Source organism: Mycolicibacterium diernhoferi, assembly GCF_019456655.1.
Taxonomy (GTDB): Bacteria; Actinomycetota; Actinomycetes; order Mycobacteriales; family Mycobacteriaceae; genus Mycobacterium; species Mycobacterium diernhoferi.
Genome location: NZ_CP080332.1, coordinates 3,475,984 through 3,533,654 on the forward strand (window position 1 = coordinate 3,475,984; position 57,671 = coordinate 3,533,654).

The 57,671-nt window shown below is 65.4% G+C and carries 54 protein-coding genes and 3 pseudogenes (2 of these 57 only partly in view); 24 read left to right on the forward strand and 33 right to left on the reverse strand.

Going from position 1 to position 57,671, the window contains the following annotated elements:
• The 5 genes in view from K0O62_RS16545 to K0O62_RS16565 are tightly spaced (at most 58 nt apart) and all read right to left on the reverse strand, a layout consistent with a single transcriptional unit that may run on beyond the window.
• Positions 1-13, reverse strand: the start of a protein-coding gene (locus K0O62_RS16545) for a YdeI/OmpD-associated family protein (protein WP_073858175.1). 257 nt of this gene lie to the left of the window's left edge; only the first 13 of its 270 coding nucleotides appear in the window; its start codon is at positions 11-13; its stop codon lies beyond the left edge, outside the window.
• A 9-nt stretch (positions 14-22) separates the two neighbouring features.
• Entirely contained in the window at positions 23-2,380 is a 2,358-nt protein-coding gene (locus K0O62_RS16550) for a Tex family protein (protein WP_205870700.1), read from the reverse strand.
• 36 nt (positions 2,381-2,416) lie between these two features.
• The gene (locus K0O62_RS16555; RefSeq protein ID WP_073858177.1) at positions 2,417-3,733 is read right to left on the reverse strand and encodes an acyltransferase family protein; all 1,317 of its coding nucleotides are present in this window, start codon (positions 3,731-3,733) and stop codon (positions 2,417-2,419) included.
• 58 nt (positions 3,734-3,791) lie between these two features.
• Positions 3,792-4,433, reverse strand: coding sequence for a sensor domain-containing protein (locus K0O62_RS16560; protein WP_073858178.1), 642 nt, complete (start codon positions 4,431-4,433; stop codon positions 3,792-3,794).
• 33 nt (positions 4,434-4,466) lie between these two features.
• Positions 4,467-6,020, reverse strand: a complete 1,554-nt coding sequence (locus tag K0O62_RS16565) for an alanine/glycine:cation symporter family protein (RefSeq protein WP_073858179.1) — start codon at positions 6,018-6,020, stop codon at positions 4,467-4,469.
• 201 nt (positions 6,021-6,221) lie between these two features.
• Here K0O62_RS16565 and K0O62_RS16570 point away from each other — a divergent pair, with 201 nt between their 5' ends.
• Positions 6,222-7,508 carry a spinster family MFS transporter gene (locus tag K0O62_RS16570; RefSeq protein WP_073858180.1) on the forward strand — a complete coding sequence of 429 codons (1,287 nt, stop codon included), beginning with the start codon at positions 6,222-6,224 and terminating at the stop codon, positions 7,506-7,508.
• Between the two features lie 26 nt (positions 7,509-7,534).
• Here the strand turns inward: K0O62_RS16570 and K0O62_RS16575 are convergent, their stop codons facing one another.
• Positions 7,535-7,945, reverse strand: coding sequence for a DUF4267 domain-containing protein (locus tag K0O62_RS16575; protein WP_073858181.1), 411 nt, complete (start codon positions 7,943-7,945; stop codon positions 7,535-7,537).
• 115 nt (positions 7,946-8,060) lie between these two features.
• On the opposite strand from K0O62_RS16575, the gene aceA reads away from it, so the two are divergent.
• On the forward strand, positions 8,061-10,352 hold the full coding sequence (aceA, locus tag K0O62_RS16580; protein WP_073858182.1) for an isocitrate lyase ICL2: 2,292 nt from the start codon (positions 8,061-8,063) through the stop codon (positions 10,350-10,352).
• 52 nt (positions 10,353-10,404) lie between these two features.
• Here the strand turns inward: aceA and K0O62_RS16585 are convergent, their stop codons facing one another.
• Positions 10,405-12,735, reverse strand: a complete 2,331-nt coding sequence (locus K0O62_RS16585; RefSeq protein WP_073858183.1) for an esterase-like activity of phytase family protein — start codon at positions 12,733-12,735, stop codon at positions 10,405-10,407.
• 176 nt (positions 12,736-12,911) lie between these two features.
• Here K0O62_RS16585 and K0O62_RS16590 point away from each other — a divergent pair, with 176 nt between their 5' ends.
• Positions 12,912-13,583, forward strand: coding sequence for a VldE C-terminal domain-containing protein (locus tag K0O62_RS16590; RefSeq protein WP_073858258.1), 672 nt, complete (start codon positions 12,912-12,914; stop codon positions 13,581-13,583).
• Positions 13,584-13,595: 12 nt separating this feature from the next.
• On the opposite strand, the gene K0O62_RS16595 is transcribed toward K0O62_RS16590, so the two are convergent.
• A complete protein-coding gene (locus tag K0O62_RS16595; protein ID WP_234800211.1) occupies positions 13,596-15,212 on the reverse strand; it encodes an alkaline phosphatase family protein in 1,617 nt (538 codons plus the stop codon).
• Between K0O62_RS16595 and K0O62_RS28695 the strand changes: the two genes are divergently transcribed.
• From K0O62_RS28695 to K0O62_RS16620, 6 genes are all read left to right on the forward strand, one after another.
• Positions 15,190-15,534, forward strand: a complete 345-nt coding sequence (locus K0O62_RS28695) for a hypothetical protein (protein WP_234800212.1) — start codon at positions 15,190-15,192, stop codon at positions 15,532-15,534. The genes K0O62_RS16595 and K0O62_RS28695 overlap by 23 nt on opposite strands.
• Before the next feature lie 194 nt (positions 15,535-15,728).
• Positions 15,729-16,658, forward strand: coding sequence for a lytic transglycosylase domain-containing protein (locus tag K0O62_RS16600; RefSeq protein ID WP_073858185.1), 930 nt, complete (start codon positions 15,729-15,731; stop codon positions 16,656-16,658).
• 53 nt (positions 16,659-16,711) lie between these two features.
• A complete protein-coding gene (locus K0O62_RS16605; protein WP_073858186.1) occupies positions 16,712-17,101 on the forward strand; it encodes a TA system antitoxin ParD family protein in 390 nt (129 codons plus the stop codon).
• On the forward strand, positions 17,098-17,679 hold the full coding sequence (locus K0O62_RS16610; RefSeq protein ID WP_073858187.1) for an ATPase: 582 nt from the start codon (positions 17,098-17,100) through the stop codon (positions 17,677-17,679). The genes K0O62_RS16605 and K0O62_RS16610 overlap by 4 nt, the downstream gene beginning before the upstream one ends.
• Before the next feature lie 366 nt (positions 17,680-18,045).
• Complete coding sequence (locus tag K0O62_RS16615) at positions 18,046-19,221, forward strand: metallophosphoesterase (RefSeq protein ID WP_073858188.1); 1,176 nt, start codon at positions 18,046-18,048, stop codon at positions 19,219-19,221.
• 393 nt (positions 19,222-19,614) lie between these two features.
• A complete protein-coding gene (locus tag K0O62_RS16620) occupies positions 19,615-20,238 on the forward strand; it encodes a VldE C-terminal domain-containing protein (RefSeq protein ID WP_073858189.1) in 624 nt (207 codons plus the stop codon).
• Positions 20,239-20,260: 22 nt separating this feature from the next.
• On the opposite strand, the gene K0O62_RS16625 is transcribed toward K0O62_RS16620, so the two are convergent.
• The 6 genes and pseudogenes from K0O62_RS16625 to K0O62_RS28705 form a co-directional block, all read right to left on the reverse strand.
• Entirely contained in the window at positions 20,261-21,148 is an 888-nt protein-coding gene (locus K0O62_RS16625; protein ID WP_073858190.1) for an SPFH domain-containing protein, read from the reverse strand.
• A 174-nt stretch (positions 21,149-21,322) separates the two neighbouring features.
• A complete protein-coding gene (locus K0O62_RS16630; protein WP_073858191.1) occupies positions 21,323-21,925 on the reverse strand; it encodes an energy-coupling factor transporter transmembrane component T family protein in 603 nt (200 codons plus the stop codon).
• The gene (locus K0O62_RS16635; RefSeq protein ID WP_073858192.1) at positions 21,922-22,617 is read right to left on the reverse strand and encodes an energy-coupling factor ABC transporter ATP-binding protein; all 696 of its coding nucleotides are present in this window, start codon (positions 22,615-22,617) and stop codon (positions 21,922-21,924) included. Before K0O62_RS16635 ends, K0O62_RS16630 begins: the two co-directional genes overlap by 4 nt.
• The gene (locus K0O62_RS16640) at positions 22,610-23,218 is read right to left on the reverse strand and encodes a biotin transporter BioY (RefSeq protein WP_073858193.1); all 609 of its coding nucleotides are present in this window, start codon (positions 23,216-23,218) and stop codon (positions 22,610-22,612) included. Before K0O62_RS16640 ends, K0O62_RS16635 begins: the two co-directional genes overlap by 8 nt.
• Before the next feature lie 60 nt (positions 23,219-23,278).
• Entirely contained in the window at positions 23,279-24,259 is a 981-nt protein-coding gene (locus K0O62_RS28700) for a hypothetical protein (protein ID WP_079244519.1), read from the reverse strand.
• 107 nt (positions 24,260-24,366) lie between these two features.
• A pseudogene (locus K0O62_RS28705) lies at positions 24,367-24,504 on the reverse strand (HD domain-containing protein); the annotation flags it as partial.
• A gap of 189 nt (positions 24,505-24,693) precedes the next feature.
• On the opposite strand from K0O62_RS28705, the gene K0O62_RS16650 reads away from it, so the two are divergent.
• The 6 genes from K0O62_RS16650 to K0O62_RS16675 all read left to right on the forward strand — a co-directional run bounded on the left by K0O62_RS16650 (position 24,694) and on the right by K0O62_RS16675 (position 28,813).
• Positions 24,694-25,350, forward strand: coding sequence for an isochorismatase family protein (locus tag K0O62_RS16650; protein WP_073858194.1), 657 nt, complete (start codon positions 24,694-24,696; stop codon positions 25,348-25,350).
• Between the two features lie 79 nt (positions 25,351-25,429).
• Positions 25,430-25,768, forward strand: coding sequence for an ArsR/SmtB family transcription factor (locus tag K0O62_RS16655; protein WP_073858195.1), 339 nt, complete (start codon positions 25,430-25,432; stop codon positions 25,766-25,768).
• Positions 25,768-26,454 (forward strand): cation efflux transmembrane domain-containing protein, encoded by a 687-nt coding sequence (locus K0O62_RS16660; protein ID WP_073858196.1) that lies wholly within the window; start codon positions 25,768-25,770, stop codon positions 26,452-26,454. The genes K0O62_RS16655 and K0O62_RS16660 overlap by 1 nt, the downstream gene beginning before the upstream one ends.
• 261 nt (positions 26,455-26,715) lie before the next feature.
• Positions 26,716-27,489, forward strand: a complete 774-nt coding sequence (locus K0O62_RS16665; RefSeq protein WP_073858197.1) for an SDR family NAD(P)-dependent oxidoreductase — start codon at positions 26,716-26,718, stop codon at positions 27,487-27,489.
• Between the two features lie 127 nt (positions 27,490-27,616).
• Entirely contained in the window at positions 27,617-28,144 is a 528-nt protein-coding gene (locus K0O62_RS16670; protein ID WP_165637019.1) for a Leg1-related protein, read from the forward strand.
• A 36-nt stretch (positions 28,145-28,180) separates the two neighbouring features.
• Entirely contained in the window at positions 28,181-28,813 is a 633-nt protein-coding gene (locus tag K0O62_RS16675) for a TetR/AcrR family transcriptional regulator (RefSeq protein WP_073858199.1), read from the forward strand.
• A gap of 1 nt (position 28,814) precedes the next feature.
• Here the strand turns inward: K0O62_RS16675 and K0O62_RS16680 are convergent, their stop codons facing one another.
• Positions 28,815-29,072: a DUF3297 family protein gene (locus tag K0O62_RS16680; RefSeq protein WP_073858200.1), complete on the reverse strand. Its 258-nt coding sequence runs from the start codon at positions 29,070-29,072 to the stop codon at positions 28,815-28,817.
• Positions 29,073-29,182: 110 nt separating this feature from the next.
• On the reverse strand, positions 29,183-29,539 hold the full coding sequence (locus K0O62_RS16685; RefSeq protein WP_073858201.1) for an Rv2640c family ArsR-like transcriptional regulator: 357 nt from the start codon (positions 29,537-29,539) through the stop codon (positions 29,183-29,185).
• A 98-nt stretch (positions 29,540-29,637) separates the two neighbouring features.
• On the opposite strand from K0O62_RS16685, the gene K0O62_RS16690 reads away from it, so the two are divergent.
• Genes K0O62_RS16690 through K0O62_RS16700 form a run of 3 tightly spaced genes read left to right on the forward strand, consistent with a single transcriptional unit; the run spans position 29,638 to position 31,582 of the window.
• Positions 29,638-30,090: an ArsI/CadI family heavy metal resistance metalloenzyme gene (locus K0O62_RS16690; RefSeq protein ID WP_073858261.1), complete on the forward strand. Its 453-nt coding sequence runs from the start codon at positions 29,638-29,640 to the stop codon at positions 30,088-30,090.
• On the forward strand, positions 30,087-31,166 hold the full coding sequence (arsB, locus tag K0O62_RS16695; protein ID WP_073858260.1) for an ACR3 family arsenite efflux transporter: 1,080 nt from the start codon (positions 30,087-30,089) through the stop codon (positions 31,164-31,166). The genes K0O62_RS16690 and arsB overlap by 4 nt, the downstream gene beginning before the upstream one ends.
• Entirely contained in the window at positions 31,163-31,582 is a 420-nt protein-coding gene (locus K0O62_RS16700; protein WP_073858202.1) for an arsenate-mycothiol transferase ArsC, read from the forward strand. The genes arsB and K0O62_RS16700 overlap by 4 nt, the downstream gene beginning before the upstream one ends.
• An 89-nt stretch (positions 31,583-31,671) precedes the next feature.
• Here the strand turns inward: K0O62_RS16700 and K0O62_RS16705 are convergent, their stop codons facing one another.
• The 5 genes from K0O62_RS16705 to K0O62_RS16725 all read right to left on the reverse strand — a co-directional run bounded on the left by K0O62_RS16705 (position 31,672) and on the right by K0O62_RS16725 (position 36,023).
• The gene (locus tag K0O62_RS16705; RefSeq protein WP_073858203.1) at positions 31,672-32,100 is read right to left on the reverse strand and encodes a tautomerase family protein; all 429 of its coding nucleotides are present in this window, start codon (positions 32,098-32,100) and stop codon (positions 31,672-31,674) included.
• 72 nt (positions 32,101-32,172) lie between these two features.
• Entirely contained in the window at positions 32,173-32,967 is a 795-nt protein-coding gene (locus tag K0O62_RS16710) for an alpha/beta fold hydrolase (protein ID WP_073858262.1), read from the reverse strand.
• Positions 32,964-33,683, reverse strand: coding sequence for a flavin reductase family protein (locus tag K0O62_RS16715; RefSeq protein WP_073858204.1), 720 nt, complete (start codon positions 33,681-33,683; stop codon positions 32,964-32,966). The genes K0O62_RS16710 and K0O62_RS16715 overlap by 4 nt, the downstream gene beginning before the upstream one ends.
• Positions 33,684-33,715: 32 nt before the next feature.
• The gene (locus tag K0O62_RS16720) at positions 33,716-35,014 is read right to left on the reverse strand and encodes an MBL fold metallo-hydrolase (RefSeq protein WP_079244410.1); all 1,299 of its coding nucleotides are present in this window, start codon (positions 35,012-35,014) and stop codon (positions 33,716-33,718) included.
• A gap of 28 nt (positions 35,015-35,042) precedes the next feature.
• Positions 35,043-36,023, reverse strand: a complete 981-nt coding sequence (locus tag K0O62_RS16725) for an alpha/beta hydrolase (RefSeq protein ID WP_234800213.1) — start codon at positions 36,021-36,023, stop codon at positions 35,043-35,045.
• Positions 36,024-36,059: 36 nt separating this feature from the next.
• Between K0O62_RS16725 and K0O62_RS16730 the strand changes: the two genes are divergently transcribed.
• The 3 genes from K0O62_RS16730 (at position 36,060) to K0O62_RS16740 (ending at position 39,828) form a co-directional block, all read left to right on the forward strand.
• A complete protein-coding gene (locus K0O62_RS16730; RefSeq protein ID WP_073858206.1) occupies positions 36,060-36,890 on the forward strand; it encodes a helix-turn-helix domain-containing protein in 831 nt (276 codons plus the stop codon).
• A 160-nt stretch (positions 36,891-37,050) separates the two neighbouring features.
• Positions 37,051-37,578 (forward strand): DJ-1/PfpI family protein, encoded by a 528-nt coding sequence (locus K0O62_RS16735; protein WP_073858207.1) that lies wholly within the window; start codon positions 37,051-37,053, stop codon positions 37,576-37,578.
• Positions 37,579-38,832: 1,254 nt separating this feature from the next.
• Positions 38,833-39,828 carry a hypothetical protein gene (locus tag K0O62_RS16740; RefSeq protein WP_131817438.1) on the forward strand — a complete coding sequence of 332 codons (996 nt, stop codon included), beginning with the start codon at positions 38,833-38,835 and terminating at the stop codon, positions 39,826-39,828.
• 43 nt (positions 39,829-39,871) lie between these two features.
• Here K0O62_RS16740 and K0O62_RS28985 read toward each other — a convergent pair whose 3' ends face one another.
• The 8 genes and pseudogenes from K0O62_RS28985 to K0O62_RS16775 all read right to left on the reverse strand — a co-directional run bounded on the left by K0O62_RS28985 (position 39,872) and on the right by K0O62_RS16775 (position 50,396).
• Entirely contained in the window at positions 39,872-40,120 is a 249-nt protein-coding gene (locus K0O62_RS28985) for a helix-turn-helix domain-containing protein (protein ID WP_324617890.1), read from the reverse strand.
• Positions 40,121-40,229: 109 nt separating this feature from the next.
• Positions 40,230-40,457: pseudogene (locus tag K0O62_RS28990) on the reverse strand (recombinase family protein); the annotation flags it as partial.
• Positions 40,458-41,092: 635 nt separating this feature from the next.
• Positions 41,093-42,166, reverse strand: coding sequence for an EcsC family protein (locus K0O62_RS16750; RefSeq protein WP_073858209.1), 1,074 nt, complete (start codon positions 42,164-42,166; stop codon positions 41,093-41,095).
• 77 nt (positions 42,167-42,243) lie between these two features.
• The gene (locus tag K0O62_RS16755; RefSeq protein ID WP_073858210.1) at positions 42,244-43,728 is read right to left on the reverse strand and encodes a serine/threonine-protein kinase; all 1,485 of its coding nucleotides are present in this window, start codon (positions 43,726-43,728) and stop codon (positions 42,244-42,246) included.
• Positions 43,729-43,787: 59 nt separating this feature from the next.
• A complete protein-coding gene (locus K0O62_RS16760) occupies positions 43,788-43,985 on the reverse strand; it encodes a hypothetical protein (protein WP_073858211.1) in 198 nt (65 codons plus the stop codon).
• A gap of 263 nt (positions 43,986-44,248) precedes the next feature.
• Entirely contained in the window at positions 44,249-44,653 is a 405-nt protein-coding gene (locus K0O62_RS16765; protein WP_073858212.1) for a hypothetical protein, read from the reverse strand.
• A gap of 239 nt (positions 44,654-44,892) precedes the next feature.
• Positions 44,893-45,435 (reverse strand): annotated as a pseudogene (locus K0O62_RS16770) (recombinase family protein); the annotation flags it as partial.
• A 587-nt stretch (positions 45,436-46,022) separates the two neighbouring features.
• Complete coding sequence (locus tag K0O62_RS16775; RefSeq protein WP_165637020.1) at positions 46,023-50,396, reverse strand: cadherin-like domain-containing protein; 4,374 nt, start codon at positions 50,394-50,396, stop codon at positions 46,023-46,025.
• Between the two features lie 1,454 nt (positions 50,397-51,850).
• On the opposite strand from K0O62_RS16775, the gene K0O62_RS16780 reads away from it, so the two are divergent.
• From K0O62_RS16780 to K0O62_RS16790, 3 genes are all read left to right on the forward strand, one after another.
• On the forward strand, positions 51,851-52,063 hold the full coding sequence (locus K0O62_RS16780) for an excisionase family DNA-binding protein (protein ID WP_073858214.1): 213 nt from the start codon (positions 51,851-51,853) through the stop codon (positions 52,061-52,063).
• Between the two features lie 158 nt (positions 52,064-52,221).
• Positions 52,222-52,767, forward strand: a complete 546-nt coding sequence (locus K0O62_RS16785) for a helix-turn-helix domain-containing protein (RefSeq protein ID WP_264002360.1) — start codon at positions 52,222-52,224, stop codon at positions 52,765-52,767.
• A gap of 96 nt (positions 52,768-52,863) precedes the next feature.
• Complete coding sequence (locus K0O62_RS16790; RefSeq protein WP_131817440.1) at positions 52,864-53,826, forward strand: hypothetical protein; 963 nt, start codon at positions 52,864-52,866, stop codon at positions 53,824-53,826.
• Positions 53,827-54,050: 224 nt separating this feature from the next.
• Here the strand turns inward: K0O62_RS16790 and K0O62_RS16795 are convergent, their stop codons facing one another.
• The 4 genes from K0O62_RS16795 to K0O62_RS16810 all read right to left on the reverse strand — a co-directional run.
• The gene (locus K0O62_RS16795; protein WP_073858216.1) at positions 54,051-54,512 is read right to left on the reverse strand and encodes a hypothetical protein; all 462 of its coding nucleotides are present in this window, start codon (positions 54,510-54,512) and stop codon (positions 54,051-54,053) included.
• On the reverse strand, positions 54,509-55,630 hold the full coding sequence (locus tag K0O62_RS16800) for a hypothetical protein (RefSeq protein WP_073858217.1): 1,122 nt from the start codon (positions 55,628-55,630) through the stop codon (positions 54,509-54,511). Before K0O62_RS16800 ends, K0O62_RS16795 begins: the two co-directional genes overlap by 4 nt.
• Before the next feature lie 481 nt (positions 55,631-56,111).
• Positions 56,112-56,897: an HNH endonuclease gene (locus K0O62_RS16805; protein WP_131817441.1), complete on the reverse strand. Its 786-nt coding sequence runs from the start codon at positions 56,895-56,897 to the stop codon at positions 56,112-56,114.
• A gap of 40 nt (positions 56,898-56,937) precedes the next feature.
• Positions 56,938-57,671, reverse strand: the end of a protein-coding gene (locus K0O62_RS16810; protein ID WP_079244304.1) for an AAA family ATPase. The gene runs 799 nt beyond the window's last position; 734 of the gene's 1,533 nt are visible here — the last part of the coding sequence; its start codon lies beyond the right edge, outside the window; its stop codon occupies positions 56,938-56,940.

Sequence of the window (57,671 nt, forward strand, 5' to 3'; positions counted from 1 at the left end):
GCTGACTCGTCACGACCAGAGGCTACCTACCGAACCCGGCGTTGCGCAGCGCATCGGCCATCGACCCGCTCGGCGCAGCCTCCCGGCGTCCGGAGTTGTTGCCACGGTTGGCGTTTCGCTGCTGCTGTCCGCCGCGCTGCTGATTCCCGCCGCCCTGGTTACGGTTCTGGTTACCCGCCGGGCGGCCGGATTTCTTCTCACCGCCGCGCGCGGGTTCGTCGTTGAGCCGCAGTGACAGCCCGATCCGCTGACGGTCCACATCGACGTCGACGACCTTGACCTTGACCACCTGTCCGGACTTCACCACCTCATGCGGATCGGAGACGAACCGGTCCGACATGGCCGACACGTGCACCAGGCCGTCCTGGTGCACGCCCACGTCGACGAACGCCCCGAATGCGGCCACATTGGTGACCACGCCCTCGAGCACCATGCCCGGTTTGAGGTCGGCGACCTTCTCCACCCCGGCGGCGAACGTCGCGGTGGAGAAGGCCGGGCGCGGGTCACGGCCCGGCTTCTCCAGTTCGGCGAGGATATCGGTGACGGTGGGGACACCGAACCGCTCGTCGGCGAAGTCGGCGGGCTTGAGCTGACGCAGCGCGCGCTCGTTGCCGATGATCTCGGCCAGCGTGACGCTGGAGCGGTCCAGGATGCGCCGGACCACCGGATAGGCCTCCGGGTGCACGCCCGAGTTGTCCAGTGGATCATCGCCGTCGGCGATCCGCAGGAACCCGGCGCACTGTTCGAATGCCTTGGGCCCCAACCGCGGAACCTTGAGCAGCGCGCTGCGGTTGCGGAACGGGCCGGTGTTCTCCCGGTGCGCCACGATGGCCTCGGCCAGCGAATCGGTCACCCCGGACACCCGGGCCAGCAGCGGCACCGAGGCGGTGTTCAGGTCCACACCGACGGCGTTCACGGCGTCCTCGACGACGGCGTTCAGGCTGCGGTCCAGCTTGCCCGGCGTGACATCGTGCTGGTACTGACCGACGCCGATCGATTTCGGCTCGATCTTCACCAGTTCGGCCAGCGGGTCCTGCAGGCGGCGCGCGATCGAGACCGCGCCGCGCAGCGTGACGTCCAACTGCGGCAGTTCATGCGAGGCATAGGCCGAGGCCGAGTAGACCGAGGCACCGGCCTCACTGACCATCGCCTTCACCGGCGCCTTCGCCCCGGCCTTGGCGATATCGGCGATGAGTTCGGCGGCCAGCGCATCGGTCTCCCGCGACGCGGTGCCGTTGCCGACGGCGATCAGTTCGACACCGTGCCGGGCCACCAGCGCCGCGAGGGTGGCCTTGGCGGTGTCCCACTGCTTCTGCGGTTGATGCGGGAAGATCGCGCACGTGTCGACCACCTTGCCGGTGCCGTCGACCACGGCCACCTTGACCCCGGTCCGGAAACCGGGATCCAGGCCCAGGGTGGTGCGGGTGCCCGCGGGTGCGGCCAGCAGCAGATCCTTGAGGTTGCGGGCGAACACCGCGACGGCGTCCTCCTCGGCGCGCTGCCGCAGCCGGATGCGGGCGTCGACGGCGGCCGAGATCATCAGCTTGGTGCGCCAGGCCAGCCGGACCGTGGTGGCCAGCCAGCCGGTGGCCGCGCCCTCGGCAGTCATGTCGATGCCCAGGCTCTGCGCGATGCGCGCCTGATAGGCCAGCTCATCGCCGCCGTCGAAGTTCAGCGCGAGGATCTGTTCCTTCTCGCCGCGCATCACCGCGAGCACCCGGTGCGACGGCATCTTCTCCAGCGGCTCGGAGAATTCGAAGTAGTCCCGGAACTTCTGTCCCGCTGGGCTTTTGGCCGCTTCTTCGGACCACGGCGCGGTCCTGAGGGTGCCATCGTTCCAGAAGGTGGTGCGTACCTCGCCGACCAGTTCGGCGTCCTCGGCGGCACGCTCGATGAGGATGTGCCGGGCGCCGTCGAGTGCGGCGGCGGCGTCGGCGACCTCCTCGGTGAGGAACTCCGCGGCGGCCTCGTCGGGGACCAGCGACGGATCGGCGAGCAGCCGGTCGGCCAGCGGCTCCAGTCCGGCCTCCCGGGCGATCTGCGCCTTGGTGCGTCGCTTCGGCTTGTAGGGCAGGTAGATGTCTTCGATGCGGGCCTTGGTGTCCGCGGTCAACAGCGCGGTGCGCAGCTCGTCGGTGAGCTTGCCTTGCTCCTCGATCGAGGCCAGCACCGCCGCCCGGCGCTGATCCATCTCACGCAGGTAGGCCAGCCGCTCCTCGAGTTGACGCAGTTGCGTGTCGTCCAGGCTGCCGGTCACCTCCTTGCGGTACCGGGCGATGAAGGGCACCGTCGCACCCTCGTCGAGCAGGTGCACAGCAGCGGCCACCTGGCCTTCCGCAACGCTCAGTTCCTCAGCGAGACGGGCATTTACAGATTTGATGATCCCCACGGGTGCGCTCGAAGTCACCCGCAGACCCTACCGAACGGGCCTGACCCCGGCGCAGGCGCGCGCCGCCAGCACCGCCACCAGGAAACACACCAGCGGAATCCAGCCGTCGGGCCCGGCCAGACCGTTCTTGGCGACCAGCAGCATCGCCACCCCGGCCACGCACACCAGCGCCCCGGCGACCACCGACCGGGCACCGGCGGCGCCGACCGCATCGTCCCACCACGGCAGCCTGCGGTGTTCCAGCGGGGATAGCAGCAGGAAGGTCGCCGACATCACCACCGCGAACACCGCGGCCCGCAGCGCGAGCAGGGCCCAGAAGTTCGGGGCGTGCACGTCCCAGGCGTCCAGACCCACGGCATTCAGGCTGAACGCGGCGACCGCGATGGCCGGGATGTGCCACAGGTAGAGCGTCATCGCTCCCCCGTTGCCCACCGCGACCAGGTACCAGACCCGCGGACGCTCGGCCAGCCGCTGCACGATCCCGGCGAGGGCGACGAACACGCACGGCATCCAGACGCAGTGCAGCGCGAGCAGCAGCGTCGGCGGCGCCACATTCGACACCCCGTCGGTGCTGCCGGTGGTGACCAGCGAGACCTCGTAGAACCCGAAGGCCGCGAGCAGTACCTGTGCGGCCAGCGCCGCCGCCGCGACGAGCAGTGCCATCGGCACCCGCAGCAGCCCGCGGGCGTAGGCCACGCCGATCACCACCGGGATGAGCCAGACGATGACGAAGTTCGCCACCCCGGCATCGGCCGAACCGACCGCGAACCGGATCTGGTCGATCCCCGCCGCGGCGGCCAGCAGTAACGCCAGCACGCCGGCGGTCGCACCCGCGCCGCGCAGCCGGGTCAGGGCCGGGACGAACGCGATGACCATCAGGTACACCCCGAGGAACCAGAGCAGCGCGACGCACTCGCGGCCGAGCCGGTCGGCCGATTCCGCGCCGAGGGTCAGCCGGGCGACCAGCAGCGCCACCGTCCAGAAGCCCAGATACCAGAACACCGGCCGGCACAGCCGCTGCGTCCGGCCGACCAGCCAGCTGCCCCAGGACTTACCGGCCGCCGATCCGTCCGGATGCCAGCCGTAGGCGCCGGCGGCACCGCCGGCGAAGAAGAACAGCGGCATCACCTGCACGACCCAGGTGATCGGGGTCAGCTGCGGGAGTTCGCCGAGGATGTTGCCGATCCGCAGCCCGCGGTCGTCGATGGTGGCCAGCAGCAGCGCGCAGTGCCCGAACATCACCACGACCAGGGCGGACAGCCGGGCCACATCGATGGCCCGGTCGCGGCCCGGGCCTGCGTTCGCGACCGTGGAGGCGGCAGGCAGGAGGTTGACGAGCGGCATGGCTACAGCGTGCCCGACCAACCGCCCCGACGGGATGAGTAGGACTACCTTTTCGTGGTCACGCGGTGCTGTCGGCCAGCGCCTCGATCCGTTTCAGCGCCTCCTCGGCCGCCGCGGCCACATCGATGCCGCCCGCGGCGCCGCAGCTGGTCATCTCGATGGCCGCGTTGTGCGCCGCGACGAACAGGTTGTCGCAGTTCCAGTCGGCGGTCCGCAGCGACCACAGCACCGCATCCGTGGGCGCGGGGCGGGGTGCGGATTCCACATCGAAGGTGTAGGTGCGGCCGTACATGGTGGTGACGGTGACCGGGGTGTCGCCGCACGCCTCCAGGATGCTGCGCGCGGAGGCCAGCGCGTCCGCGGCGGAGTAGTCCGACTGGTACACCGCCACCATCTCCTCGACCACCACCTCGACCCCGCCGACGGTGGTCGGCCAGTGTCCGCCGTCCTCGGCGGCCGGGTCGTAGTCGGTGATGAACGGTGGATCCACCTCCCGGGCCACCCCGGCACACCGCTCGGGTTCGACGGTGGCGAACAGGTTGCCGTCCTTGTTGAAGATGTCCGGACTGAGCAGATCCCCCACCTGCAGCGGGGAGATCGGCCCGATCGGCGGCGCCGGTTGCGCCCGCGGGCTGTCCACGGGCCGGTTGCATCCCACGACGATCAGCGCGAGGGTCGCCGCCGCCCACCATTTCGCCACGTCGGCCAGTTTAGGGCTCCGACCGACCGTGACTCAGTCGGTCAGCGTCGGCTCGGGGACACGTTCCTTGCCGGTCAGCGGATCCCGGGTCTCCCAGAACTTCGCACCGGCGATACCGAGCGCAATGGGGTCGAATATGGGATCGAGGCCTTCCTTTTTCTGCCGCTCATAGTCCCGCAACGCTTTGTAGGCGGGTTGCTGCAGGATGAGGATGCCGATGATGTTGAGCCAGGCCATTGTTCCCACACCGATATCGCCCAGCGTCCAGGCCTCGGTCGACGTCGATACCGCTCCCGAGACGACCGACCCCAAGATCAGTGCCTGCAACACCAGGGTGGCGTCGCCGCCTACGGTTCCCCGGATCACCGGAACGTTGATGGTCGCGGCCTTGCCGAGCAGGAACCGCAGGTTGGTCTCGGCCATGTAGTAGTAGGCGATGATGGTGGTCAGACAGAAGAACGCCAGCGAAACCGCGATGAACGTCGATCCGCCACCCTGCCACAAGGTGTCGAACCCGATTTGCGCGAACGAGGGCCCCACCTCCGCATCGGCGGGCAGTGCGCCGCCCTCGGCGAGCACGGCGCCGGATTCGCTTTCTCCCTCGAACACCCGGTAGGCGCCGGTGGACAGGATCAGGAAGCCGGTCGCCGAGCAGATGAACAGCGTGTCGACGTAGACGGCGAACGCCTGCACCAGACCCTGTTTCGCGGGATGGGAGACCTCGGCGGCTGCCGCCGCGTGCGGACCGGTCCCCTGGCCGGCCTCATTGGAGTAGATCCCGCGCTTGACGCCCCACATCACCGCGGCGCCGACGATGGCGCCGAAGCCTGCGTCCAGACCGAACGCGCTCTCGAAGATCAGCTTGACCACCCCGGGCAGGGCGTCGGCATTGGCCAGCACGATGATCATCGAGAGCACGATGTAGACCACCGCCATGAACGGCACCACGATCGAGGCGAAGGCCGCAATACGCTTGACGCCGCCGATGATCACGAACGCCAACAGGATCACCGTGCACACGCCGACGACCCATTTGGACACACCCCACGACTGGTTCATCGCCGAGGCCATCGAATTGGATTGCACACTGGGCAGCAGCACACCGCAAGCGATCACCGTGACCGCGGCGAAGATCAGGCCGTAGACCTTGAACAACGGGGCGGCCTTGGTATGCGCCATAGCCCGACTCAGGTAGTACGCGGGTCCGCCGCGATACTCGCCGGTCAGTGGGTCCCTGGTTTTGTAGATCTGCCCCAGCGTGCACTCGACGAAGGACGTCGACGCGCCGAGAAACGCCACCGCCCACATCCAGAACAACGCACCGGGCCCGCCGAACGCGATGGCGGTGGCCACACCGGCGATGTTGCCCGTACCGACCCGGCCGGCCAGGGACATGGTCAGCGCCTGGAACGAGGAGACGCCGGACGGCGATTTCTCGCCCTTGAGCATCAGCCGGATCATCTCCCTGAACTGGCGCACCTGCACGAACCGGGACCGGATCGAGAAATACACGCCCGCGGCCAGGCAGAGATAGACCAGCGCGTTGGACCAGATGTAGCTGTTCAGGGTGTTCAGAAATTCCGTCACTGCGGCGGCTCCGTCGGTAGATCGACCCATGATGTACGCGTTCGGATCTTCATCGTTGCAAAAGCAAGCGGGCGTTGTGTTAACAATTCGTCAATGCGGCGTAAGCAGATCCGGGCGCCGCGCGCGGGCGGTCCGCGGCGCTCGTGACAACCCGGCGCAGGTCTGTAAAGTTGCCCGGCACCCCTGAATTCGGAGGAACCGATGTCGACACCACGGGAGACCGCCGGGCTCGCGCCGTTGGACATGCACGGTCCACGCCGGGCCTGGGCCGCGGTGGCGGTGCTCGCGCTGGTCGGCACCCTCAACTACGTCGACCGCTTCCTGCCCGGGGTGCTCGCCGAACCGATCAAACAGGATTTGGCGTTGTCCGACACCGCAATCGGTGTCATCAACGGATTCGGCTTCCTGATCGTGTACGCGGTGCTCGGCATCGTGATCGCCCGCATCACCGACCGCGGCATGTTCGGCACCGTCATCGCGGGCTGTCTGACCTTGTGGGGCACCATGACCATGCTCGGCGGCGCCGTCGGATCGGGCTTCCAGCTCGCGCTCACCCGGGTGGGTGTGGCGGTCGGCGAGGCCGGCAGCAGCCCGGCCGCACACGCATACGTGGCCCGCAACTTCGTCCCCGAACGCCGGTCGGCACCGCTGGCCGTCATCACCATGTCCATTCCGCTGGCCAGTGCCGCCAGCCTGCTCGGCGGCGGCCTGCTGGCCGAGAGCCTCGGCTGGCGAATGGCTTTCGTGGTGATGGGCGGGATCAGCGTGCTGCTCGCCCCGCTGGTGCTGTGGGTGGTCGGCAGCCGCCAGACCCTGCCCGCCCCGCCGCAGCAGGAACGCGCCACACCGGTCAACTGGTGGGATCTGCTGCGCAAACCCAGCTTCCTGGCCATGGTGGGCGGCACCGCGCTGATCTCGGCGGCCGGATACTCGTTGACCACCTTCGCCCCGGCGTTCCTGATGCGCACCCGCGGCATGTCGCTCGGCGAGGTCGGTATCGAGTACGGCCTGGCCACCGGCCTGACCGGCATCCTGGGTCTGCTGATCGTCGGACGGATCGCCGACCGGCTGGCGGCCCGCGACCCGCGCTGGCTGCTGTGGATCGTGGTGGTGCTGACCGCGATCCTGCTGCCCGCCTCGGCGCTGGCCTTCGTGGTCGAAAGCCAGGTGCTGTGCGTGTGGCTGCTGGCGTTGGGTTACGTCATCGGCACCGCCTACCTGGCGCCGTCCATCGCCGCCATCCAGCGCCTGGTGCCGCCCGAACAGCGCGCCACGGCCTCGGCGATCTTCCTGTTCTTCAACGCCACCCTGGGCTCGATCGGCCCGTTCCTGACCGGCGTGATCAGCGACTCACTGACCGCCGAACTGGGCCCGCAAGCGCTGGGCCGGGCCCTGCTGATCCTGGTGCCGACGATGCAGCTGGTGGCGCTGGGCTGCTACGCGCTGGCCGCGCGCAACTACCGCCGCGACATCGTCGAAGAGCGCTGACCCGGCGAAACTCGCGTACCCGTCGCTCAGAGGCGCGGCGGAGCAACCAATTCGCGTGTCTCGACGGGAGCTTTCCGCCGGGTCGCGCCCCACAGCCCCACCCCGATCCCGAACACCGCACCGCCGAGACCGACGAGGCGTTGTGAGCGCGGCATCCGGTGGTGCACGCCGGCACCGCCGAGCAGGTCGGCGGCGTCGGCCCCGCCGGAGGCCAGAAACCAGCCGCGGGTGTCCTTCCCGCGCAGCCCGGCCGCCAGCAACAGGCCACCGATCAGGGCGTCTCGGTACCCCATCGACCGCAACAGCAGTTGCGCCGTAGGGTCGGGGGTATCCGGTGCGCCCCACACCCGGTTGGCCCTCACCGGATCGACGAGAAACGAGACGCCGGAAGCCAATCGGATACTGCCCGCCACCAGGGCCGCACGGTCCATCGACATGGACGGCAGCCTAGGACGCGCCGCACCGCGGCCGCTTGCATTTGAACCAACTGGGTCCGGCGCGCGCCCGGCACCACGATAATCAAGGAACCCGAGCTCGAAGAGGAGCAGACAGATGGCCAAGAGGGCAGCGGACGCCGCCACACCCGAGCAGGACTTCGAACGGGATGTGGCCGCCACCCAGGAGTATTTCGACAGCCCCCGCTTCGAGGGGATCACCCGGCTCTACTCGGCCCGCCAGGTCGCCGAGCAGCGCGGCACCATCCCCGCGGACTATCCGGTGGCCCGGGAGGCCGCGGCCGCCTTCTACCCGCGACTGCGCGAGCTGTTCAGCCAGAAGAAGAGCATCACCACCTTCGGCCCGTACTCCCCCGGCCAGGCCGTGACGATGAAGCGGATGGGGATCGAGGGCATTTATCTGGGCGGGTGGGCCACCTCGGCGAAGGGATCGATCAGCGAGGATCCCGGTCCCGATCTGGCCAGCTACCCGCTGAGCCAGGTGCCCGACGAGGCGGCCGGTCTGGTGCGCGCGCTGCTGACCGCCGACCGCAACCAGCAGTACCTGCGCCTGAAGATGACCCCCGAGCAGCGGGCGGCAACGCCGGCGGTGGACTACCGCCCGTTCATCATCGCCGACGCCGACACCGGTCACGGCGGTGATCCGCACGTGCGCAACCTGATTCGCCGTTTCGTCGAGTCGGGTGTGCCCGGATACCACATCGAGGACCAGCGGCCGGGCACCAAGAAGTGTGGCCACCAGGGTGGCAAGGTGCTGGTCCCGTCGGACGAGCAGATCAAGCGGCTCAACACCGCGCGCTTCCAGCTCGACATCATGCGGGTGCCCGGCATCATCGTGGCCCGCACCGATGCCGAGGCCGCCAACCTGATCGACAGCCGCGCCGACGAGCGGGACCAGCCGTTCCTGCTCGGCGCCACGAATCTGAAGATCCCGCCGTACAAGTCGTGCTTCCTGGCGATGACGCGGCACTTTCACAACCAGGGTGTCGCAGACCTCAACGGACACCTGCTGTACGCGCTGCCCGACGGGGAGTACGCCGCCGCCGAGGCCTGGCTGGACAGTCAGGGCATCCTCGCCGACATCGCCACCGCGGCCGCGGACTACAAGAAGGACCCCGGGCAGTCCATCGACGCGCTGTTCGACGGGGTGGAGTCGCGGTTCGTGGAGGCCTGGCAGAACGACGCCGGGTTGGAGACCTACGGCGATGCGGTCGCCGAGCTGCTGGAGTTCCGGGAGCGTGAGGGCGAGAAGGCCGATATGAGTGCGGCGCAGTGGCGGGAGTTCGCCAAGACCGCCTCGCTGTACGCGGCGCGCGGCAAGGCCAAGGAGCTCGGCGCCGACGTGGCCTGGGATCCCGAGCGGGTGAAGACGCCGGAGGGTTACTACCAGATCCGCGGCGGGATCCCGTACGCGATCGCCAAGTCGCTGGCCGCCGCACCGTTCGCGGACATCCTGTGGATGGAGACCAAGACCGCCGACCTGGCCGACGCCCGCCAGTTCGCGCACGCCATCCACGCCGTGTACCCGGACAAGATGCTGGCCTACAACCTGTCCCCGTCGTTCAACTGGGACACCACCGGCATGAGTGACGACGAGATGCGGGCCTTCCCGGAGGAGATCGGCAAGCTCGGCTTCGTCTTCAACTTCATGACCTACGGCGGGCACCAGATCGACGGGGTGGCGGCCGAGGAGTTCGCGACCGCGCTGCTGCAGGATGGCATGCTGTCGCTGGCGCGGCTGCAACGCAAGATGCGCCTGGTCGAATCCCCTTACCGCACACCGCAAACGCTGGTGGGTGGTCCGCGCAGCGACGCCGCGCTGGCCGCCTCGTCGGGACGCACCGCGACCACCAAGAGCATGGGCAAGGGGTCCACCCAGCATCAGCACCTGGTGCAGACCGAGGTGCCGCGCAAGCTGCTGGAGGAATGGCTGGCGCTGTGGAGCGAGCACTATGAGCTCGGCGAGACGCTGCGGGTTCAGCTGCGGCCGCGCCGCGCCGGCTCCGATGTGCTGGAGCTCGGCATCTACGGTGACGGTGACGAGAAGCTGGCCGATGTCGTCGTCGACCCGATCAAGGACCGGCACGGCCGCAACATCCTGACGGTGCGCGACCAGAACACCTACGCCGAGAAGCTTCGCAAGAAGCGCCTGATGGACGTCATCCACCTGTGGCTCATCCACCGGTTCAAGCCGGAGATCGTGTACTACGTGACGCCCACCGAGGACAACATCTATCAGACCGAGAAGATGAAGAAGCACGGCATCTTCAGCAACGTCTACCAGGAGGTCGGCGAGATCATCGTCGCCGATGTGAACCAGGAGCGCATCGACGAGCTGCTGGCCCCCGACCGGAAGGCGCTCGGCAAGCTGATCCGCAAGGAGGACTAGCGATTTCGGCGCGCTGAGGTTTGCAAGGCGAACGTCAGCGCGCCGAAATCACCTAGAGCGTGCCCAGGTCGAGGAACACCGTCTCACCGTTGGCGTCCTCGACACCGTCATTGTCGGTGACCACATACGCGTGGCCGTTGCCGGCGACGGCGAAGCCCTCGACCTTCTCCTGCACGAATCCGTTGGTGGCCGCCAGATCCGGCAACAGGTCCCGAACCAGCTTCTTGGGCAACACCTTCGGTGCGGCCGTACCGCTCACACCGCCCTCGGTCGGAATATCCACCCGGTAGATCGCCTTGACCCGGGCGTCGGGACCGTTGAGCTTGTCACGTTCGAGCACCAGCAGTGCACCGTCGTGGACGGCGATCTCGGACAGTCCGACCCAGTCCCCCTCGGCATCGGTGGACTCCAACTGGTAGCCGAACCACTGCCAGGACTCGTCCGCCCGGTCGTAGCGGCCCAGCCGGACCACCCCCTGCGGGTCGGATTTCAGCTCGCGCTGCAGCGCCACCCAGACCTGATCCCCGTCGACGGCAACACCTTCCAGGCCCTGCCCGCCGAGTTCGGCGGCGATGTCGGCGGGCAGTTTCACCCGCTCGGTGATCGCGCCGTCGGTGCCCACCTCGACCAGTTCGCTGCCGGCGCCGTCCTCACCCTCGACGGCGAGCAGGAAGCCGTCCGGACGGGCGGCGATCCCCTCGACGTCCAGGGTGACCGGCTTGCCGTCCTCGGTGACGACGAGTTCGCGCTCGATCAGCGCCGGTGTCGCCGACAGGTCGACGCCGAGGATGCGGGCCGGGCCGTAGGCGCCATCGGTGGCGGTGAACAGCCGGTCGGGTGCACCGGGATCGGCGGACAGCGCGCCGAGTGCACCCCAGCCGATCGGAGTGCCGTCGAGGTCACCGGACACGATCGACGGGAACGCCGGCTTGCCGCCGGCCTGCGCGTACGCGTCGCCGTATCCGTAGACGGTGACCGAGGCGCGCACCCGTTCCTCCGCGTCGTCGGCCTCCGACGAGATGATCAGCAGATCGCGGGCCGGGATGGCCAGCACTCCCTCGGGTCCCGGTGTGGTCGGCAGGATCTGGCGGAACACCGGGGCCGCCGGGTCACTCACGTCATAGGCGGCGACGAAGTTGCTGCGTTCGGAGGCCACCAAAGCCGTTGGACGCCCACCGATCTCGATGATGGCCAGACCTTCGGGTTCGGGGCCCTTGGAATCCGCGCGGCTTTCGATGTGCAGACCGGTGCGCACGGCGAGTTGTTCGAAGGAGTTCCCGGCGTCCCAGACCACCTCGCCGGTCATCGCGTCGAAGACGGTCCAACCGCGGGTACCGCCCTTCCAGTCCCCCTCGTTGGCGGTCGCCAGGTGATCATCCCCGATCCAGCCGATCGCGTCCGGTTCGCGCGGGAGGGCCGCGATCGATCCGCTCTGGTCCAGCGTGCCGTCCTCGGCGGTGTCGACCCCGTCCACGGCCTGGGCGCCCGCAGTGAAAATGCTCGACACCGCACCGGTCTTGCCGTCGATGACGGCGATGCCGTTGTTCTCCTGCAGGGTCAGCGCGACCTGTCCGCGCGAGTTGATGCTGACGTATTCGGGCTCCAGGTCCTGCGGGGTGTCCAGACCCGCCGCCCGGGCCTGCTCCACGTCGAGATCGACCTTGCGCGCGGTCCACGCCGCCGGCGGCCCGGCAAGGGTGAGCAACTGCAGGAAACCCGTCGGCGGCTGCGGCAGGTCGCCCTCCTCGGCGCCGCCCGGGGTGAACTCCTCGTCGCGTTGGTTCTCCATGGCGATCGCGGCGAACGAGCCGTCCGGGCTGACCGCGATGGAGTCGGGTTGGCCACCGAGGTCGATGCTGTGCACCCGGGTGCGGTCGGCGACCCGGACGACGTCGACGCGTCCGGACGGATGGGCGAAGTCCCCGCCGGCGCCGGCTCCGGTGGTGTCCACGACCACAAGCACGTACTCGCCCACCGCGGCCACCGAGGTGGGTTGGTCGTCGGCGTGGCCGAGTTCGGCCAGCGAGAGCACACCCAGCCCGGTGGGTTCGGACGGATCCCGGATGTCGAGGAAGCCGATGCGCTTGGCCGCCGCGTCGGTGTAGATGACGGTGTTGCCGTCCGGGGTGACCGTCGAGATCTCGGCGACGGTCTCGGCGCCCGGGTCCTCGCCGGCCGGACGGTTGAGATACACCGGGTAGGTGGCCAGCCGGTGGTAGCGCTGCGCATCCGGCAGGTTCCAGTCGATCGGTGAGGTCGCCCGCTGGGCCGGGGGCGTGGAGGCGGATGAGGTGTTGTCCTCCGGTGTGCCGGCCGAGCAGGCGGACGCGAGCAAGGCGGTGGCGGCGGCCACGGCGGTGACTCGGCTTCGGTTGGACGTCATACGGGCCCCTGTTCGGTCGGTGGTGAAAGTCGAGTGATCTTGACCAAGCCGGATGAACGGTGGGCAACGCAAACGTGGCCGAGGAGAGTGCGGGAGGAGTCCGGTCGGTGCGCCGCGCAACATGACCTCGCCGAGATTGATGCCCTTCGCACGATCGGCCATTTAAAGTGCTCTGCGTGAGCACAACAAGGTCAGCCGCAAACCGTGGTCGGTGGCTGGCCGTCATTGTCTCCGTCGCCGTCTCCGGTGCGGCGCTCTACGCCCAGAACGCGGCGCCCCGCCACGCCGAGCACCCCGGCGCCGACCCGTCCGCGCAGAGTGCCGAACACGCTTCCGGGGCGCCGCTGCTGCCCACCAACTCCGCGCAGGCTCCGACCGAGGCCGAGCTGCTGGCGGTGAGCGCCCCGGTGGACACCCGGGTGCTCGATTTCCCGCTGGCAGCCGGGGTCGCACCCGAGGGCGGACTGCAGACCAAGACGATCTGGGTGGCCCGCGCCATCAGCATGATGTACCCGGAGATCACCACCATCGGCGGGTTCCGGCAGGACGCGCTGAAGTGGCACCCCAACGGTCTGGCCATCGACGTGATGATCCCGAACCACAACAGCGACGAGGGCATTGCGCTCGGCAACCAGATCGCGGGCCTGGCGCTGGCTAACGCGCAGCGCTGGGGCGTCATCCACGTCATCTGGCGGCAAGGCTTCTACCCCGGCATCGGGGCGCCGAGCTGGACCGCGGACTACGGATCGGAGACGTTGAACCACTTCGACCACGTGCACATCGCGACCGATGGGGGCGGATACCCCACCGGCCGCGAGTCGTACTACCTGGGTTCGATGAACTCCTGAGGTTGCAAGCCCTCAGACCGCGATCGACGGGACCGCGCACTGGCCCCCGACCGCCGGGTCGGCACAGTCCGCGGCGTCGTTCAGCCGGGACAGCTCCTCCAGGATCGACGGGAAGTCCGGCGCCGCCGGCGGCCACAGCGGGAAGATGCTCGCTCCGGTGACACCGGTGATCCGGGCGACGATCTGGGCGACGAAGTTCGTCGCCACGTAGCCCAGGTCGCCGATGAATTGCACCGGGGCGACCAATAGCGCCGCCACGAAGCTCACCACCGGGATGTTCTGCGCGGCAACCGACTTCAACCCGTCGACCGCATCGAGGGTGAAGTTGTACAGGAAGTACGGGATCGAGGTGAAGATGGTGCGCACCCCGAGGGCGACGTTGGTGGCGACCGACGGGTAGCCGTTCTTGGAGATGAGGTCCTGCAGCGCCTCGCGCAAGGCCTCATCGTTGTTGATCGGGAAGACGTTGTTGGTCAGCTCGGTCATCGACGTACCGTCGCCCGCCCGCGGGGTGCCGCCGAACAACGTCACCACCGTGGGGGTGACGTCGACGATCTCGTACTGCAGATTGATCGCGCCGGAGCTGAAACCCGGGCCGTTGACGATGACGAACGTCTCGGTCTCGTTGGGTGATTGGAAGCCGTGCCCGAGGCCCAACTGTGACGTGTGGCCGTGGTCGGTGACCAGGATGATGGTCCACTGCTCGTTGTTGTCCGCCTCCCACTGGCTCACTGCGGCGAGGATCTCGCCGAGGTTGCGGTCGAAGTTGTTCAGCGCCAGCTTGTACTCCTCGGAGGCGCCGCCGTGGGCGTGACCGTTCTCGTCGACACCGACGAAATAGCTGAAGACGAAGTTGGCCACGTTCGGGTTGGAGTTGCCGATGACGATCTCGGTCTGATCGCCGACGGCGTCATCGGTCAACAGCCACTTGGGATCGTTGGCCACCTGCGCGATGAACCGGATGTCGTCCGCGCCCAGCTCGCCGCCGGCTGCCGCGATCGCGGCGATGACGTCCCAGTTGGCGATCGCGGTGGTCTGGATCCCGTCGTCGTGGTCCTCTTCGAGCTGGTTGAACACCGTCGGCCACTTGTCGTAGGTCCACGGTGTGAAGACGTTGTTGATCACGCCGGTCTTCTCGCCCCAGGCGCCGGTCAGAATGGTCGACCAGGACGGGTTGGAGATGGTGGTGTGCCCGACGATGCTCGACGGCGCCGTCGAGCTGTTCTGAATGAGGTTGAAGAAGTTGGCGTTGGCCGGGTCGGCGAGCACCCGGCTGAGGTTGACGCCGTCGACGCCGATCACCAACACATTCGGGGTGTCCACCGAACTGATGCCGATCTGCGGGCCTGCGGTTGCGTTGCGGCGCTGGGTGTTGCGTTCCAGTTCGTCGCGCACCGCGGCCAGGGCGGCCAGGGCTGCGGGGGCCTCCAGCGGCGGGGTGCCGGGCTCGGGGTTGACCGCCGGCGCCGTCTCCACGGTCACGGTGACCAGCTTGAGGGTCGGCTCGGCAGCGCTCGGGTCGCCGGCGGACAGCGGGCTGGTCTTGGCGGTGCGGGCAGTGGTCGCGCGCAGCGGGGAGCGACGCTGGGTGCCGGGCCGGGCGGCCGTGTCGTTGACGCTGATCCGCACGGCGGTCTCCTCGTCGGCGGCCGACGAACCGGCGCCGGTGCGGCCGACGGTCGAGGACCTGCCCGACCTGGAGGACGGCGAGGATTCCGAATCCGAGGAGTCCGACGAACTGGACGAACCCGACGTGCCGGTGGCACCCGAGGCCGCACCCGCGCCATCGGACGAACTCGAAGAACTCGACGAACTGCTGCTCGAACTCGACGAGCTGCTCGACGAGGAGCCCTCCGACGAGTCGGCGAAGGCGGCCGGCGCCGAGGCCAGCGCGACACCCACCCCCAGTGTCACCGCCAGGGCGCCGACACGACCGATGTGCTTGGCGTAACCCATGGAGTTCCCTTTCGACGTCCGCGCACCGGGTCGGCGCGGTTGCGATCCATTCGGATTCGGGGCGGCCGGAGGCATTGCTATCGTCACCTCATCGCCGCCTCACGTTGCTCGCCGAATCTGTACGGCAAATTACCGCTCGGACCCCGTCCGGTGGACACGAATGCGCGACTTGGCCCGCCCCCGTTCCGGATGCTCGTGGCGGCCTTCGCATTGCTCGCCGGGCTCACCGGCTGTTCGCCACCACCGGAGCCCGCCGATACAGCCCCGACTGCGCCGACCACAACGGCACCCGAAATTCTCACGGCCGCAACCACACCACCGCCACCGCAGGGTCCGGTACCGGCACAACCCGTGCTCGCCGCCGACCCCGTGCAATTGGCCGACGATCTGGTCGCCGACGAACAGACGCTACGGAATCCGTCGTCACCGCCGCAGGCTGTCGAGGCGGCCGCCCGCCGCCAGCAGGCCGCCTACCGGGCGATCGGGCGTCATCCGGAATGGGATGCGCTCACCCGTCCCCGCGTCCCCCCGGCGCTGCTCGAGATCTACGACCTGAACGTCGACGCCCGCCGGCACCTCGATGCGGTGCTCATCGGCGATGCCAAGGACACCCTGCCGGCCTGGCGGGTCGAGGCGCCCCGCCCGGCCGGGGAACTGCTCGGGTACTACCGCGAGGCCGAGGCGGCCTCCGGGGTCGGCTGGAACTATCTGGCCGCGGTCAACCTGATCGAGACCCGCCTGGGCAGCATCGCGGGCACCAGCACCGCGGGTGCGCAGGGGCCGATGCAGTTCCTGCCGTCCACGTTCGCCGCCTACGGCGACGGCGGTGACATCCACGCCCCGCGCGACAGCATCTTGGCCGCCGGACGGTACCTGGCCGCCAACGGATTTGGCACCGATCCCGATCACGCGCTGTTCCGGTACAACAATTCCGACCACTATGTGCAGGCGGTCAAGAACTACGCGGCGATCCTGGCCGCCGATCCTGGCGCGTTCGGCGGCTTCTACGAGTGGGAGGTGTACTACCGCACCACGGCCGGGGACGTGCTGCTGCCGATCGGGTACGCGGAGACCACCCCGATCCCGGTCGCCGAATACCTGGCCGCCCACCCGCAGTAAGCACACGTAGCAGATTGCTACACTCGGTAGCAGATTGCTACAGGAGGATTACCATGGCCAACGCCGCCGACCGGGTGACCCGGGTCGCCGCAGATTTGATGGACAGCGCCGCAGCCGAGGGCGCCCGGCAGAGCCGATCGGCCAAACAGCAGCTCGACCACTGGGCGCGGGTCGGGCGAGCGGTGTCCGGCCGGCACAGCGCGGCGCGACTCAAGGTCGAGGCGGCGCTGGCCGGTGGACTGGAACTCAGCGAACTGACCGATGAGGAAGGTGTCGTCTTCGACGCCGAGATCTCGGCGGCCATCGAGGAGAGCCTGGCCGATACCGATTACGGCGCGCTGCTGACGGCGCGCGGCATCACCACGGTGGCGCTCGATGAGTCCGGGCAGATAGTGCAGCACCGACCCGACGGCAGTTCCTCGGTGCTGCACGCCGGTAGGTGAAAAGGCTCGATCTGGTCGTCGGATGCAACGGCGCGGGTAAGTCCACGTTCATCGAATTGACCCTGGCCCCATTGCTCCCCGGCAGCCCGGTGGTCAATGCCGACGAGATCGCCAGACACCGCTGGCCCGGCGCAGCCCTCGAACACGCCTACGAGGCGGCGCGCATCGCCGCCGACACCCGCGCCAAACTCGTCGCACTGGGTGAGTCGTTCATCGCCGAGACGGTGTTCTCGCACCCCTCCAAACTCGACCTGATCGACGCCGCACACGCCGCCGGGTACACGGTGGCGCTGCACGTGGTGTTGATCCCCGAGGAGCTGGCCGTGGAGCGGGTGCGTCACCGCGTGCAGGCCGGTGGCCACGATGTGCCCGAGGACAAGATCCGGCAACGCTACCAACGACTTTGGCACCTGGTTGCCGTGGCGGCCACCCGCGCCGACACCACCGTGTTCTATGACAACAGCTCCCGCCGTGGGCCGCGCATCGTGGCACGGCTGAACGCCGGCTTCCCGATGGGATCGCCCGTCTGGCCGGACTGGACGCCGGACGCGCTCACCGGCATCCGGCCTGCGCAGTAGCGCGCCGGCACCCGGGCCTTCGTCGGCGTCTAGGCTGCGGCCACCGGTCCGGAAGGGGCCGGGCCCTGCGGGGTCAAAAGCAGCAGCGGCGCACAGACGGCGCACGGCTGAGGGCCGAGGACGGGGTACCCGCATCCCGGGCATGTCCCTACGGTGCGTTCGCTCGATCCCCCCGCGCTGAACATCTTGATTCCTTTCGCCGACGCACCTGTTTACCCACTCCGACGGCGAATCATGCCAAGGTTTGCCAGCAAAAACCCAAGCCTCATCACCGCCGGTGAGCAGACTCACATGGTCCCGGCGCCGACCGGAGGTTGGTTAGGGTCGGAGGATGAGCCTGAACCCGGCGCGGACCTGATTGCTCGTATGTTCATCCTCATCCTCGGTTCTGTCCTCGCGCTCGCGCACGTCTATGTGTGGAAGCGGCTGGTCAAGGACACCACGCGGCCGGGACGTGGCCGCACGATCCTGACCGTGGCGATGTCAGGGGCGGCGGCACTGTTGGCGACAACGCTGTTCGGGCCCCGGTTCACCGATGTCGCCGAGTCGGGGTGGCTCGCGTGGCCCGGTTATCTCTGGTTCGCGGTGCTCGGGTACCTGCTGCTCGCGTTGCTGATTCTGGAGCCGGTACGCCTGGCCCTGCGCGGCTGGGTGAGGCGCGGGACGCCGGATGCCCCGGTTGTTCCGGATCCGCCGGCCGCTCAGCTCGATCGGCGGGTGTTCCTGGCCCGCACCACGGCGGCCGCGGCGGGTGTCGCGTCGGTGGGGCTGGTCGGTTATGGCGCCGCGACCGCACTCGGGCCCCCGCAGGTGCTGCAGGTTCCGGTCCGGCTGGGCCGACTGGATCCGGCGTTCAACGGATTTCGGATCGCAGTGGTCTCCGATATTCACCTCGGCCCGCTGCTCGGGCGGCGACACACCGAGCGGATCGTGCGGATGATCAACGAGACCGATGCCGATCTGGTGGCCATCGTCGGCGACCTGGTGGACGGCTCCGTCGAGAAGCTGGGTCACGCCGCGGAACCGCTGCAGGACTTGGTGTCTCGCGAGGGTGCGTTCTTCGTCACCGGCAACCACGAATACTTCATCGAGGACACCGCGCCCTGGCTGCGCGAGCTGGAGCGGTTCGGGGTGTCCCCGCTGCGCAACGAGAACACCGCGATCCGGCGCGGTGGCGCGGCCTTCGATCTGGCCGGAGTCAACGACGTGGCCGGCCAACGGCGTGGTGACCCACCGGATTTCGACCGCGCGCTGGCCGGGGTCGATCCGTCGCGCGCGACGGTCCTGCTGGCCCACCAACCGGTCCTGATCGACGAAGCGGCCGATCGCGGCGTGGATCTGCAGCTGTCCGGACATACCCATGGCGGACAGACCTGGCCGTTCCAGTACATCGTGGACGCGGTGCAGCCGTCGCTGGCCGGGTTGTCGGCGCATCGGGACACCCAGCTGTACGTCAGCCGCGGGGCCGGGTTCTGGGGTCCGCCGGTTCGGGTCGGTGCGCCGCCGGACATCTCGGTGCTGACGCTGAACGCCGGTCGGTGAGCCGGACGCACAGATCGTCCGCCGAGCGGTCCGCACCGCTGCGCCCGACGTGGCCGGTCTTGTTGCCGGCGCAGGCACGGTGCGGGCAGTGGGCGGCGAACCGTCGGATGGGGAAATCAAACCTCCCGAAGCCAACCGGTCAAGCGTATCGGGCGAGGTGTTGCCCACATTCAGGATTAACTATGATGTGCTTCACTTCGCCGGTAGATGCGCCCCGAAGGCGGTTCGACCGGTAGCCATCGTTGCGAAATCCGCTGGTTTGACTGAATCCGCCGTTTCGCCCGCGCAGACCCTAAAGCCCTGCGACCGGCCGATATGAGTGGTGTGCATCTCGTCCGGAGGCACAACCGCGATTTGCACTAGCCCACGGACCCGTGGATATGGTGCGATTCCGTGAGTAGGCAGAAGTTAACCAAGGCCAAGCGCCGCGGGTCGGCGATTTTGGCTGCGGTCGCCGTCCCCGCCGCCACGTTCCTCGTCACCGGCGCCAGCGCGGGTGCCAGCCCGGCCGTCGCCGCTGCGCCGGTTCCGGCTCCGCCGCCGTGCTGCATGGAGGTCGTGGCGCCACCGCCGCCGGTGGCGAGCGCTCCCCCGGCCCTGCAGGTCGTCAGCCCCGAGTTGCCCGCCGGGGTGGCACCGGAGAAGGGGCTGCAGAAGCGGACCATCCTGGCGGCGCGCGCCGTCAGCACCGAGTTCCCCGAGATTCTCACCATCGGCGGAGTGCGGTCGGACTCCATGCGCTGGCATCCCGACGGACTCGCGATCGACGTGATGATCGACAACTATCGTTCCGAGGAGGCGATTGCCCTCGGCGACCGCGTCGTCGCATACGTCCTGGAGAATGCCGCGCGGTTCGACATCAACCACGTGCTCTGGCGCCAGACCTCCTACGGCCCGGGCCGCGCGCCGCGCCCGATGAGCAACCGCGGCGGGGACACCGCAAACCATTTCGACCACGTGCACATCGCCACCAATGGCGGCGGATACCCCAAGGGCAGCGAGGCCTACCTGCGCTGAGCGCCGGCTGCGCGACCGGCAGTCAGGAATTCAGCCGGGCGTGCCGGTGCACCACGGGGTCGTCCAGCCGGAGTGACCGCAGATCGTCGGGGACCTTCGGCGCGGCCAGTTTCGGTGTATCCGACGCCGGGCCAAGGGCCTCGGCGTCCTCGGATCCGGGCGTCGACCGTTCCAGGAAGCGGAGCAGCTCGACCGGGAACGGCAGCACCAGGGTGGAGTTCTTCTCCGCCGCGACCTCGACCACGGTCTCCAGCAGCCGCAACTGCAGGGCGGCCGGGTGCACGGCCATGACCTCGGCCGCCTGGGCCAGTTTCTCGGACGCCTGCAGCTCGCCGTCAGCGGTGATGACCCGGGCCCGTCGTTCTCGCTCGGCCTCGGCCTGACGCGCGATGGACCGCTTCATCGAGTCCGGCAGCACCACGTCCTTGATCTCGACCCGGTCGATCTGGATGCCCCAGCCCAGCGCGGGGCTGTCGATCATCAACTCCAGGCCCTGGTTCAGGTGCTCGCGGTTGGAGAGCAGGTCATCGAGATTGCTCTTGCCAATGATCGACCGCAGCGAGGTCTGCGCGACCTGGCCGATGGCGGACCGGTAGTCCTGCACGTCGACCGCGGCCCGGACCGGGTCGGAGACATTGAAATAGATGACGGCGTCCACCCGGACGGTGACGTTGTCGCAGGTGATGCCGTCCTGGGCCGGCACGGGCAGCGTGATGATCTGCATGTTCACCTTCTGCAGACGATCGGCGACCGGGAGCAGCATGGTGAGCCCCGGCCCGCGCACCTGGGGCTGCACCCGTCCGAATCGGTAGACGACGCCGCGTTCGAACTGTTTGATGACGCGTACGTTCTGTCCTACCAAGAGGGCAAGCAGGCCGGCCGCCACGGCCAGCACCGACATGGTGATCATGATGTCTCCACTTCCGCTCGACGTCGCCGCGAGGATCAACGCGAACTGTCCTAGGTCGACTCGTCGCTCGTCGCGGGGTGGCGGGCCGTTACGCGGCTCTATGGAGCCGGTTCCATGCCTCAATTCTGGCACCGATGCCTCGGCGGCTCAACAAGATTCGGCCTCGATAACGCGTCAGTCGAGTCCGCGGGCGATGAGCGCCTCGTTGAAATCGTCGGCGGCCTTGAGTGCACCGACGATCACGGGTACGAACACGATCCGTGGGCTGACGCGCAGCCCGCGCGCCCGACGTGCCTCGTCCACCTGCCGGAAGATCTCCAGCAGCAGTGGGATCGACCTGATCGTCAGGGCCAGCGCGATGGCCACCTGGCGGACCGGGAAACCGAACCGCGCCAACGGTGTCATCGCCCGGGTCGCCGCGTCGAGCATGTCGGTGGTCCGCGTCGTCAACGTGACCATCGCCGCCAGGGACACCGCGAGCAGCAGCACCCCGCACACCACCAGCGCTCGACGCCAGTCGGTCAGCACGATCTGCAGGGCGAAGATGAACCCGACCACCCACAGCACCTGACGCAGTTGCCGGATCAGCGCCCACACGTTCAGCCGGGCCGAGAGCGCACCCAGCAGCACGATGCCGGCGGCGACGCCGAGCCGGGCGGGTGCATCCACCCACACCGTCATCGCGATGATCAGCAGACCGAGCCCGAGCAGCTTCGCTCCGGCCGGCAGCCGGTGCAGCCACGACGCGCCCGGGCGGTAGTCCCCGAGCACGGTCACGTCATCAACCGGCGGTATGCGGCCAGAGCGACGGACGGCAGGTCATCGGCGACCACCCGGCCGTCCTCGAGCACGATCACCCGGTCGACATCGTCGATCAACTCCAGATCATGGGTGACAACCACCAGCTGGGTGTCCAACGCGGCGAAAGCCGTCCGCAGCATCCGGGCATTGCGCAGATCGAGCAGCGTCGTCGGTTCGTCGGCCACCACCACCGCCGGCTCGGTGACCAGCACCGTCGCCAGCGCCAGCAGCTGCTTCTGCCCACCGGAGAGCAGATGCGCGGGTTGATCGGCGTACTCGGCCAGGCCGAACCGCTCCAACACCTGAGCCACCTTCGCGGCGCGGGCCGCACGGTCCAGCTTCTGCCGGGACAGCGAGAGCTCGACATCCTCGCCGACGGTCGGCATCAGGATCTGACGGTCCGGATCGGTGAATACGAAACCGACCCGCCGGCGCACCTGCTTGGCCGAGCGCTCGGTGTCCAGGCCGTGCACGCGTACCGACCCCGTATCGGGGAGCACCAATCCGTTGAACAGCCTTACCAGCGTGGATTTTCCGCTGCCGTTGGCGCCGACGATGCCGACGCGGCGCTCGGTGATCGTCAACGAGATGTCACGCAGTACGGGTCGGTCTCCGAAGGCGTGCGAGACCCCGTCGACGACGATGGCCGCCGGTGGGTCGTCAGTCATGGGTTCGGGCAGTCCGCCACGGCGTGATGAGGCCCGGTCGGGCCCGGTGTACCTGGGCGGCGACGAAACCGCACAGTACCGCCTTGGCGATATCGCCGGGGATGTAGATGCCGTTGGTGGACAACGCGGCCCACCAGGACAGGTCGGTGCGCAGCATCAGGCCGGCGGTGCCGAACAAGTAGATGACGACCATCCCGCCGACGATGTTGATGCCGATCCCCCACACCACCCGGTAGCGCGGCATCATCAGCGCGGTCAGCAGTCCGATCACGATGACGGCAGGAAACCAGCCGACGAAGAAACCGGCGGTCGGTGAGGCCAGCGCCACCAGCCCGGTGCGGCCACCGGCCAGGATCGGCAATCCGGCGATGGCCAGGGTCGCGAACAGAGCTATCGCCAACGCACCTTTGCGCGGCCCGAGGATCGACCCGGCCAGCATCACCCCGAGGGTTTGCAGTGTGATCGGCACCCCGCTGGGTCCGATGGTCAGGGTGCCGGGCAGCCCGAGCGCGGCCAGCAGGCCGGCGAACACCGCCGCCTGGGTCAGGTCGCGGGACTCGATGCGACCGAACCGGCGGGACTTGGAGGTCTGAGCACTCACCCGGGAATTATGGTCGACGCCGCGACGTGACGCGGACCTCCCCCGTCTGAGCCGCCCGGATCAGGCCGCCTTTCTCGTGGCGCGGACCAGCGCGCAGGCCCGCTCGAAGCTCTGCCATTCCGCCGAACTCGGCCGCTCACCGCTGTCTCGCACTGCTTCCGGGCCGACCTCTGGACGTGGCAGCCCCTCGGCCGCGATCAGAGCGGCGAGGCTTTGGATTCGGCCGGCTGGACTGTCCTCACAGCTCTGGAGAACCCGCTTCTTCAACCAGGATCGGGCTTCATCGATACCCGAGAGGAGGTCGAGAGCCGGCGCAGTGACGTGGGAGCCACAGCGACGAAGCTGCTCCTCGTAGCGGTCCTCCCAGAATTCGATCCGCCATCCCGGCCACAGGCGCGGAAGCCACCGCAAGAGACCCGGAACCGGGCTGGTCACCCATATTCCCAGGGTCTTCTCCGGCACATCGACGTGGACGCCGCTCTCGGGCACGATCCCCAGCCGCAGCGAACGCTGTCCGTCGGTGGGCAACATGTCGAGCAGTCGCGGACCGTGCCAGGCGGCGCTGCTGCCCCACCACAATGGCCACGCCCGAAGCTGTCCACCTTGGGCGACCGTGACGAGATGATGGAGCCGATCCGGGTCCGTGGCGAGTTTCAATTCCGGTTCAGAAGCACTGTCGCGCAACAGCAGTGGAGCACCGACATAGGCGGCGATCTCGGCCGTCGCACCGTACGCCCAGGCGATCGAGTAATCCGGCCAGACGGCCTTGAGCACCTCGAACATGGCCCGTCGTTCGTTCATCGTCGTCATGATCTCCTCGCCGAAGAACAGCAGTCGACGCTCGACGAGGTCGAGCAGCAGACCGCCGTCGGACCAGAGCTCGCAGGTCCAGAAGTCGCTGGTGTTCCGCGCCAGGATGTAGCGCGTGGCCATCGCCGGCCCCGCCAGCACGGCGTCGAGCATCCGGCATCCCGCCCAGTGCGAGTACCGCAACTGCCAGCCGTCGTGATTCACCAACACGATGTTGGCCCGATTTCCCATGGTGCCCCCTACCGGATAGGCGCCGCCGAAGTGGCGGTGCTCTGTTGTCCGGCAGTATTCGCCTGCCCTCCGACATCGCCGAAGCCTCGCCACACTCGGCTCGGCCGCTAGCCGGGGATGAAGTGCTCCAGGACATCGGAGTTCACCGTCCCGTTGGTCGTCTCCGGACGGTCCTTGAACCCGTCGAAGTAGGCCCGTAGGAACTCGTTCTTGATGTCACCTCGCGGGTGGAAGTGAAGGATCTCGGTCCCAGACCAAGCGCGTGCCCCCGAAGAGGTAGACCCTCTCGGTCCCGCCTACCAGCCAGCAGGCGTCCGGCGGTGAGGTCAGCGGGACACCGAGATGGGGGCGAACACTGAGGACACCGGCTACTACGGGTGACAACATCGATGGCACAGATGCCAGGATCGCCCAGCACGAATCGAGGAACTCCGATGGACTGGAACCGAAGTCACACCGCCGTGGTGTTCATCGATCCGCAGAACGATGTCCTGAGCCCTACCGGCATCAACTGGGCGGCGACCGGAGACAGCGTCACCGAGAACGGCACCGTCGAGCACATGCTCGCCATTTTCGAAGCTGCACAGGCCAATTCCTTCGGGATGTTCATCTCCCCGCACTACTTCTATCCCACTGATCACCGCTGGCTCTTCAACGGGGCGCTGGAGGCCGATGAATTGCGCACCGGCACCTTCGACCGACCGGGCGCACTGAACCTCGACGGACTCACCGGATCGGGTGCCGACTGGCTCGAAGAGTTCAAGCCGTATATCGACCACCCCGACACGGTCGTCGTGAGCCCACACAAGGTATTCGGGTCGCAGACCAACGACTTGGTTCTGCAATTGCGTAAACGCCGGATCAACAAGGTCCTGCTGGGTGGGATGCTCGCGAACATGTGCGTCGAATCGCACCTGCGCGACCTTCTCGAACAGGGTTTCGAGGTCTACGTCGTCCGCGATGCCATCGCCGGTCCCCGGCACCCCGAGTGGGGCGACGGTTACGCCGCCGCGCTCATCAACTACGCCTACCTCGCCCACGGGGTGATCTCGACCGCAGATGTCGTAGCCGCGATGAACTCGACGACCTAGCCACCGCGGGCACGGGGTCGGTCAGCACCTTCTGCATACAGCCTTTTCTGAATACATGTTTGGATGTACCCTTATCCGGATGCGGACAGTTGCCCACACCGACGCGCTGGCCCGCTTCGGTCACGCCCTGTCAGATGCCACGAGGACCCGCATCCTGGTCAGCCTCAACACCGCTGCGAGCTATCCCGCCGACCTTGCCGACACGATCGGCGTTTCCCGGCAGGTGCTTTCCAACCACCTTGCGTGCCTGCGCGGCTGTGGCCTGGTCGTGGCGGTGCCGGAAGGTCGCCGCACGCGGTACGAGTTGGCCGACGCCCGCATCGGTCACGCCCTGGATGACCTGATGGGCTTGGTCCTCGCCGTCGACCCCGACTGCCAGTGCGTCGGACCCGACGGCAGGGTCTGTGGGTGCGACTGATGGCGTCCACTGCACAGAACCCGTCATTGACCGATGCGCGGCGGGCGTTACTGGCCCGCCGCATCCGGTTGTTCGTCGCCGCCACCATTTCCTACAACGCCATCGAGGCCGTCGTGGCGATCGGTGAAGGTGCCCGGGTGTCCTCCACCGCGCTCGTCGGGTTCGGTCTCGATTCAGTGATCGAGGTGTCCTCGGCGGCGGCGGTTGCGTGGCAGTTCGCCGGGCGGGACCCCGAAGCGCGCGAGAAGATCGCGCTGCGCATCATCGCGTTCTCGTTCTTCGGGCTGGCCACTTACGTCACCGTGGACGCGGTTCGCGCCTTGGTCGGAGCCGGGGAAGCCGAACACTCGACCCTTGGCATCCTCCTGGCGGCGCTCAGCCTGGCTGTCATGCCGGTGCTGTCCTACGCGCAGCGCCGGGCCGGGCGCGAACTCGGATCGCTTTCCGCCGTAGCCGATTCCAAGCAGACGCTGCTGTGCACCTACCTCTCGGCGGTACTGCTCGTCGGGCTGGCCCTCAACAGCCTGTTCGGTTGGTCGTGGGCTGACCCCATCGCAGGCCTCGTCATCGCGGCCATCGCGGTCCGCGAGGGAATCAACGCCTGGAGGGGTGAGACCTGCTGCCCGGCACCGACAGCCGTCGCGTCAGAGCCGGCCCGGGCCGGCTGCGGCTGCGGCGACGACTAGGCCGCCGGCCAGGTGGTGCGAGTCATCAGCGCACGCGCGTGCGAGATCGGCTTCGACAGACAGTGTCGGACACCATGTCCAGCGGAAACGACTTCGGAGCCGAACCCTCTCGACCTACATGGGCGGCGACCGCTTGCGCGTGGGCATCCGACCTATGCCGACGATCGGCATACCGAATTCACCCCGGCGCGTCCGGCTCTCATGTAACGCTGAGCGAGATGCGGTGCCAAGACGCACCAGGACGACAACAGGACGGACACCGTGGACCAAGGACCAGGACGGCTTCCCGGAAAATCCGCGGTGATCACCGGGGCCGCGTTCGGCATAGGTCGGGCGACCGCTGTGTCATTCGCGCGCGAGGGCGCGCGGATGGTCGTGACCGACATCCAGGGCGAGGCTCTGCTGGCATTCGCCGATGAACTGCGTGAGACCGGGGCGGAGGTCGAGACGGTCATCGGCGACGTCTCGGTCGAGGACGATGCGCGCCGGATGATCGCGGCGGCAACCGCGCGCTTCGGCCGCCTCGATGTCCTGGTCGCCAACGCCGGCATCATCCCACTCGGCGATGTGCAGGAGATGACGACCGCCGACTGGGACGGCGTGATGGCCATCGACGGGCGTGGCATGTTCCTCACATGCAAGTTCGGGATCGAGGCGATGCTGCCGACCGGTGGCGGCGCCATCGTCTGTTTGACCTCGATCTCCGGGGTGGCCGGGCAGAAGCGGCAGGCGGCTTACGGGCCCGCCAAGTTCGTCGCCACCGGGTTGGCCAAGCACCTCGCTGTCGAGTGGGCCGACCGGGGCATCAGAGTCAACGCCGTTGCCCCCGGAACGATCAGCACCGAGCGGGTCAACCAGATGCGCGAGGAACCCGGTGGCCCGGAATACCTGGCCACGGTCGAGGCCATGCACCCGATGGGCCGCATCGGTGAGCCGGCCGAAGTCGCCAGTGCCATCCTCTTCCTCGCCTCCGACGACGCCTCCTTCATCACCGGTGCCGTCCTGCCCGTCGACGGCGGTTACCTGGCGCAGTAGCGGCGCGCCACCCGGTTGACTTCCCGACCATAAATAGACATGGTGTTAGCCCGCACATGCGTCCCGGTTCGCCTACCCGGCAGGCGATTTCGCCGATCTCGTGCTACCGGCCGGATTCCACCGCGGCGTGGCCGACTGGAAGGCCTACTTCTCCTTGGTGCAGTCGGCCCGCGCCGGCGACGACGTCGAACCGCTACGCATGGCGCTGTGGAAGGCGCACAAGACCTGCTTGGACCTCGTCGTCACGCACCTGTATCACATTGACGCCGAGCCGTACTCGGACACCGAGCTGCGGTTCCTACGGGGCTGGTGCCGGATGGTCGACTACCTGTGGGTAGCGGCCTGGCCCACCGATTTCGACTTCATGTGCGAGCAAGGCCTGGACGTGCTCCCGGAGCGACTCTTGGTCGGGCCCGCAGACTTCTCGACGGGATCGGACCTGCCCCCGGAGATGAGAAGGACACTGCGGGGCATCATCGAACTTGGCGAAAGCCCCTCCTGGCGTTACCAATTCAACCTCACACTGTGGAAGCGGGTGATGCGGACACGGTCGGCCCGCGAGGACGTCGTGAACCTGCTCGCCGCGGTGTTCGACCCGCAGCGCACCAGCCGCCTCAAGGTCGTCGAACTCCTCGTCCATCTGCTGCGGCCTTGATCGGCGCCACGGCCGGGGAGTGAGGGGAATACGAGCATGGGGTCGACCCGAAGGCCTCCTGGCCGGCCACTTGGTTCCCACATCGACGCCCGGCAGCGCCGCGAGGACCTGCTCGACGCGGCCGAACGGAGCCTGCGGTCGCGCGGGCCCGAACTGTCGCTGGTCGACGTGGCCCGGGAATCCGGCCTGACCCGATCGGCGCTGTACGCGGCGTTTCCGGACAAGGACGCGCTGGTGACGGCGCTGGCACAGCGTCAGGCCCAGCGCATCGTCGCGGAGGTGTCCGGCATCGCGGCCTCCGCGGCCGGTCCCCGAGAACAGACGCGTGCCGCGGTCGACTGTTTCTGCGCCTGGGTGGAGGCCGAGCCGGCGATATCGGCCACCCTGAGCGCCAGTCTGAGTTCGGCGGCGGCGTTCGACGAACTCGCCGGCCGGCTCGAAGGAATCCTCGCCGCGGCCTTCGATCAGCTCGACGGCGACCGCAGAGCCGCCGGCCCCTGGGCACGCGCTCTCCTCGGGGCGGTGTCCGCGTCGGTGTTCTGGTGGCAGCGCGACCGGACGGTCGAGCGCGACGAACTCGTCGAGCACCTCACCACACTGATCTGGTCGGGATTCGTGGGCGCCGGTGGTGAGCGCCTGCGGACGCTCGGGGCACCGGCCCCGGACTGAGCTATTCCGCGTCGCGGAAGAAAGGCTCCACCGTGCCGCTGAGCTTGACGACCATCGGGTTTCCGCGGCGGTCCCTGGCGGTGGGGACCTCCACCCGCACCCAGCCCTCGGCGACGTTGTATTCGTGCACGTTGGTCTTCTCGGAGCCGTTGAAGCGGATACCCACGCCGCGCAGGAGCGCCTCTTCGTTGTATCCGGCGCTACGCGGATCGATGGAGAGGTGGTTCGGGGGAACGTCGGTGTTCTGATCCTGGGACATGATCGCTTCCGTTGAAGGCTGTGCATTGCTCGGCTTTGTTCAGAATTTACGCGACCGCGTGGTCGCGGGTTCCGCGTAGGTCATGGCGCCCGCGCTTGAACTGGCTGCGGCTAAGTGCAGCAGCTTGGGTCGAGCACGCGGCACAGGGCAGTGAGCGCGTCCCGACGCGCGGTGTGCTGCACGCTCATCCCCCGGCGCTCGGATGCGACGAATCCCGCGGTGCGGAGCTGGCCGAGGTGATGGCTGACCGTGGACTCCGACAGTCCCACAGCCGCGGCCAACGATCCCGTGGTGCACGTTTCGTCGGCGGTGAACAGCAAGGACATCAGCTTGACCCGGACCGGGTCGGCCAGCGCTTTCAGCCGCATCGCCACGTCCAGCGCCGCCGCATCGTCGGCGGGTCCGGCGGCGACCGGCGCGCAGCAGACCGGCTGCGACATGTCGATGGTGGGCAGCGTCTTGGGCACGCCCCAATGATGCCCACCTTCTTGACATAAGTCAAAAAGGTGGAGTAGACCGGAACCCATCACCAATTCGGCTTATGTCTCACACCTCGGAGGTGCCCATGTCTCGCGTACAGCTGGCGCTCAACGTCGATGATCTCGACTCGTCGATAGCGTTCTACACCACCTTGTTCGGTACCCCACCCGCGAAGGTCAAGCCCGGCTACGCCAACTTCGCGGTCGCCGATCCGCCGCTGAAGCTGGTGCTCATCGAGAACCCCGGTAAGGGCGGGTCCGTCAACCACCTCGGTGTCGAGGTGGATTCCACCGAGACCGTGCACTCCGAGATCGCGCGCCTGGCCGGTGCGGGCCTGTTCACCGAGGAGGAGATGAACACCACCTGCTGCTTCGCCACTCAGGACAAGGTGTGGGTGACCGCGCCGGACCGGGAGAAGTGGGAGGTGTACACCAAGCTGGCCGACGCCGACAGCTTCGGTGCGTCTGCCCCCACCCAGGACCAGGGCGACGCCGCCGAAGCCACGGCGTGCGACTGCGGCCCCAGGGCCGCCGGGTGACCGAATCCACCACCGCCGGCCACCCTGCCGTCGTCGGCAGGCTGTCCACCCTCGACCGTTTCCTGCCGCTCTGGATCGGTGCCGCGATGGCCGCCGGGCTGCTGCTGGGCCGCGCCGTCCCCGGCCTCGACCGGGCACTCGGCGCGGTCCAATTGGACGGAATCAGCCTGCCCATCGCCATCGGTCTGCTGGTGATGATGTACCCGGTGCTGGCGAAGGTCCGTTACGACCGGCTCGGAACCGTGACCGGCGACCGGCGGCTCATGGCTGCGTCGCTGCTGCTCAACTGGGTGATCGGCCCGGCGCTGATGTTCGCCCTGGCGTGGGCGCTCCTGCCCGACCTGCCCGAGTACCGCACGGGGCTGATCATCGTCGGTCTGGCGCGGTGCATCGCCATGGTGATCATCTGGAATGACCTCGCGTGCGGAGACCGGGAAGCGGCCGCCGTGCTCGTCGCGCTCAACTCGGTGTTTCAGGTCGTCATGTTCGCCGTGCTCGGATGGTTCTATCTTTCCGTACTTCCGGGCTGGCTCGGCCTGGATCAAACGTCGATCAGTGTGTCGCCGTGGCAGATTGCGAAGTCGGTCCTCATCTTCCTGGGCGTGCCGTTACTCCTTGGCTACCTGTCCCGTCGGATCGGCGAGCGCGCCAAGGGGCGCGACTGGTACGAGGGCAGTTTCCTGCCCAGGATCGGGCCGTGGGCGCTCTACGGGTTGCTGTTCACCATCGTCATCCTGTTCGCCCTTCAAGGTGCTCAGATCACCTCTCGCCCCCTCGACGTGGTGCGAATCGCGCTGCCGCTGCTGGTCTATTTCGCCGTGATGTGGGGCGGCGGGTACGCGCTCGGCGCGGCGCTCGGCCTCGGGTATCAACGCACGACCACGTTGGCGTTCACGGCTGCCGGGAACAACTTCGAGCTGGCCATCGCCGTCGCCATCGCGACTTTCGGTGCGGTGTCGGGCCAGGCGTTGGCGGGTGTGGTCGGCCCGCTGATCGAGGTGCCGGTGCTGGTCGGTCTGGTCTACGTCTCGCTCGCGCTACGTCGCCGTTTCGCCTCGGAAAGGGCCGGCGCATGAACACCTCCACGCCGAGTGTGTTGTTCGTCTGCGTGAAGAACGCGGGCAAGTCCCAGATGGCCGCCGGCCTGATGCGGGACCGCGCGGGTGACACGGTGGATGTCCATTCGGCGGGCACCCGACCGGGCACTTCGCTTAACGCATTGGCCGCTGAGTCGCTCGCCGAGGTCGGCATTGACGTGTCCAGCGAACGCCCGAAACCCATCGACCCCGACCTACTGCGCCGGGTGGACCGAGTCATCGTGCTGGGCCGAGAGGCGCACGTCGATGCACCCGAGGGCGTCACCGTCGAGACATGGGTGACCGACGAACCATCCGAACGCGGTATCGACGGTATCGAGCGAATGCGGCTCGTCCGCGACGACATCGCACGCCGCGTGGACAAACTGCTCTCCGATTTGATGTCGCGCTCCTGAGACAACCTGCGCCGCATCGCAGACCGCGCGCCAGTACGTCGTCGTGATTGTGCCTCGCCGTTGCTGGAAGACGAATGGGCAGTGACGTGTCAACCGGTCACGCCGAGTTGAGCGAGCCTGTCTCTGTGCTCCTCGAACCACTCCTTCTCCTGGCCCGGCTCCGGCATGAAGAAGCCTGCCTCCAGCGCCATTGCCGGATCGACCTCGGACAGCGAGACGAGGAGGTCGACCTCGGATTGGCCGGTGATGCGGACCCACATGTCCTTCAACTCACGCAGCATTCCCTGGCGCACTTCCAGCGGGCGCCCGTGCCGGATCCGGCCCAGAAGGAACGAACGGCTCGCCGGCTTGCGGGCGACGAAGCAGTCACCGTCGCCGTACTCACGGAACACCACGTTGACGAACGCCTCCGGTGCTCCGGTGAACCGACGGTGGATACTGGTGATCTCATTCGCGATCTCAACCTTCGTAGAACCGTTCAACTTCCCGCTTGGCGTCTCAACCTCGTAGAGCGGCATGATGTTTCCTTTCAATGTCTTTACGTGTCAATGTCTTTACGTGCCGGGCATAACCCATATCCAGCAGTCGACTCAGGACGTTGCCCCGATGACTGCGTCGGTGAAATCGAGGATCATGGCCGCGACCAACCCGGGGTACTCGACGTGCAGCCAATGGCCGCCCCTGTCGATGACCTTCACCTCGGGATAGCAGAAGCGCGCACTGATCGCGTCGACGAGTTGCTCGGTGACGAATCCGTCGGCGCTGCCCGCGATGATGAGGGCCGGCCCGCGGAATGCGCTCGTGGCCGACGTCTCGGGCACCCCGGTGTTCCACAAACTGACGTAGTGCGCGGTGGCGCCGGCCGAGACGACGGCGCCGACGGCGGTGAGCCGGTCGAGTTGCTCCTCGGTCAGATCCGGTGACATCTCCGCCCGCAGGCGGCGCTGGGTGACGCGGTCGCCGCCGAGCGCGGCGAACGGAGCGACCACCTCGTCGGGCAGCCGAGTGCCGCTCAGCGGCACGGGGGTGAGCAGCACCAGCCCGCGAACGCGGTCCGGCTGCTGCGCGGCGAGCAGTTCGGCAACCTGCGCGCCGAAGCTCTGTCCGACCAAGATCACCGGCCCGTCGATCTCGGCCAGGACATCGGCCGCCTCGGCGGCAAGGGCGGGCAGCGTCGGCCCGCCGACTGCGGCAATCGATCCGCTGCGGCTACCGAATCCGGGCAGGTCGTACCGAACCGCGCCCACCTCACCCGACATGGCGTCGACCACGTCGTCCCACACCGACGCATCGTCGAGGAAACCGTGAATCATGAGCACCGTGGCTGCACCGGCCCTGCTCGCCGGCGTGCAGGTGACACGGAACCCGCTGCGCGGCTGCGTCATGTCGTGATCACCTTCGTGGCGCCCGACGGTGACCACTCGCCGGTGTCGATCGGTGAGTAACCGGTGTCATGCCCGTCCAGTCGGACGGCGCGCTGGGAGCCGACCCGTTCCAGCACCTCGTCGGGCAGCGGTGTGGTGAAGATGTTGTCGACCAGGGTGTACTCGCCGGCGAGCCGGCCGAACGCGCCGAGGGCGGCGACGTCGATCCGGCCATTGGGCAGGTACAGGTCGTCGCGCACATGGATCCGCACCACCCGCCCCCACACCACGTGGTCGTCCAGCGGCATCGCGATAATGCGGTCGACGACGCATTCGAATGAGATCGGCGCGCCGGCGATTCGCGGCGCGGACACCACCTCCGAACCGGCCCTGTCCAGCCCGAGCTCGTCGAACTCGTCGACGTCGCTGTCGAACTCGTAGGCCGAATCGTGGACCGCGTCGGCCTGGCCTATGCTCGCGAGATTCACAACGAACTCGCCCGTGTCGCGGATGTTGACGAAGGTGTCCTTGAGAGTCACTCCGTCCGAACGCGTCTGCAGGCTGATCGATAACACCGGCGGAAATCTGCCGACGACGGTGAAGAACGAGATCGGGGCGATGTTCCCGACGCCGGAGGTCGAGGCGGTGCTGACCCACGCGATGGCGCGGGGCAAGACGCTGCCGATGAGGAGTTTGTAACTCGACGTCGGATTCAGATCCGTGGGATCGATGATCACGGTGATGTCCTTTCGTGTGCGGTGCTCGGTCGCTACCGAGCCGGCGCCCAGGCGGTTTCAAGTGATCCGCTGGCGGTAGCTGCCTGCTGGATGCCGATGATCCGCCATCCGTGTGATCCGCGCTGGAGCTCGAAATGGATTACCACCCTTTCGATCTCGGTCTCATCGGCGCGTCGCCGTGACCAGATGACGTCGATCGCGGCCCCGTTGACGTTGTAGACGGAGACCCTGCGATCAGCCACCACCGTGTGCGTATAGCCCTCGGTCCGCAGTCGTTCGTGCAGTTCGTGCAGCATCGCCACGACGGAGGCCTGGTCGGCCATCCACCGGCCGCCATGTTCGGTGCTCATGCTCAGCGGTGCCGACCAGTAATCGAGGATGAACTCGGGTTCGCGCACGGTCGTCCCGGCGCACACGTCGACCCAGGTGGGCAGGTAGTCGTCGAAGAACCACCGTGTCACCTCGTCCACGACCGGGGCGTCGCCGGCTGGTTCTGCCAGCAGCGCCACCGCGGTGTACCAGACCGGCCCGACGTTGAGCCGGTCCGGGTACAAGGCGATCATCTGGTCGAAATAGACCTGCGGGGTGGGACTTTCGGCGATGAGTCGACGGGAGTCCAGTAAGTAGTCGCGGGTCTGTTCGAGGATGGCGGGATCGTCGGGCAGCTCCTTGTTCTTGTGACCGGCCACTACGGCCCGAGGTTCCAACGCCGCCACCTTGTCCAGCGCGGCCAGCCACGAGTCGACTCCCCCGTCAGCGCTTTCGAGCAGGTACTGATGCACACCGTTGTAGGCGACGTCGCCGGCCACCACCAGGCCGATGGACGGGACGTGTAGCACTGTGGTGTCGTCGGTGTCGGTGTGGCCGACCTCCACGGCAAGCAGTCGGTGACCCTCCAGTTCGATTCCGCAGTCGGGAATCGGTCGATACACCACCGGGCTGGGCGGGATGAGACCGGGAAAGTCGACGTCCCACTGCTGGGCGCGGCCAACAGTGCCCTGCTGGTGCATCATCGCGATCGTGCCCTCGGTTGCGTAACCGACCGCGTCCGGGAACCGTTGCAGCAGAAGGTCCGTACCGAACCAGTGGTCACCGTGGCCGTGGGTTGCGTAGACGGCCGTCAGATGTTTGCCGGAGCGTTCGATCCAGTCGCCGACGCGAGCCACCTGCTCGTAGGTGAATGGTGGGTCCACCAGGACCGCGTCGCGCTCGCCGTAGATCAGCGTGGAGGCGACCGGTGAGGAGATGATGGGGCTGCCGTCGGGCAGCGTCTGCTCGCGGTGGCGTCGCACGCCGTCGTTGACCAGTACCTCGTAGTGCAGCTCAGACATGTCGTCTTCCTTTCAGGGTTCAGAGGGTTCAGGGGTGTGAGAGGTGTTCGGTGAACCAGGCCAGCGCGGCGCCGCTCGCTTCGGCGAAGCGCGTCAGGTACGGGTCGAAGTGACCGCCATCGATGGTGACCAGCTTTTTGGGCTGCAGAGCGGCTTCATAGGCGGCGAGGGCGAGATCGGCGACGGTGATGGTGTCCTGGAGGCCGACCACCAGCAGCAGGGGCGTCGGCGAGACCCGCGCGATCCAGGCACCCGGTTCATACATGCGCGCCGCCCGGGTCGAGCGCAGCGTCACGATGTTGTCCCAGACCCCGTCGTCGACGGGCTGCGTGTAGAACGAGACCGCTTCCGGCGCATGGTATGCGGCGGGCACCGACGGGTCCGGGCTGACGACGGCGCGGGTCGCCGGTGGCGCGCCCTGGAACTGGCGACGATCGTCATCGGCGAAGGCAGCCTCCAATGCGGCCACCTGGTCAGGAGCGATTCGCCGCAAGCTCTGCTGATACCCACTGATGGTGGGCACCTGGGCGACGACCGCACGCAGCCGCCGGTCGGTGGCGCCCAGCACGATCGCGTGGCCGCCGGCATAACTGGTGCCCCACAGACCGATTCGATCGGGATCCACCACTGGCTGGTTCTCCAAGAAAGAGATCGCCCGGCGCCAGTCGGCGATCTGAACCCACGGGTCGACGTCGGAACGTGGCGATCCGCCGCTGGCGCCGAAGCCGCGGTGGTCGTGCAGCAGCACCACGAAGCCGCCGGCTGCGAACGCGGTGGCGAATCGCTCCAGGCCGTGTTCCTTCACCCCGGCGAAGCCGTGGGCCATCGTGATGCCAGGATGGGGTCCTGGACCGTCGGGCACGAACAACCAGCCGCGCAGAGCAACCCCGTTTTCACCGGCGAATTCGACGTTCTGCTTCTCAACCATCACCGCGCCTTCCGTAGGTCTGTCAATCGGCACAACCTCGACTCTGTCCGAACGGCATCCGCTCAGGTAGTACCGCTTCAACCCTGGGGTCGGGAGGGACAGCCTTACGCTCATGGCATGGCGGCTAGCGGCAACACCCTTGGTGACTACCTCCGGGCCCGGCGCGGACAGGTCAAACCCGAAGATGTCGGCCTGGCAGCGGGTGGGCGCCGGCGTGTCCAGGGTCTGCGGCGTGAGGAGTTGGCCACGCTGGCGGGTATCAGCGCGGATTACTACCTGCGGCTCGAACAGGGTCGTGACAAGAACCCGTCGGCTCAGATCCTCGACGCGCTCGCGCGGGCATTGCGCCTCGATGCCAAGGCGGCGGAGTATCTGCACCAATTGGCGCGGCCGAGCAGCGGACACCGAGAACATGCCGATATCGAGGTCGCTGCCGACGACAGCGCGGAACTCATCGAACAGTTCGCGATGCCGGCGATCGTGGCCGGCAGATGTCTCGACGTGCTGGCCGCGAATCCGCTCGCCCGCGCACTGTCGCCAGGTTTTGCTCCTGGCCAGAACTTCCTGCGCTGGCGGCTGTTGGACCCGGCGGCACGCGAACTTTACATCGACTGGGATGAGATGACCGATATCGCCGTGAGCGGCTTACGCGAGGTGGCGGCGAGCGATCCAGAAGATCCGCGGCTGGGGTCACTGATTGCCGAACTGTCCGCCACGAGTGGCCGATTCCGCGAACTGTGGGGTCGGGCCGACGTGGGATATCGGTCGAGCCTCATCCATCTGCGCCATCCGATCGTCGGCGAGCTGTATCTGCGCAGCCACCGGCTCAGCATCACCCACTCCGGAGGCCAGCACCTGCTGATCTATCGAGTAGAGCCCGGTAGCGCATCGGCCGCGGCGCTGGAGGCGCTCGCCCGGGGCGAGGGGCGTGCCCATTCCCACCAGTGAAGTCGTCGAAGTTACCGCTGTCCCATGAGTCAATGGCTTTGCGCCTTACCTCGAAGTGCCGCGCCGTCGGCGTCACCGGCCCCGAGGACGGCAGCTGAAATGCGAAAAGCCTTGGTAAGTAGCCAGACTCCGCAATGAGGCAGTGTGGTCGAGTTGGCCCGTGATCGTGCGGGCCACGCGGATCGGTGTCGATAAGACGATCAGCGGGGCCGACCCGACCGACTGCAACGGTCACCTCCTGCCAGGCGGATTCATCAGCCCCGACCTGCTACGTCAGTCCGCGGAAGCGCGGCAGTTCGTACGCGAATTGGTCGATAGAGACAAGCCGATTGCCACGCTGTGCCACGGCCCGTGGGTTCTGGCGTCCTCGGGTGCCACCTGGCTCAACCGCGACGTCGTCAAGGACGGAAACCTTGTCACCAGCCGCGGGCCCCAGGACATGACATTGTTCATCCCAGCCATCATCGACCACTTCGCGGACACCGCGCCGGAGGCACCGGCCGCGGCAACGGGCCGGGTCTCCGATCCGCAACTGAACTCACCTGTCGGTTGGGCCGTCGCTGCGCTGCGCTGGTCGCCGAAGCCATCCATACCCGGCGCCCTTGCGGGTCTGATGGCAGGTGCGTGCAGATACGTCAGCACCACGCGGGACGCTTGTGGTGTGGCGTCGGTGTCGCTGTCCAGTTGACCTGAGCCGTCCAAGATGACGAACAGTTCACGGCGAGACGGCGACGGCCGGTCAGCCAGCGGGCCCCGGCCCGAGGACCGCCAACCGGATACGGCCGCCCACCACAGTCTCGGCGCTGGCGTTGGCCAGCTCCAAAGACACAAAAAACCCGCTCCGACACTGGTCAGAGCGGGTTTTACTTGGTCGGGCTGACAGGATTTGAACCTGCGACCACTTGACCCCCAGTGTCGTTTTCGGCGTCCGTGGACATCCGCCGGTGTCCGGTATTCGCACTTCAAAGCCTGTATCGGGTCATTGGCGGATACGCGCGAACACCCACGGATTGAGGCCCGTTGCTATCCGCGTTGCTATCCACCTACATTCCGGCTGGAGGAGAAGTCGTGGTTCTGGGCTGGACCCAGTTCAGGGACCCTAAAATCTCCTGAACTGCCAAAACATGTACCTGTACGTAACGCTAGACACCTCTAATATTCGGCACGTTGTGGGCAAAATGTGGGCACGGATCGCGGAGCGGGCTGCTACTTTCCCGATCCCGGAAGGCCGCCTTGTAGCGCGATTCTGACGCCCGAACCTTTGATCCTTGTGGAGTCGCGACCGCCCACCGGCGAACGACCTGCCCCGTCGCACGGCTTTCCGTGTGCGCGGTGGGATGACAGTCGCCCATCACTTCGGCGAAGTTGGTGAAACGTGTAGCAGACAGCGCACTGCCCGTGAGGCGGTCCCGTATGTGGCAACTTTCCACTGCCACTGCACGGCGACTTGTCCGAACTATGCCTGCTGATCAAGCCATCTTTATCTTCCCTAACCTTCACAAAGCACATCGGACAGATCCCGAATGAAGGCGGCGGCGGGCCCGGCGGCTTACCGCCGCCGCCACATCGCATACCGGTCATCCTCGTATGGTTGGCCAGCATGCCCTCGGTCGTCAGCGGTACCACCGCTAAACACTTGAGGCACTTACCAACGGGCTTGCGCTGGCCTTCAGACTTGGGCTTGCGCTTTCTTGCCAGAACAACCATCTCCTCTCGATCACTCGCATACCCTGACCGCCGCCGAGTACGCCGTCGGGGGACGAGATCGGTGGCGTCACGCTCGGCGCTGGGCTGAGCACCGGTTCACCAGTAGATCCCAAACTGCTGTGCGACCTTGTCGCCCGACGTACTACATGATCGCGCTGCGCCCTGGAACTCTGCAGCCGGATCGCCGATAAGCTGCCAGGCGCTCCAGCCGAAGAGCTAGGGCGGAGGGACCTCAATGGGAATCAAGACACTTGACCGTAAGCGACTATGGGGCCGTTCCGGCAACCGATGCGCGCTGTGCAACAACCTACTTCTACAAGAATCCGCTATTGGCGGTGCCGTAACCCTCGGCGAAGAAGCACATATAGTCGCGCGCGAGGTCGATGGGCCTCGGGGCGATAGCCCCCTTACCACCGAGCAGCGTGACGAGTACTCAAACCTGATCCTTCTCTGCCCGACTGACCACGCACGAGTCGATTCGCTTCCCACAGGGCCTCTAGATTTCCCAGTCGACCGACTATTGGGTCTGAAGGGTGACCACGAGCAGCGCGTTCAGGACGCCTTGGGATACGACGCCCCAGCGCAGCTGAATGAAGAGAAGTGGGCGCGGCTGATTGACGATTTCGCCGAGCGTATCGACTGGGACCGCTGGCCATATCTGACTGCGAACCTGATGGATCCAGCCGGACCCACGCTGCGGAACACTGACCGGAAACGCCTGGCAGACCTTCGCGACTGGCTCATCACCCGAGTCTGGCCCGAGGGCCATGACCGTCTGCGACAACTCCTAGATGGAATAAGGCAGGTCATCAACGACCTGTTGCTGATCTTGGAGCGGGATTACGAGGATGGGCCCATCGCGGGAGAGTCCGTACGACTGCGCAGAAATTATAAGGACCTCAGGACCTGGGACCCGCCCGAATACCAGCGCCTACTGGATGACTACATGTACAAAATGGGACTGATCAATGATCTGGTTCTTGAGCTAACACGATTCAGCAACGCAATCTGCGACGTGGTTCGCCAAGACATCGATGGCAACTTCCGCTTCGATGAAGGAGCCCTGATAGTTCTCAACGGGCCCACCATGAGGTTAGAAATGGAGATCCTCCGCCCGGAATTCCGACCTAAAGACTTCCCCGACGGCGGACACCCCTATCCCGGTCTCGAAGAATTCGAACAGGAACGCTTCAACAGAGATGTGTCGCTGGGCGAGCGCCGCAGTAACTAACGCGACTTGCATGGTCCTCAACGCCCCTGAGGCAGCAGATAGCCTAGCGCGCCGTCGGGTCTAGATACCGATACAACGTCGCACGGCTCACGCCGAGGTACTTCGCGATGTCCTTGGCCGTGTGACCGTCAGCCTTCATCCGTGCAGCGGTGGCGATGTGCTCGGCATCGTCGACCTTGCGGGGCCGCCCGAACTTCGTTCCGTTGTTCCGCGACGCCGCCCGCTTCAGGGCGGTCCGCTCCCCGATCAGCTCCCGCTCGTACTCGGCGAGGGAGCCCAGAACGCCAATCATCATCCGGCCCGCCGGGGTGGATGAGTCGATGCCGTCGGAGACCGAGACCCAGGGTGACGCCTCGTGCGGTCAGTTCACGGACGGTCTGCAGGATGTGGAGCATGTTGCGACCCAGGCGGTCTAGCTTCCACACCACCACGGTGTCGCCCTCCCGAACGTAGGCCATCAGATCGGCCAGACCGTGCCGGTCGTCGCGAGCGCCGGACATCACGTCGGAGAACACCTTGGTGACTCCGGCGACCTGCAGTGCGTCGTTCTGCTGATCGAGAGTCTGGGCGACGGTCGAGACGCGGGTGTAGCCGATACGGGTTCCGGCGGTCGCAGTGGAGGTGGTCACTTTCCAAGTGACTCATAACTTCCCTAGTAACTACTATTGACACATTCGATTTCAAGACAAACTCTCGAGACATGCCGACCTGGCGGAACCGTCCCGAGAGCAGGGCGGCGGGTGGCGTCTCAAATGTGATCGGTCTCGAGACGTGTTCCGTGTGCATCCTGGTGATGCCAGGCAGCCCGTAGGTGAAACCAATCCGCGATGCCGTCGTTCAACGGGCAGCGACCCTTGTGATGGACGAAGGGAGACCGCTAACGTCTCGATCCAGGGAGTCCGCCGGAAACCACAGACGACAGCTGTTGGCCGAAAGGCTGACGAACACGCAAGCCGTCATCAGCGCGGTCCCGCTCCTCGACTACTGCAGCAGACTCCTGACGGCGTAGCTTCGACGCTCTGCGTTCCAAATCGACCCGGTACTTTGCGGCGATGACCGCCTGCCCGTCGCGGTAAAGGGTCCAGTTGCCGGGCTTACCTGTGATTGTGAAATCGCGCCATTGATACGCCTGCCCGTCAGGATGGTCGATCTGTTGCCACACGGACTGGTTTCGCATCTTCCGAGCTGCCAAGATCGCCTCTCCCCCAGGTCGCGGTTGTTCTGAAACGATCTGCAGACATCTCAAAAGTCCGTCGGACTTACTCTATGTGACCTCGTCGTCTCCGACTGGCGCGTCGTCGCCGATGATCACTCCCTCTGATTCAAGAATGCTGATCACATCGATCGCGTCTTCAGAGGCGTCGGCGACGCCGGACTCGTCAACCTCGGCATCGATTACGACAGGCCCAATGTCACCGCCCTTGTCGAAGAGAAACCGCTCGCGATAAGCCCAGTACGCGGCGCTGGCGACGTCGTCGACCATTTTCCAGTTCAACGCCGCTCCAATCCCAACACCCGCGATTGGCACGAACTGCCCGAGCTTCTTCTTAGTCAGTTTCTGGCCGAACTGCGTGGCGAATCGCTGCGCAACCTTGACGAACGTCTGCTGGTTCAACTGCCGCCAAGCCACGTTGGTCGCCAGACTGCGGGTCAGAATCGCGAGCTGCTGGTAAGCCACCGCTTTCGCCGACGGAGTTACAGCGAGACCTAGACCGATGATCTGCATCATGAAGACCTCTTCGGCAGGGTCGCGCGGGTCATACCCGTAGTACAAAGCGTCGTGCGCAATCACTCGACTGCACGCAGTCAGGAGTGCAGCGGCGTCAACGCCCATCGCGGCTGCGATGGTGCCAAGCCCTGGCGCAGCCGCCGCCCCCGCTCCCGCTACCGCACCGAACGCCGCCAACGCTTGCCCACCGCTAACCGCAAGCCCGGCTGCTGCGCCCTCCGTCGCGGCGGAAACCGAGTAGGCGTAATGCAACCGGGTGAACGAAGCAACCTTGTCAATTGCTCGAAGATCGAGTTTGTGAATGTCGTCGAGGTGCTCGACGGTGTGACCCTTTTTGGCATAGGCCCGGATGACGCGCGACTCGGACGTGGTCAACTGCCCGGTGCGGGTCATGAACTTTCCTGCACCCTCGGCGGTCGCCTTCAGAGCAGCGGCTCCGGTGTCCTTCACCTTGGCGGCACCCGGAGCCTTGAGCGCCCTGCCATACAACTTGCGACCCGTGTTCTTCACCGACTCCGGCACGAGGTGCCGAGCGGACCGACGAAGTTCGTGCTCTTTGTGCTCACGCACCTTTTCCAGCTGCACCTGCTCGTAATCGGACAGACCCATAGATTTCCCTCCCCTTGGGCGCAGAACTAAACTTCGCGAAATAGTCGCGTCAGAATGCACTTTTTTCTAACAGGTCCTCACGGTCCCGACGAGATCGCCGGTTCTGCGTAAACGTCGCCGCCTGTATAGATCACTAGCCCATTTCGGCTGATGTCGTATCGGGTGTCATCGTTGGTTACCGAGAAACCGGTCGGGGTAGCGACGACTCCAGGCAGATCGATTCGGGCGTTATCCTTCAAACGAAGACCTTTATAGGTGTAGATACCAGTGCCCTCGTCGCAAATCACAACTACGGACTGGGCCGTTTGCAACGTCAACGCCGGAACGTACGGACACGACAATCCTGCGTACGACCAAGCGGCAGACGTCGGTCCAGCAGTGGCGGTTGGGGTACGCGTGCTCACCGTAAAACTCGTTGGCATCGAAGTCGTTCCAGTGACCGCCCTACTGACAGCCGGAGTGGTAGTTTCCGCGCCGGTGTGCTCCCAAGGACGCGAAACCAACGCGACAGCTGCGCCGCCAACAAGGGCGACGGCAACCAGGGTGCCGACGACAATCGGCCATGCCTGACGTACTCCTGCATCCTGAAGCTGGACCGGCGGTGGCGCTGGCGGCGATAGCTTCTTCGTCACGGGCGGTGTTTTGCGACCTTCAGCCAGGTTTGGCACCCGATGCGGGCGAGCTGTGACCGGTGCCAGCGTGGTCGCCTGCTGCGATGCCGTGGATATGCTTGCGCCGCGCACGGCCAGTGCGAAGGCAGCGCAGGTGGCGTGACGGTCTTCGGGGCTCTTCTCGAGTGCTTGGCGGACTGGTGCGTCAAGCACTGCGAGGTCGGGGCGTTCATCGCCGAGCGAAGGTGGGGTTGTGCTCAGGTGCCGACCAATTACAACGGCTGGGTTGGAGTTGGGGAAGAGCTGCGATCCAGTCAGCAAGTGATACGTCGTCGCCGCCAGCGCGTATTGATCTGCCTTGCCGTTCATCGGCTCGCCCATGAGCTGTTCGGGTGCCGCGTAGGCCACGGTGCCGACGGTCATGTTCGTCGTGGTGATGCTGCTGGTGTCGTTTAATGGTCGAGCTATCCCGAAGTCGGCAAGAAAGATCTTGGGGTCGTCGGTATCAAGGTCGGCGACGATGATGTTAGCTGGCTTAACGTCTCGGTGCAGCAGCCCCTTCTTATGGGCGTAGTCCAGCGCGCTCGCCACAGCCGCAACGACGGTCAGGACATGACCCACGGGCAGGCCCTGCGGGTACCTCCCGTCCAGAAGCTGGCCGAGGTCGGTGCCCTCGATGTAGTCCATCGCGATCCACAGCAGGCCGTCGTGCTCGCCGCGGTCGTGGATGCCAACGATGTGAGGGTGCCGCAGCCCCGATGCTAGGTCTGCTTCACGTGTGAACCGCTCACGGAACGACTCATCCTGGGAGAACTCCGGGCGCAGGACCTTCAGTGCCTCTTGACGGGGCAGCCTGGGGTGCTGCACCGAATAGACCTCGCCCATGCCCCCAGACCCGAGCAGCCGCAGGACGCGGTATCCGGCGAAGGTATCGCCGATCGTCAATGGCATGGGCGGATGCTAGCCGCAGGTTAAGACACTTCGCACCAAAGGCCCGGTATTCGTCGCTGCTATCCGCTTAACTGCGGGATCCCAAGCACTACGGCCAGGAAGCCCGTGATGGCCGCGATGCCCCAGAGCATTAGCGCCAGGATTCGCCTCTCCGACTTAGCATTCTGCTGTCGCTCAAGCTTCTCCATGGCCCCGCCGCTGAGGATATCCAGCCACCCGATGTTTTCTTCCGGTTGCGCCTTCTTCGATGCTGGCAAGCTCGTAGGGTCTGCTGCACGATCAGGTGACAGTTTCGGTCACGCGGCCTGACTGGCCGGTGAGGTCACAATTGCTTCGAATTCGATCGGGGTCAACCGCCCGAACCCGGCCTGGCGGCGGCTATGGCGGGTGCTGCCGATCCACCTGCACGATCGTCACGCTTCATAGCGATTGCAAGTTTCGGACCGGCCTGTCAGCGTGCGGTGGATGCACCCCTGCCGATCGTCGGCTTGAACCCCGAGCGGGTGATTGCGGGACATGCTCAGAAGCAGATTTCGCACTTCGAAGGCGACGTCCCCATATTCTTGATCGTCCAGTCCTCAAGTTCGTTGCGCCGTCTTGCGCACACCTTGACATAGTCGCCAACGAACACATCGCCCCGTGCGGGTTCACCGTTGATCGTGTGACACGTGGCCTGGTGCAGTATCAAGTAGTTCGTGTTGTAGGACTTCTCCATATTGAGGACGTAGCCACCCCGGTGGATTCTCACCCAGTCCCGATAGCCTTCATCGTCCCCGTCTCGGAACTCTGTCACGCCTTCGGGCTGTCGACGTGGGAGCAGTCGGGCGCATTCAGGGCACTCGCCGGTCGGGGTGAAATCGACCTCGTGCGCCGAGCAGCGCCGCACCCGGCGCGACTGCCGTTCGTTTCCGCCTTCGGCGATCATCGGTCAGCTACCTTTCGGTCGAGTTTAGTGAAGGCGACGGAACCCTTGCTGCTGGGGTACACGCCAGGTTCTTCGTGCGCGGAGGCCAGGTCTCGCATCCGCAGGGCCACCGATGTCGGTACTCGCTGCAGCTGCTCGGCCAACGCGATGATCGCGGGGTGTGCGGAACCGAGCACGCAGCCGTGCCGACGGTAGAGGTCATCGACTGCGATCACGTGCTCTTCTGTCCACGGGTTTGTGTTGTAAATAGTGGCCCGGCTGACGCCATACTCTGCGGCCAGTGCGGTTGCGGACTCCCCGGCGACGAGTCGGGACTTCACCTCGGCGATCTGCTCAGCAGTAAGGGAGGGCTTGCGCCCCTTGTAGACTCCCTTGGTCCTGGCGATGGCGATGCCCTCACGCTGGCGCTCAAGCAGCAGGCTGCGCTCAAACTCGGCCACCGCACCCATCACGCTAAGCATGAGCACCGCACAGGGGTCACTGGTGTCCCCGAACGTCAGCCCCTCCTTGACGAACCGGACGCGCACACCTTTGGCGGTGAATTCATCGACGGTCCGGCGGAGGTCGACCAGCGATCGGGCGAGGCGGTCCATGCTGTGCACGACGACTTCGTCGCCCTTGCGGACGTGTTTCATCATCGCCTGAAACTGGGGCCGGTTAGTGTCCTTGCCGCTGGCATGGTCGGTAAATACCTCGTCCAGCTCTATGCCGTCGAGCTGGCGGTCGGTGTTCTGGTCCATGGTGCTGACCCGTTGGTAGCCGACCGTCTGACCCGTACCCATCCGCCCCCCAAATGTTGATTTAACATCTAAATCTATTTTAGACGCTGTCTATCAATACAGCAAGAACCTTAGATAGACGGAGTATATTCCCAAACAGGCTGGCTCCCATGACTAGAGCCCAGATGGACAACGCTGCTCTGCCACTGGGAGCTGGCCCGCGCGGCGACCAACCTGCCAGCGGGCAGCTTGGCGGGACTCAACGCGCTCCGACGGACCTGACTGCCGCACATGCTGTCTCGTAATCCCGTCTACCCCTTGGTTGCGGCACAACCGGGTTTATGAGACAGGTTTCCGGACAGTCGGCTGCGCAGTTGGCGCAGGAGTTGCCCGTTCCGACTCAAGAGCGGAGACAGCCGCACCAACCCATCGTTTTTAAGACTCGGGGAACAAACGGAGCCCGAGCTAAAATCCGCGAATACCTCTCGGAACGGTCGTGGGCGATGCCTACCGCGACGATCAGCGGCTGGATATGTACGAGACGCTCGACGTCCTACTCCGTGGCGGTTTTCACCGTGCTAGGCGTCTACTGCTACTGGAACCCGACATCCCAACCGATGCAACTGCAAGGAAACGGACCCCTACTCGGGTTAGGTGGCTGACCCGATGCTCACGACCTGGACAGCGCCAAAGTTGCCATCTACGAGGATGTAGACGTTCCCATTCGAGCTGGCCGCCAATCCTACAAAGTTTGGGATGACATTGGCTGCGTTAACGACCGGCGCTTTCACGAGCAAGGTTTTCGTGGCGGTGTTGATCACGTTTAGGTTTTCGGTGAGGTCGATTTCGTATAGGAGACTGCCATCAGGACTGAACGCCAAAGCTTTAGCGCCGTATGACGCGCTGGAAATGATGGTGGCGGTTGTGGTGTGTGTGGCAGTGTCGATCGCAGTCACCCAGTTGGTGGCAATGTAGGCCGTTTTGCCGTCGGCGCTCACCACTACGTTCCCCAGATAGGTTACATCGCGGACCGCGAACGAACTGGTGACGGTGTTGGTCGCAGTATTGATCACCGACATGTAATTGGAGGACCAACTGGTGACGTACGCGCGGCTTCCGTTGGGGCTGAAAGCAACCCCGGCTGAAGCGTAGGTCATCGGGATGGTTGCCACGACGGTGTTGTAGGCGGCGCTTGTCGGATTGGTGTCGATGACCGAGATGCTGCCGCCGTCATCGCCGTTCGTGAAATACCCGCGGTTGCCGTCGGGGCTGATGGCGATGCTCCCGTTGCCGTTGATGCTATTGGCGACGGGGACGGCGGCAACGGTTCCCGTCGTGGTGTCGACAACAGATACGTTCCATTTAGGCGCCTTGTTCGACGCGATGTAGAGGCGGCTGCCGTCGGGGGTGATCGCGAGTGCGCCCGAGTTGTCGACGGTATAGGTGGCGACGACGGTGTTGTAGGCGGCGCTGGTGGAGTCGGTGTTGATCACCGATACGGCGTGGCTGTAGGGGAAGCTCACGTAGAGGAGCTTCCCGTCCGGGCTGGCCACCACTCCGGATGGGTGAGCGCCAACCGGGATGGTCGTGACGGTGATCTTTCCCGGCGATACCGGGACGGTGACGGTTTCGGGTGTCGAGCCGGTGGCGTTGGTGGCAACCACAGTGAATACATCGCTGACCGAGTACGCGGGTCTCGATGTCAACCGGGCCGCGGCTGTCGGAGTGTAGGTGAATGTTCCGGCAGGGCTAACGGTCACCGATCCCCGAGTCGGGTTGCTAGTCACGGTGTAGGTCAAGGGTTCACCCGCAGGGTCGGTAAATCCCAGAGTGCCGGTCACCACACCAGTGGCGGCGTTGGGTGTGCCTACGGTGGCTCCGCCCCTTGTGGGGGCGGTACCGGCGGGGGCGATGGCGACGGTCACGGTCTTGGTGGCCGTTCCGCCGAATCCGTCTGTGACGGTGACGGTGAACGTCTCCTGTTTGGCCGAAGCCGGTGCATTGGTCTTGGCTGCGGCGGCGCGGACCGCTGCTGTCGGGGTGTAGGTGAATTCCCCACCCGGCCCGAAGGTGATGGTGCCCTTCTTCGGCGTGGCTTTGAAGGTCAGGGCATCGCCGTCGGCATCGGTGGCTGCGAGTGTGCCGGTGACGGTTCCGGTGTTGAGATTCGGGTTGTTCACGGTGGGCGTGGCGGCCAGTGCGGGTGTCGTGTTCGCGGGGGCGATAGCGACCGTCACCAGCCTGGTGGTGGTGCCGCCGTGGCCGTCGGTGACGGTGACGGCGAAGCTGTCCTGCTTATCGGCAGAGGTGGCACCAACTTTCGCGGCAGCATGACGGGCGGCTGCGGTGGGCGTGTAAGTGAAGACACCCGTCGCGGTGTCGAGGGTCAACGAGCCCTTGGCCGCGGTGGGCATTCCGATGAGGCTGATGTAATCCTTGTCTGTATCGGCGGCTTTCACGACGGCGGTAACAATCCCGGTGGACGCATTCGGCTTGCTCACTGTGGCGGTCAGATTCGGCGCGGTGTTCTTCGGCGCAACGCTCACGGTGACCATGTGGGTCGCGGTGCCGCCATGACCGTCAGACACTGTCACGGTCACTATGTCCTTTGTGTCGGCATCGGTTGCCGTTACTGACGCTGCCGTATGACGCGCTGCGGCAGTCGGGGTGTAGGTGAACGCCCCGGTCTTGGCGTTGATGCTGACTTTGCCCTTGGCGGTGTTGGCCGCGCTGTAGGTGAGTTTGTCCTTGTCTGCGTCGGCGGCGGTGACCTTGCCGGTCACGGCACCGGTCTTGGCGCTCGGTGTCCCCGCCGATCCGGTAAGCGCCACCGGGAGCACATTGGCCGGGGCAATGCCGACCGTGACCGCCTTGGACACCTTGCCGCCGTAGGCATCAGTGACGGTCACGGTGAACGTCTCCGAGGTCACCGACGCCTTGGCGCCAGGCACCGCTGCCGCATGACGAGCCGCTGCGGTTGGCGTGTAGGCGAAGGTTCCGTCAGCAGCGAACTGGATGCTGCCCTTTTTCGGGGTGGCCTTGAACGACAGGGCGTCACCGTCGAGATCGTGAGCTCCCAAATTGCCTGTGACCGTTCCGGTCCCGGTGTCGGGCACGCCGACCGATGGCGTGGACGTCACCGTCGGTGTGCTGTTGGTCGGGGCGATGCTGACGGTGACGGTCTTTGTGGCGACTCCTCCATGTCCGTCTGTGACGGTCATCGTGAAGGTATCGGTCTTGGCCCCCGTACCGGCGCCGGTGGCAGCGGCGGCGTGGCGGGCCATGGCCGTGGGAGTGTAGATGAAAGCGCCGGTGGCAGCGTTAAGGGTAACCGCGCCTTTGCTTGTCGAGGCGGGGGCGCTGAAGGTCAGCGCATCCTTGTCAGCGTCACTGGCTTTCACCGTGCCGGTGACAACGCCGGTGGCAGCACTTGGTTTGCCCACCTTCACGGTGACGGCTGGTGCGGTGTTCTTCGGGGCGATGGGTACGTCGACGGTCTTGGTCAGCACCCCGCCGTGGCCGTCGGACACCGTGACCGTCACGGTGTCGGACTTTTCGGCAGCGGAGGCACCGTCCATAGCTGCGCTGTGACGCGCGGCAGCGGTGGGGGTATAGGTGAATGTCCCTTTGGAAGTGATCTTGACGGTGCCTTTGGTGGCCATCGCGGTGTACTTCAGGGTGTCTTTGTCGGCGTCGGTGACGCCGGTAATTGTTCCGGTGACCACCCCAGAGGTGGAGTTGGCATTGATGCCCGTAACCGAACCGCCTGTGGGTGCTCGGTTGCCGGGGCTTGGCACCGCGATCACGGACACGGTGCCTGGGCCGGTGGCGTTGATTCCGGTGGCGTTCATTCCGGTGACGTAGATACGGGTGCCGTCAGGACTGACCGCAAGGGACTGCGGCTTAGACCCGACGGTGATTGGTACTCCAATCATGGCGTTGGTGGCGGTGTCGATCACCGACACGGTGCCTGCGCCGGTGGTGCGGTTGACAGAGGTGAAGTAAACGCGGGTGTTGTCAGGACTGACCGCCACATCCACCAGGTAAGCAGCCGACGCGCCGACTAATGGCGCGGAGTAGATGACGGTGTTGCGGTGGGTCACGGTATCGATCACCGACACGGAGTAGTAATTGGTCGCGTAAACGCGGGTTCCGTCGGGACTAACCGCTAAACCACTTGGAATACCACCGATGGTGATAGGTGAGCCGATGACCTTATTGGTGCCGGTGTCGATCACCGTTACGGTGCCGCCGCCACCCTGGGTGTTGAGGTAAACCCGTTTGCCATCGGGACTGACCGCCACATCCTCCGGCCAAGATTCGACATATGTCCCTGAACCGATGATCTTGTTCGTGGCGGTGTCCATTACCGACAAAGTGCTGTAGTTCCGGGAGGTGACATAGACACGTTTGCCGTCCGGACTGACTGCGACGTCATGCTGCTGAGACGCGATGTCGGTCCTTGCACCTGCGATGACCGCGTTGGTCGCGGTGTTGATCACCGCTACAGTCCCCCCGGCGCTATTGGCGACGTAAACACGTTTGCCGTCGGGACTAACTGCCAGCCCGATCGGGTGAGACCCAACCACCACATTGGTGGGGTAAGACCCGACAGGTATCGGTTCGCCGACTGTGGTGTTGGTGATGGCGTTGATCACCGATACGGTGCCGTCATAGTTGGCGACGTAGACACGTTTTCCGTCCGGACTGACCACTACACCCCGCGGCATACTCCCGACAGTGATCGTGGCGATCAACGTCGGGTCGGTGGTGCCTGCATCCGCACCCGGGGCGGCTCCCGCGCCAACCGAACCCAAGGCGGTCGCGGCCAAGGCTTGCCCAGTGAAATCGCGCGCAGCAGGCGCGCCCGCTCCCGCATCGGTATCCCCGACCTGACGCCGCGCTGCAGCCAACAACACCCACTCCGCAGGCGACTGCACCGGCACATCGGTCCCCGGCGCTACCGACGGCGCAGCCAAAGCAGCCACCACCTCGCCCTTCGCGACTCCCGTGGACGCAGACACCTCAGGAACCGGATCGGGCGCAACAACCTGAGTAGAGACCGAGCTAACCGGGGCGACGACGCTCTCCGTCGCGGTGCTGGCTGACGGTTCGGGGTTCGGCGTGGAGTCCTCGGTGCGCTCTTGGTCGGTGCTGGGCGTCGGCCTGGGGGAAGGTGATTCGGTCGTCGTGGACGTGGCAGCGGCCTTACGCCCGGGCTTGCGCTTGGGTGCCCGCTCTATCGTGGTCAAGTAAGAGCCCGGCGTCTTTACCGTGGACTCTTTCGGTTCCGGCTCCATTGCTGGCCCCGACGGAGTCGTCGCCGACTCTGGGTCGTTGGCCGCCGCGTCTGGTGTCGACGTACCTTCGGAGGCCGCGTCGGTCGACCCCACTGCCGAACTTGGCGAAGATGACGACGAAGAAGTCGAGGACGAAGCGTCGGCATCGCCGGACTCAGCCCACGCTGGCACTGCAGCGACCGCCGATCCGATCCCCAGCGCTACCGCCAACGCCCCGACACGACCGACGTACCTGCCTGAACCCACTACCGCTCCCTTGCTGTGTCCACTGACCACACAACTCGTGCGCTGTGGAATCGCTGTGCGAGTTATAGCAAACAATTAACGCTCGCGTCGGGGCATCAGGAGTGTTACCCGGAGAGTTCACCCGAACGGTGCACACGCCACTGCACCACGAGCCGCTTCAACTTCGACTTCTTCGACAATCAATCAAGACGCTCGAACTCACGCCTAAGCAGCGTTAGGTGTGAGACCAGACTGCGAGACCCTCGTATGTCATCGTTTTTGACACCCTCAATGCACCTCATCACGCTCGTCTCGCATGAGTGCATTGGATCTGGGCGCGAAGCCAGAGCCCGTTTCGTCCACCGACGGGAAAGAATCTCCGGCTACCGCAGCGGAACTCCCCCAACGTTCTCGAGTGTGGGGCTCTGGCCGAATGGACGCCGTTGCCAGCCGGTCGACCAAGCGGAGTTGTTAGTTAACCGTCGCACCAACCGATCGCAAGACCGCCGTAAACCTTCGGTCATAGCGTTGTTTCTTGGCGCCCTTAGCATCGTGTCGATGGCTTCGAGCACGCTGCCTCCGTGGCTCACGACTGCGCAAGTCGCCGAATACACCGGTGTGCACAGCACTGAGGTGTACCACCGGCTACTACAGAAGCTGGATATCCGCCGCATCGGTGTCAGAGGTGGCGCGGCACCGTGAGGTCGGCTGATCCGCGTCGAACGGGGATCATTCCTCAAGATGTGCGGCGAAGCGGCAGTTCCGGACAATCCACTCCCCCGCTGGACGACCATCGACCAGGCTGCGTGCCACTACCAAGTCAGCGCACACCTCATCCGCATGCTGATCGCCCACGAACAGCTCGACGCACGCCGAATCGGGTCGGGCAGAGCGATCCGAATCGATAGGGGCTCACTGCAAGAGCTGGGACGAATCCACGTTTGGCGACCCTCGTGACTCGGCGGTATCTCACCCTCGTCGAGGCAGCTGAGTATCTTCAAATCAGCTCCCGGACAGTGCGCCGACTCATTGCCGACGGCGAGCTGACCGGCTACCGGATGGGCCGCTCTCAGCGGACCATCCGTGTCGATCTCAATGAGATCGACGGGCAACTAATGCGTCCTATGAACTCCCCATCGAGAACACCTCGACGGCGCGGCTCGTGAGCGGCAAGCCCGGATCCATCCAAGGCCTGGCCAAGTGCAGTGGGTGCGGGCACTTCGCGAGCGTGCACCACGGCAGTGGCGGTGGTCGGCCAGACGGATCTACTTGCGCGGCGCCAGACTGCGACTGCACCAGGTTCATTGAGCCGAATGACGCCAGAGTGCCACTAGGTGTCGACCGACTAACCGCTGCTGAAGTCGCTCAACTCACCGGACTGTCCGTGCACACTCTCAACTACTGGCGGCAGAGCGGACAGGGACCCAAGTCCATCAAGGCCGGGACCCGCACGCTCTACCCACGCCCGGAAGTCGAGCGCTGGCTCGCCGAGATTGACGGCCACACCGTGCCCTCCCTCACGACCGCATCAGGGTGGTTCGCGAAGGCAGTCGAGGCGGCGAAGCAGATCGCACCGGAACACACTGCACCGTGGAAGCGTGCCTGTACGTATGCCCTGCTGGCCATCGCCGAAGCTCTTCTGGCCCAACAGTCCTCGCGGCGAGACCGCACACGGCCACCTGCCAGCGGTGACGTTGCAGCCGAAATGCTCACCACCAACGATGTCGCCACGATGACTCGGCTTTCGGCGGGCACGCTTCGGTCGTGGCGGCACACCGGCTCCGGAGGCCCGCCATCGGTCAAATTGGGCGGTCGCGTGCTTTACCGCCGCTCCGACGTCGAGGCCTGGCTGCGAGAGGCCTCGCCTTGATGTCGGCCGAGATAAGTCGTGCCATGCGAATGCTGTGCGGACAGCCCAACGTTTGACGCTACATGGAAACAGCGCAACTCCGCGGAGGTCACCTTGATGGATGAGTACATCCGCAAAATCGTTGCAGAGGCACCGCCCCTGTCCATCGAGCAGGCCCGCACGATCGCGACGCTGCTCGACGTCGAGAATCAACGCGCCAAAGCACGGGCCGAGCGCCAGCCGTACAACGGTGATGCACCGGAGGGGCTTTCCCGTCGTTCAAGCCTGTCTGGCACGCCAGAGCAATCCAACGGCCAGGTGCTGCAGGCGTACCGCAAGCTCTGGGATACAGGACTGGCACGAACACCGCTGTGGCCCCTTTGGCACCCAAACCCCGAGGACATTTTTCGATGGCGCATCAAGTTCGACTGCGGCTGCGTTGAAGATCGGATGACCACGACAGACGACCCTCAGTCACTCCGTGATGGGTCCGATAACGACTGGCGCACTAGTGAACGTCTGCCGCCTGGCCAGTACGTGTGCGGCCGCACAGATCATCCGCACCATAAATTTCCGGTCCGCAATGTGGCGTCCTGGGACGGTCGCCGGGGCGAACGCGATTTTGCCGCCGACCCGATCGAGCCGCCTGAGTGGTGGGGCGACGCTGGTGCCGAGAAGTGGATGGCCTACCGCAAGGAGCCCCGCACGCTCGCGAACTGGGCAGCGACGCTGACGTGCGGTCACCGGTTCACGACGCTGATGAATCTCGATTGGACTCCAGAACAAGGACTGCACGAGACGCCGCCAGAACGGTTGTCCGAGATGCGCGCCGAGTGGGCTGATGCCTACGCTCCCGACCCGATTCCAGATGAGTACGCCAGGCAACTGGATGCGGGATGGCCGCAGCTCTACCACTATCTCGACTGTGATGCGTGCAAGAACGTTCGCGCCCCTGTCTCCTACCAGCCACTGGGATGGCTGGTCCCACCGCCGAAGCCTCGCAAGCCAAGACAACAGAAGACCCCGAACAGCGTTTGCGAGCGCAGCTCGCAAAGACCGAACGCCAAGCGAAGCGGTTAAGAAAAGAATTGAGGCTGCTTGGCGAAGAATCTTGAGCCAGCCCGACTGCCGCCGGAAGTGCTCGACCCTTCACCTACTCAATGCGAACGTCGCGATCTACGCGACTGAGGTGGGTCTCACGTTGCCGACGACGTGCGTGCTTGGGTCCGGTTCGGAACGGCGCTACCTCCGCACGTCAAACGTCGTGCATGCAGTGCTCCGTCGCAGCACGGCACACGGAACAGCTAACGGTTCCGGCGATTTAACACTGGTGCGGCATCGAGGATCGCGGAGAACTCCCGGGCAGAAAGTCGATCGATCTCGAACTCGGCAGCCTTCTCTCGCACGGCGTCGTCGTCGGAGACAACTACCCAGGTGGGACCGAATAGCTTGTCGTCATTCTGACTTCGAGCCTCCAGCGCGCATGCCACGATGAGCGGATCGGCGCCACCGCGGTTCGCATAGAGATCGACGAGCTTGGTGTCAGCTACCGGCACCGTCTTCATAACAACAAGTAGTTGTCGGAGGACTGCATCAGTTGTCTCGTACCTGCAGTCTCTAAGTTCATCGATGTCCGGGAACCCTCTGGCCTCATAGAGCACCTCATCGGGAATGTGGCAGAAAGAGCGGAAAAACTCGCTCGCCCGTTGATCCCGCGACAGGGTAGACAACACGTTGTTGTCCACCAGGTACTGGTAGTCGGTCAATGCAGTGCCGCTCGAAATTCATCGATCTGTGACGGCTTGATGTGGTTCAGGCACACGGACCGACAAAAATCTCTCGGTGATAGCTTTCCCGACTCGAGTGCCGCGAGCATCCGAACCGAGAACTCACGGCCGTTGTACTTCCGAATGGCGTTGACGAGGAGCGGCGACCGCAAGGTGGGCTTGGCCTGACGCGCATATTCCTGCGCTAGTGTATCAAGGTAAATCTTGGCGATGTCACCACCAAAGATGTTGAGTCGCATGGCTCTAACGGTCATTGCGCTCGCGGTTACTTTAAACTGGTCGGACAGGGCCTTCACATCGTCCAGCGATGCGATGCGCTGCCCCCGGAGATGTTCAGCGGGTATCAGGATCTCACCGACGATGTCATGTTCCCGGACGATGTCTTGACCAACACTACTTCCGTCGTATGTGACTGGAGCAAAGATTCTGCGCGCGACGAGAACCGCGAGGAGCGTCAGGGTGAAGATCCGGCGCCCGCCAGGCTCCTGATTGTCACCCGGATCTCCGCCCCTGAGGAAGACGTAGGGAACCTTATTGTCCTTGACAGTCATGCCGCTGAACTTGACTTGCAGCCTCTGCGGCATGACAGGGCTGGAGCTTTGGGAGACGAGGATCTGGTTCGCCTCCAGACGAGTGATGAGGTAGGCCAGCGCCGCGTCTCTGTTCGCAGCGGACCGCATAGCCTCATGCGTGACCCCGAGTGCACGCATCAATTTGTCGGCGTCCGCCTCGACAGACTTGCCGGGCTTTCCCAGCAAGCCGATGATTCGGTTCTTGGTCAACGACGCATCATGCACCTTGACCAACTCCTGCTTACGCAGGAGGTCCTTCACGATGAGCTCGACATCGCGCAGGTCAACTTTGTCGCGAGAGTTTATCGAGAACGTGGGCTTGGTCAGGCCCGCCAACAGCTTGTCGGCCTTCGCCGAGATCTGTGCTTGCACCACTGGAAGTGGCGCAAAGAACAGCGCGTGCGGAATCTCCCCACGTCGAGCTAGGAATACAAGATCACTGAACGCGATCGCACCTTCAGCGAGCGCCCTTTCATAAGCGACGTAATGGCTGGATACCGAATTTTCCAACAACGCCGTGAACACAGAGCGGTCTATCGGTATCCGGGTGCCACTTATAAGCAAGTCCACACTCACAATCCTCCCGGCCCGCGGGCACGACCCACATGTCGCGATGTTTCCATAAAACAGTGCTCCGCGGGTGTTGTGCTGTCGACCACGGCGCGCTGCCAATCGGCAAGCCTGGTGACCCGCACATACGTCCCAACCGGCTCTCCAGTACACCTACCCGTTCAGGCGCCCCAGGGACGCAGCTTCACTGTAAAGAAGTAAGCACGGAGACTGATGGTCGATCCGCCCCGGAATGAGACGAGCAAAAGATTTGCATAAACCCCTCTCGCGTCGATGCTGCACCACGACGAAGGTGCTTTCAGCCTCGTGGCTGATAGCACCTTCGTCGCTTCTGAGCTAGCTCCGAGGATGAGAAGCTGTGTTCACCGGTCTTCCGACGACGTGGCCGCCATGTTGAAATTGCCCCGCTACCTCCGTGCCCTGCATGCGAACCCGTCTACCAGTCTGGGCCTACACATATCTGAGCCTGATACCAATCGTCCAACGCCAGAGCCTCATACATAACTCCTCGTCGATCATTTATGTCGGCGCTAAACTGAATATCCGCGGTCTCTGCAAGAAACTTCGTTAACTGGCTAACGTCGGTATACAGCGTTGGCAGTCGCTCATTCAGGCTGGTCAGCTCAACAGTCGAAACGACAGAATAGAGCTCCCCCAGCTTCAAGTCATCGAACTGACGACGAAGGCGGTCTGCATATTGCGAGTCCAAATCACCGGGTGGATCTGCGACAAAGGCGACTGATGGTGGAGACGTGTGAGTGATGGTGGCGTACAGCCAACGTCCAAGATCAGGCATGAAGTAGGGATGCAGCATTTCATGCCCGGGGTCGTCACTCCATTTGGCACCCATTCCATGATTACAGCGACTGCAGCACGGAATTAGATTCCACGGCTCGATGGCGAGCGATGGGACAAAGTCTTTCGGCATAAAATGGTCCAGCGCTGAGGCTTCGCCGTACTGGCAATACGTACACAGGCCATGCTGCGCGCCTGCAATCAACTTGTCGTAGATTCGCCTACCCGCCACTGTACGAACAAGGCGGTTTCGGTAGAGCTTTTTCATGTCTTCGTCAGAAAGATTTGGCACCGGATAGTGCCCAGGCCCAGTTAGGTGCAACGTCGAACTGGCGGCATGCTTTCGATACGTCTCGCAGTTCGCCTCCAGTGCGGAGATTGCGGCGCGTACGTTGGTCCTGATCCGCTCATCGTCGTGACGGTCCACGCACGCTTTCGCGGTTTCCGCAGTCGTAACAGTCGGTTGATCAGCGGCCCGCATCACGCTGCTTCGCGGTTGCAATAATCATGGCACGCAGGATGGCCCGCCCCTCCGCTCCTAACTGACCCTCGAACATGTTCAGGGCCTGGTCGTAATCCCCCGTATCGAGTGCCGCCTGTTTGAGCATCTCGTGGAAGCCTGTTGAAATCACCTCTAATCCGAAAACCTCGTCGGTCAGAGTCCCCACGTTCTCCCCGAATGTTTCGATCCGAGGTTGGCTTGCTGACAATACGTCGCCTGATCGATGAAGCTTCCACACGCAGGAGCTAGGCACCTCCTGCAGCACCACGGGCGAATGCGTAGCGACAATCGCTATGCCATTGCGATTAGTCAAGAGATCGCTCAGCGCACGGAGGAACGAGGACAGCAATGGTGGATGCAAGTGCGCTTCAGGTTCGTCAAGAAGAACAAGGCTCTTCTCCACAACAGTTTCTACCAATTTTGTAACTGTTAATAGAACGATCTTATGCCCTGAACTTAGCTTTCTGAATATCTTTGGCAGGCGTTCGAGGACATCTTCCACATCACCTTCTTCAATCAGGTTTCTTATGCCTGTCGCTTCGAAAATCAAGTCAGTTTCGAGCAATCCAAGGGCCCTGACAAGGCGTGCGCGTCGAGCATCGAACTGCAGGCAGCTCTTGACGGACATGGTCATCTCCCGGGAGAGCTGTCCGTGGTCCTTCGTTCTCAGCACGGGTGAGTCTTCAGTTGCCTTCGCGC

Excerpts from the sequence above, each read along its gene's own strand:
- K0O62_RS16650 (WP_073858194.1), top strand. The coding sequence starts at position 24,694 with ATGGACTGGAACCGAAGTCACACCGCCGTGGTGTTCATCGATCCGCAG.
- K0O62_RS16625 (WP_073858190.1), bottom strand. The coding sequence starts at position 21,148 with ATGATCACCATGTCGGTGCTGGCCGTGGCGGCCGGCCTGCTTGCCCTC.
- K0O62_RS28700 (WP_079244519.1), bottom strand. The coding sequence starts at position 24,259 with ATGGGAAATCGGGCCAACATCGTGTTGGTGAATCACGACGGCTGGCAG.
- K0O62_RS16585 (WP_073858183.1), bottom strand. The coding sequence starts at position 12,735 with ATGACGTCCAACCGAAGCCGAGTCACCGCCGTGGCCGCCGCCACCGCC.
- aceA (WP_073858182.1), top strand. The coding sequence starts at position 8,061 with ATGGCCAAGAGGGCAGCGGACGCCGCCACACCCGAGCAGGACTTCGAA.
- K0O62_RS16675 (WP_073858199.1), top strand. The coding sequence starts at position 28,181 with ATGGGGTCGACCCGAAGGCCTCCTGGCCGGCCACTTGGTTCCCACATC.
- K0O62_RS16755 (WP_073858210.1), bottom strand. The coding sequence starts at position 43,728 with ATGCCATTGACGATCGGCGATACCTTCGCCGGATACCGCGTCCTGCGG.
- K0O62_RS16605 (WP_073858186.1), top strand. The coding sequence starts at position 16,712 with ATGGCCAACGCCGCCGACCGGGTGACCCGGGTCGCCGCAGATTTGATG.
- K0O62_RS16750 (WP_073858209.1), bottom strand. The coding sequence starts at position 42,166 with ATGGGTCTGTCCGATTACGAGCAGGTGCAGCTGGAAAAGGTGCGTGAG.
- K0O62_RS16635 (WP_073858192.1), bottom strand. The coding sequence starts at position 22,617 with ATGACTGACGACCCACCGGCGGCCATCGTCGTCGACGGGGTCTCGCAC.
- K0O62_RS16720 (WP_079244410.1), bottom strand. The coding sequence starts at position 35,014 with ATGTCTGAGCTGCACTACGAGGTACTGGTCAACGACGGCGTGCGACGC.
- K0O62_RS16655 (WP_073858195.1), top strand. The coding sequence starts at position 25,430 with ATGCGGACAGTTGCCCACACCGACGCGCTGGCCCGCTTCGGTCACGCC.
- K0O62_RS16690 (WP_073858261.1), top strand. The coding sequence starts at position 29,638 with ATGTCTCGCGTACAGCTGGCGCTCAACGTCGATGATCTCGACTCGTCG.
- K0O62_RS16600 (WP_073858185.1), top strand. The coding sequence starts at position 15,729 with ATGCTCGTGGCGGCCTTCGCATTGCTCGCCGGGCTCACCGGCTGTTCG.
- K0O62_RS16615 (WP_073858188.1), top strand. The coding sequence starts at position 18,046 with ATGTTCATCCTCATCCTCGGTTCTGTCCTCGCGCTCGCGCACGTCTAT.
- K0O62_RS16575 (WP_073858181.1), bottom strand. The coding sequence starts at position 7,945 with ATGTCGATGGACCGTGCGGCCCTGGTGGCGGGCAGTATCCGATTGGCT.
- K0O62_RS16680 (WP_073858200.1), bottom strand. The coding sequence starts at position 29,072 with ATGTCCCAGGATCAGAACACCGACGTTCCCCCGAACCACCTCTCCATC.
- K0O62_RS28985 (WP_324617890.1), bottom strand. The coding sequence starts at position 40,120 with ATGATTGGCGTTCTGGGCTCCCTCGCCGAGTACGAGCGGGAGCTGATC.
- K0O62_RS16555 (WP_073858177.1), bottom strand. The coding sequence starts at position 3,733 with ATGCCGCTCGTCAACCTCCTGCCTGCCGCCTCCACGGTCGCGAACGCA.
- K0O62_RS16790 (WP_131817440.1), top strand. The coding sequence starts at position 52,864 with ATGGATGAGTACATCCGCAAAATCGTTGCAGAGGCACCGCCCCTGTCC.
- K0O62_RS16570 (WP_073858180.1), top strand. The coding sequence starts at position 6,222 with ATGTCGACACCACGGGAGACCGCCGGGCTCGCGCCGTTGGACATGCAC.
- K0O62_RS16660 (WP_073858196.1), top strand. The coding sequence starts at position 25,768 with ATGGCGTCCACTGCACAGAACCCGTCATTGACCGATGCGCGGCGGGCG.
- K0O62_RS16700 (WP_073858202.1), top strand. The coding sequence starts at position 31,163 with ATGAACACCTCCACGCCGAGTGTGTTGTTCGTCTGCGTGAAGAACGCG.
- K0O62_RS16710 (WP_073858262.1), bottom strand. The coding sequence starts at position 32,967 with ATGACGCAGCCGCGCAGCGGGTTCCGTGTCACCTGCACGCCGGCGAGC.
- K0O62_RS16765 (WP_073858212.1), bottom strand. The coding sequence starts at position 44,653 with ATGATCGCCGAAGGCGGAAACGAACGGCAGTCGCGCCGGGTGCGGCGC.
- K0O62_RS16730 (WP_073858206.1), top strand. The coding sequence starts at position 36,060 with ATGGCGGCTAGCGGCAACACCCTTGGTGACTACCTCCGGGCCCGGCGC.
- K0O62_RS16740 (WP_131817438.1), top strand. The coding sequence starts at position 38,833 with ATGGGAATCAAGACACTTGACCGTAAGCGACTATGGGGCCGTTCCGGC.
- K0O62_RS16705 (WP_073858203.1), bottom strand. The coding sequence starts at position 32,100 with ATGCCGCTCTACGAGGTTGAGACGCCAAGCGGGAAGTTGAACGGTTCT.